The following is a 44,025-nucleotide window of genomic DNA, read 5'->3' as shown; positions in this document are numbered from 1 at the left end:
GACATATAGGTCCATATCCGTCGCGGGCGAAGGAAATTTGAGAGGAGCTGTCCTTAGTACGAGAGGACCGGGATGGACGCACCGCTGGTGTACCAGTTGTCTTGCCAAAGGCATAGCTGGGTAGCTACGTGCGGACGGGATAAGTGCTGAAAGCATCTAAGCATGAAGCCCCCCTCAAGATGAGATTTCCCATGGCGCAAGCTAGTAAGATCCCTGAAAGATGATCAGGTTGATAGGTCAGAGGTGGAAGCGTGGCGACATGTGGAGCTGACTGATACTAATAGATCGAGGACTTAACCAACGCTTTTTAAAAAATGAAATACCTTCTTATTATCTAGTTTTGAAGGAACAACGTTCCTGATATGTTTGGTGGCGATAGCGAAGAGGTCACACCCGTTCCCATTCCGAACACGGCAGTTAAGCTCTTCAGCGCCGATGGTAGTTGGGGGTTTCCCCCTGTGAGAGTAGGACGCCGCCAAGCCATTTAAAAGATCAGCCATCCGGCTGGTCTTTTTTTGCGTCTCAATGATTTAAAAGAAATCGTTTTTATATCTCCATCTTTCAAATTGAATTGAATTCGACCTAAAGGGATAATGTTGCCTCTCTTCAATGCCCTCAAATTACAAGAGATTTGAATTGAAATAATTCATGGGTGCAAGATACGAATAACTGTACTGATCATGGAGCAGGGGGATTACTTGAGTCTGGCTATAGTATTGGGAAGGGAAGAAGGTTAGGATATTGAATGGATGTATAAATTATGAAGATAGGGTCTTTTTTTTAGACAGACGGCAAATTATGCAAGGAGATTCGGAGAAGACATTAACTAAGGCATTATGGAATCCCTGTAATACTGTAATGAATACTAAAATGGATTTCTTGTCTTACTTGTTCTTTTTCATTATACTAGGAGGAATTTATTAAGATAATAATGCAAGTTGGATGTTAAGGAAGAAGGCAAATAAAATGGAATTATGGAAGGGATTTTGGTATTGTGGGTAAAAAAAGTAAGGAAAAGTTTGAAGTTGTTGAGGGTGAGACAATCGATGCTTGTTTAGATCGAATTAAAGCGGCAGGCTACTTTCCTGTAAGGCGGACGGAAGAACCCATCTTTGCCGAGGAAATCGAGAATGGCAAAGTCCAATATGTGCCAGTTGATCGAAAAATTGTATTCGAAGTAAAATTAATCGAGTAAAACACGAACGATTCATTAATATCATGTAAAAATATTCGATTTTAACTTGACATTAAAATGGCCGGAAGGTAAGATGAAGTTACATTAATACATCTCATATAATCATGGGGATATGGCCCAAAAGTTTCTACCTGATGACCGTAAATCATCGGACTATGAGAAAAGCATCTGACTAATTCGGAAACTAGCCAAGTCCTTTTTGTTTTTTTTCAAAAGGGCTTTCTATTCCGGGCAGTTTGCTTTCTCGATGAGGAAGCAAACTGCCCGGTTTTTTTAATTTACATGTTATAGATAATGATAAGCGTCCATCTGCATACTCGGGACGTCATAATATGAGTGTTGGAGGGAAAGATGATATGAAACCACAAGTTGGAGTTATTATGGGAAGTGTCTCGGATTGGGAAACGATGAAATACGCTTGTGAATCATTGGAACAGCTTGAGATTCCCTATGAAAAAAGGGTCGTTTCCGCCCACAGGACGCCGGATTTACTATTTGAATATGCAGAGAGTGCAAAAGATAGAGATATTAAGGTGATTATTGCCGGAGCTGGCGGGGCGGCGCATCTTCCAGGTATGACAGCAGCCAAAACGATTGTCCCTGTGATTGGCGTGCCGATACAATCTAAGGCATTAAATGGGATGGATTCGTTATTATCGATTGTTCAAATGCCTGGCGGCGTACCGGTTGCAACGGTTGCAATCGGAAAAGCTGGCGCAGTCAATGCCGGATTGTTGGCGGCTCAAATATTAGCAGCTTTCGATTCCAACCTTGCTGATAGGTTAGAATCTTTACGAGACGAAACCAGAGAAAAGGTGTTACAGAGCAGTGAACAACTTAAATAGTACAATCATTTTACCGGGACAGACCATTGGAATTATTGGCGGTGGGCAATTGGGCAGGATGATGGCCTTGTCGGCTAAGGCATCGGGCTTTAAGATAGCGGTCCTTGAGCCGACTGCAGAAGGTCCATGTGCGCAAGTGGCGGATATTGAAATCATTGGTGCTTATGATGATATCGAAGCATTGAAAAGGTTGGCTGAGGTTAGTGACGTCATAACATATGAGTTTGAAAATATCAGTTCAGAAGCACTGGATTGGTTAAAGCAACATGCATTTCTTCCACAGGGCTCAGAATTATTAAAGATGACCCAGGATAGACTTACTGAAAAAAAGGCCATATCTGATGCAGGAGCTTCGGTTGCTCCTTATCGGGAAATACAAGATATTTCAGAAATTTACCTTCATATAGAAAAATTAGGGTACCCTAGTGTGTTAAAAACGACGCGGGGCGGTTATGATGGAAAAGGGCAGTTGGTCATTAAGGAAGAAGCCGATATCAAAAAGGCAGAATCCCTGCTCAAAACAGGTGTATGTGTGCTGGAAGCCTGGATACCTTTCGTAAAAGAAATCTCGATTATCGTGACGCGTAAGGCAAATGGCGAGGCAAGTCATTTTCCGATAGCGGAAAATATTCATATTGAAAATATTCTTCATAAAAGCATTGTTCCCGCACGTATTAGTCAACAAGCTGAACGGAAGGCTATTAATGAAGCCTTGCAGCTTGCAGAAAAACTTGATTTGGTAGGGACATTGGCGGTCGAGATGTTTTTAACCGCTCAGGATGAGATCATCATTAATGAATTAGCGCCAAGACCTCATAACTCAGGCCATTATACAATGGAAGCGTGTGAGACTTCACAGTTCGAACAGCATATAAGGGCTGTTTGTAATTGGCCGCTCGGTAATACGGCGTTATTGAAGCCGGTCGTAATGTTAAACATCCTTGGTGAGCATATTGGACCCTTAATGGATGAAATTCCGACGATTTCTGATTGGAAGGTTCATCTTTACGGCAAGAAAGAGGCCAAGTTTAAGCGGAAAATGGGGCATGTGAATATTTTACGTCCAACGATTGAGGAAGCTCTTTTGGAAAGTGATCGAAGCAAAATATGGAATCAATAGGTTGAAACGGAGGAAGTAAAATGATTGAACGTTATACCCGCCCAGAGATGGGAAACATTTGGACAGAGAAAAACCGCTTTAATGCGTGGTTGGAAGTAGAAATTCTAGCTTGTGAAGCATGGTCTGAACTTGGAGTAATTCCAAAGGAAGATGTGAAGCTTCTTCGTGAAAATGCTACGTTCGATGTTGAGCGTATCAATGAAATCGAAAAAGATACACGCCACGATGTTGTTGCTTTTACACGTGCGGTTTCTGAAACATTGGGTGAAGAACGGAAATGGGTCCATTACGGACTGACTTCTACTGATGTGGTCGATACAGCTCTTTCATATATGATAAAGCAAGCGAATGATATCATCTCCAAGGATTTAAATAACTTCGTGGAGATCCTGAAAAATAAAGCGAAAGAACATAAATATACGGTTCAAATGGGACGTACACATGGAGTTCATGCGGAACCGACTACTTTCGGTTTGAAACTGGCACTTTGGTATCAAGAAATGAAACGCAATGTCGAACGTTTTGAAGAAGCTAGAAAGAACATAGAGGTTGGGAAAATCTCTGGAGCTGTCGGAACCTACGCAAACATCGACCCGTTCGTTGAAAAATTCGTTTGTGAAAAGCTTGGCCTTGAAGCAGCACCTATTTCAACACAAACATTGCAACGGGATCGCCACGCACATTATATGAGCACATTGGCTTTAATTGCGACCTCAATTGAAAAGTTCGCAGTAGAAATACGCGGCTTGCAAAAAAGTGAAACACGCGAAGTGGAAGAATTCTTTGCAAAAGGACAAAAGGGATCTTCGGCAATGCCTCATAAACGGAATCCAATCGGTTCTGAAAATATGACAGGTATAGCTCGTGTAATCCGCGGTTACATGATGACAGCATATGAGAATGTGCCATTATGGCATGAACGTGACATTTCACATTCTTCTGCTGAGCGCATCATCTTGCCGGATGCAACGATCGCATTAAACTACATGCTGAACCGTTTCAGCAACATAGTGAAGAACTTGACCGTTTATCCAGAAAATATGAAACGCAATATGGACCGTACACTGGGATTGATTTTCTCACAACGTGTGCTGCTGTCCCTTATCGATAAAGGACTTGTCCGTGAAGAGGCTTATGATACGGTTCAGCCGAAAGCGATGGAAGCATGGGAGCTTCAGGTTCCATTCAGAAGCCTGATCGAAAAGGATGATAAAATCACAAGCTTGCTTACGAAAGAAGAACTTGATGATTGTTTCGATCCTACACATCACTTGAAAAATGTTGATGTAATCTTTGATCGTTTAGGTTTATAAAAGTGAAGGCGGCAAACATAGCACCTCTAAACGGTGATATGTTTGCCTAGCCCGATCAATACAGGATGATTCGAAATATTCACAATGTGGGGGTCTGGACAGATGGAAAAACGAGAATTGTTGTATGAAGGAAAAGCGAAACAGATTTTTGCAACGGACAACAGTGAAATAGTATGGGTGGAATACAAGGATTCGGCAACAGCGTTTAATGGTGAGAAGAAGTCAGAAATCGCCGGAAAAGGTAAGTTGAATAATCAAATTACAAGCCTATTATTTTCAAAGCTTGCCCAAGAAAATATACCGTCCCATTTTATTGAACAGCTTTCCGACCGGGAGCAGTTAGTTAAGAGAGTATCCATCATTCCGCTTGAAGTCGTTGTACGAAATACGGCTGCCGGCAGTTTTTCTAAAAGAACTGGCATTGAAGAAGGCCACCCGCTTAAGAAAACGCTGATTGAGTTTTACTATAAAGACGACGAGCTCGGCGATCCTCTGTTAACGGAAGACCATATTGAAGAATTGGAACTTGCAAGCAAGGAAGATGTAGCCATTTTAAAAGAAAAGGCACAAGAGATCAGTATCGTCTTAACTTCCTTCTTTAAAGAATTGGACATTAAATTAATTGATTTTAAATTAGAGTTCGGTAAAACCCCGAATGGAGACATTCTGCTGGCAGATGAAATTTCACCTGATACCTGCCGATTATGGGATGTTAACACGAACGAAAAGTTAGACAAAGATGTATTCCGCCGTAATTTAGGCAGTTTAACAGATGCTTACGAAAAAATACTAGCAAAGTTGGAGGGTACTCAACATGTATAAGGTTAAGGTATATATCACACTACGCGAAAGTGTATTAGATCCACAGGGAGCTGCAGTGCAACAATCACTTCATAGCTTGACATATAACGAAGTTAGTGATGTTCGAGTGGGGAAATACATTGAACTTACAATTAAGGATACGGATCGTGATTTAGATCAACTTGTGAAGGAAATGTGTGAAAAACTATTGGCCAACACGGTAATTGAAGCTTACCGCTATGATGTTGAGGAGGTTATCACCCAATGAAATTTGCTGTCATAGTTTTCCCTGGTTCCAATTGTGATGTCGATATGTTCCATGCGATAAAGGATGCTCTAGGGGAAGAAGTGGAGTATGTTTGGCATTCTACAGACAATCTAGATCAGTATGATGGGATTCTCCTTCCAGGAGGTTTCTCTTATGGGGACTATTTACGCTCTGGAGCGATTGCACGATTTTCGAATGTAATGGGCGAAATCGTAAAAGCGGCACAAGCAGGAAAGCCTGTTTTGGGTGTCTGCAATGGTTTTCAGATTTTACTTGAAGCAGGACTTTTACCTGGAGCGATGCGCCGTAATGAAGGCTTGAAATTCATTTGCCGCAATGTAGGATTGAAGGTTGAAAATAATCAATCGATGTTCACGACAGGATATGAAATAAATGAAACGATTACGATCCCGGTTGCCCATGGTGAAGGGAATTACTACTGTGATGATGAAACATTGGCTGAATTAAAACGAAATAACCGCATTTTATTCACTTATGACGGTGAAAATCCAAACGGAAGCTTGGAACAAATAGCGGGAATTACAAATGAACAAGGAAATGTCCTCGGAATGATGCCTCATCCCGAACGTGCTGTTGATTCACTGCTTGGCAGTAAAGACGGCTTAAAGATTTTTCAATCCATCGTAAAAAACTGGAGGGAATCACATGTTATTACAGCTTGAACCAAGTCCGGAAAAAATTAAATCGGAGCGATTGTACGCAAGTATGGGACTATCCGATAAAGAATTTGCCATGGTGGAGAAAATCTTAGGCAGACTGCCGAATTATACGGAAACTGGATTGTTTTCCGTTATGTGGTCAGAGCATTGTTCCTACAAAAATTCAAAACCCATCTTAAGAAAATTCCCGATTACTGGGGAGAAAGTCCTTCAAGGACCTGGTGAAGGAGCTGGTATCGTTGATATCGGTGACAATCAGGCTGTCGTTTTTAAAATAGAAAGTCATAACCACCCATCTGCTATCGAACCTTACCAAGGTGCCGCTACTGGTGTCGGCGGTATTATCCGTGATGTCTTCTCCATGGGTGCACGTCCGATTGCGATGCTGAATTCACTTCGCTTCGGTGAGCTAGACAATGATCGCGTGAAATATTTATTTAAAGAAGTGGTTGCCGGGATTGCTGGGTACGGCAATTGTATCGGAATACCGACTGTGGGAGGCGAAATTCAATTCGATCCTTCTTATGAAGGGAACCCTCTAGTCAATGCCATGTGTGTCGGCTTGATCGACCATAAGGACATAAAAAAAGGTCAAGCACATGGAGTGGGTAACACAGTCATGTATGTCGGTGCCAAAACAGGACGCGATGGTATTCATGGAGCAACATTTGCATCCGAGGAGCTGTCAGAGTCATCAGAAGAAAAACGACCTGCCGTCCAAGTGGGAGATCCATTCATGGAGAAACTGCTTTTAGAAGCATGTCTAGAATTAATTCAAAATGATGCACTTGTTGGGATTCAGGATATGGGCGCGGCAGGACTTACTAGTTCATCTGCAGAGATGGCAAGTAAAGCGGGCTCAGGCATCAAAATGAACCTTGATTTGATACCGCAGCGTGAAACGGGAATGACTGCTTATGAAATGATGCTTTCTGAATCACAAGAGCGGATGCTGATCGTAGTCACTAAAGGACGTGAACAAGAAATCGTTGACTTGTTTACGAAATATGATCTAGAGGCTGTTTCCGTCGGTGAAGTGACGGATGACAAAAACCTAACGTTATCGCATCAAGGTGAAATTGTTGCAGAGGTTCCAGTTGATGCATTGGCTGAAGAAGCTCCGATTTATCATAAGCCATCTGCAGAACCGCAATATTTCCGTGATTTCCAAAGTATGAAGGCTGAAGTGCCAGTCATAGCAGATTATAAAGAAACACTGATATCACTATTGAAGCAACCGACGATTTCGAGTAAGGAATGGGTTTATGATCAATATGATTACATGGTCCGCACGAATACAGTCGTCTCACCTGGATCGGATGCGGCGGTAGTACGAGTTCGGGGCACAAATAAGGCCCTTGCTATGACGACGGATTGTAACTCCCGCTATATATATTTAGATCCAGAAACGGGAGGTAAAATCGCAGTCGCTGAAGCAGCACGTAACATTATTTGCTCGGGTGCGGAACCTTTAGCAATTACGGATTGCCTGAACTTTGGGAATCCAGAAAAACCTGAAATATTTTGGCAATTGGAAAAAGCGGCAGACGGTATGAGTGAAGCTTGCAGAAGCTTAAGTACCCCTGTAATTGGTGGAAATGTCTCGCTTTACAATGAAACGAATGGTGAAGCGATTTATCCGACACCTGTAGTTGGGATGGTTGGTCTTGTCAGTGATCTTCAACATATCACTACACAATCGTTTAAAAATGAATCCGATTTGATTTATGTTGTCGGCGAAGCAAAAGTGGAATTTGGAGGCAGTGAATTACAAAAAATGCTTGAGGGTAAAATCTTTGGACGGGCACCAGAACTTGATTTGAGCGTTGAACAAAAGCGTCAGCAGCAAATCCTCACTGCAATCCAAAACGGACTTGTCGCATCAGCCCATGATCTTTCGGAAGGCGGTTTGGCAGTGGCTTTAGCTGAATCTTTATTCGGGACTAGCAAACTTGGTGCAAAAGTGAATATATCCGGCGAACCGGTATCAGAATTATTCAGTGAAACACAATCACGATTCTTACTATCCATCAATCCTGAAAACCAAACGGCATTTGAAGCACTTGTTGAAGATGCGATATGCATAGGTTCAGTAACAGAGGATAATAAATTAGTCGTGACGGCAGACAGTGATAGCAAAGTATTGGAAGCGGACGTTGAAGTTTTACAAACAGCTTGGAAGGGAGCTATACCATGCTTGCTGAAATAAGAAGCCTAAACGAAGAGTGTGGCGTTGTTGGAGTCTGGGGACATCCCGATGCAGCACAGCTTGCTTACTACGGTTTGCATAGCTTACAACATCGTGGTCAAGAGGGAGCTGGCATCGTCGTGACAGACGGTGACCAGATGTCCATCACTAAGGGTGAAGGTCTTGTCACAGAAATATTCACGGCTGATAAAATGCAGGCACTTTCCGGTTCAGGAAAAGCTGCGATCGGCCATGTCCGTTATACAACGGCAGGTGGCGGCGGGTATCAAAATGTTCAGCCTTTCCTGTTCAATTCCCATACAGGAGGGCTGGCACTTGCTCATAATGGGAACATCGTCAATGCCCATCAATTAAAAGCACAGCTTGAAGGACAGGGAAGCATTTTTCAAACGACATCGGATACGGAAGTTCTGGCCCATTTGATTAAACGGTCCGGCTACTCAGATGTCAGGGATTCCGTGAAGAACAGTTTAAGCATGCTGAAGGGAGCTTATGCCTTTGTCATCATGACAGAAAACCAAATGATCATGGCAAGAGATCCACATGGCTTCCGTCCACTTTCCTTAGGGAAAATAGGCGATGCATATTTCGCTGCATCCGAAACATGTGCCCTTGATATTGTAGGTGCAGAATTCATCCGCGATATTGAACCGGGTGAACTCGTTGTCATTAATGATGAGGGAATCACTTCCGAGTACTTTTCGCTTTCCAGTCAACAGGCAATGTGTACGATGGAATATGTGTATTTTTCCCGTCCGGATAGTAACATTGATGGGATCAATGTTCATACGGCACGAAAAAACCTTGGCAAGCAAATGGCACTGGAAGCTAAAATAGAAGCGGATGTAGTTACAGGTGTACCCGATTCCAGTATTTCGGCAGCGATAGGCTATGCTGAAGCGGCCGGCATTCCCTATGAAATGGGCTTAATAAAAAATCGTTATGTTGGACGGACGTTCATTCAGCCATCACAGAGTCTGCGTGAACAAGGCGTGAAGATGAAACTTTCACCTGTAAGAGGGGTCGTAGAAGGTAAGCGGGTCATAATGGTTGATGATTCAATCGTCCGTGGGACCACGAGCAGAAGGATTGTCCGCATGTTAAAAGATGCAGGAGCCAAAGAAGTGCATGTTGTAATCAGCTCGCCACCGATCAAGAATCCATGTTTTTATGGAATAGACACGTCTAAAAAGGAAGAACTGATTGCGAGCTCTAAATCGGTGGAGGAAATAAGGGAAATCATTGGTGCTGATTCATTAACTTTTTTAAGTGTCGAAGGTATGGTCGAAGCAATTGGCCGACCATTTCCTGGAGAAACGCGCGGTTCATGCCTAGCTTGTTTCACCGGAAATTATCCGACTGAAATTTTTGAGTACGAACGAGAAAAAACAAAATGTTAATCAAGTCGGCAATGAAGATTGATTTTCGGAGGAGGATTTCAAATGGCTAATGCATATAAACAGGCTGGTGTGGATATTGAGGCTGGTTATGAAGCGGTAAATCGAATGAAAAAACATGTAAAGCGCACATTTCGTCCAGAAGTAATGAATGGTCTTGGCGGTTTTGGAGGCATGTTTGACTTATCTTCCTTGAACCTTAAAGAACCTGTGCTCATTTCAGGTACGGATGGAGTGGGTACGAAACTTTTGTTGGCGTTCATGATGGATAAACACGATACAATTGGTGTGGATTGTGTAGCTATGTGCGTCAATGATGTTGTCGTTCAAGGTGCTGCACCTTTATACTTTTTAGATTATATTGCCTGCGGTAAAGCAGATCCAGAACGAATTGAAATGATCGTCAAAGGAATTGCAGATGGCTGTGAGCAGGCAGGCTGTGCTTTAATCGGCGGAGAAACAGCGGAAATGCCGGGCATGTACGAAACGGAAGAATACGATGTTGCAGGCTTTACTGTAGGTGCAGTTGAAAAATCACGTCTAATTACGGGTGAGGCAATCTCGGCGGGTGATGTCGTTATTGGACTTGCTTCAAGCGGCATCCACAGTAATGGATATTCACTTGTTCGTAAAATCCTTCTTGAAGACTCAGGTATGGGGCTTCATGACTTCGTACCGGAATTGGGTTGCAAGTTGGGTGAGGAATTACTAAAACCGACAAAAATCTATGTAAAATCCATCTTATCGACATTAGAAAAATTTGATGTTAATGGTCTTGCCCATATTACGGGTGGCGGGTTCATCGAAAATATTCCCCGTATTCTACCTGAAGGATGCGGTGTGGAAATCGAGCTAGGAAGTTGGGAAATTCCATCTGTATTCGCGTTCCTTGAAGAAAAAGGGAACCTTGTAAAAGAGGAAATGTTCAATATTTTCAATATGGGTATTGGAATGACGGCTGTCGTGAAAAAAGAAGTGGCATCTGATGTGGTAGCCCATCTACGGTCTTGCGGCGAAGAAGCATCGGTTATTGGAACGATTGTGGACGGAAATGGAGTGTCGTTTAAATAATGAAGCGCCTTGCTGTCTTTGCATCAGGTAATGGTAGTAATTTCCAATCAATTGCTGAAGCAATAAAAAGTGGAAAATTGGCGGCGGAAATCTGTCTTGTCGTTTGTGATCGGGAAGACGCTTATGTACTTGAGAGAGCAAAGCTTGAGAATATTGATTCTTTCGCCTTTTCAGCGAAGAATTACTCTAACAAGACTGAGTATGAATCGGTAATCCTTGAGAAACTTCGCCAATATGAGATAGAGTTTATCATTCTGGCTGGCTATATGCGTTTGATTGGTCCGACATTATTACAAAAGTATACACAGAGAATTGTGAACATCCACCCTTCACTCTTGCCTAGTTTTCCAGGCAAGGATGCAATTGGCCAGGCTTTTGACGCTGGAGTGAAGGAAACGGGGGTAACCGTTCATTATGTTGATGATGGAATGGATACAGGACCGATCATTGCCCAAAATGCAGTGCCAATTCTTGAGGGGGATACGAAAGACATTCTTCAAAAAAGGATTCAGGAAATGGAGCATGACATGTATCCGTCAGTTTTGCAGGAGCTATGCCACAAGAAACTTACTTAATGGAGGGACCAACATAACATGAAGAAACGTGCTTTAATTAGTGTATCGGATAAAACAGGTATCGTAGAATTTGCTCAAGGTTTAATTGAGGCAGGTTTTGAAATTATTTCTACAGGCGGTACCAAAAAAACACTGCAGGATAATGGCGTTGATGTAATTGGAATCAGTGATGTCACCGGTTTTCCGGAAATCTTGGATGGACGTGTAAAAACACTTCACCCGAATGTCCATGGAGCAGTGTTGGCAAAACATGATGACAAGGATCACGCAGCACAGCTTGCAGAGCATAATATTGAACCCATTCAACTTGTCTGTGTAAACCTATATCCGTTCCAAGCGACTATTTCCAAACCAGAAGTCACTGTGGAAGATGCTATTGAAAACATCGATATCGGTGGACCGACAATGCTTCGTTCTTCTGCTAAAAACCACGAATATGTGACTGTTATCGTTGATTCAAATGATTATCCTACCGTATTGGCTGAGCTGAAACAAAACGACGGAGTATCAAAAACCACGAATCGCCGTTTGGCTGCAAAAGTCTTCCGCCATACAGCTGCATATGATGCTGTCATTTCGGAGTATATGACTGAGCTTACCGATGAAGAGAATCCTGAATCATTGACTGTTACCTATGAATTGAAACAGTCCCTTCGTTATGGGGAAAATCCACATCAAAAAGCAGCATTCTATAAAAAACCGCTTGGTTCCGTTTTCTCAATTGCTGAAGCGCAGCAATTACATGGAAAAGAGCTTTCATACAACAACATTAATGACGCTGATGCAGCACTTCAAATCGTTAAGGAATTCAATGAGCCGGCTGCTGTTGCTGTTAAACATATGAATCCTTGCGGCGTCGGTGTAGGAGCGACCATTTTAGAAGCGTATGAAAAAGCTTATGAGGCAGATGCTACTTCCATTTTCGGTGGAATCATTGCTTTGAACCGTGAAGTTGATAAAGCGACTGCGGAAAGGCTTCATGAAATTTTCCTTGAAATCATCATTGCTCCTGGGTTTACAGATGAAGCAGTGGAAGTATTAACAAGCAAGAAAAACCTTCGTTTATTAACGATCGATTTCGATGCGGCTAAAAAACCTGAGCGTAAATTGACTTCCATTGAAGGCGGATTACTTATTCAAGATCGAGATGCACATAGCTTAAAGGATGCAGAGGTAAAAGTTGCAACGAAACGTGAGCCTACTCCTGAAGAATGGAAAGCCATGGAACTTGGCTGGAAAATCGTAAAGCATGTAAAGTCGAATGCAATAGTGGTTAGTAACGGTCAAATGACCTTAGGTGTTGGCGCAGGTCAAATGAACCGTGTCGGTGCTGCAAAAATTGCTCTGGAACAAGCTGGGGAAAGAGCGACAGGGAGTGCATTGGCATCAGATGCTTTCTTCCCAATGGATGATACTGTAGAAGCGGCAGCAAAAGCGGGCGTCACGGCAATTATTCAGCCTGGTGGATCTGTAAAAGATCAAGATTCAATCAAGAAAGCTGATGAATATGGGATTGCAATGGTATTTACAGGAATTCGTCACTTTAAACATTAATCAAAAATAGAGGTGCGATAATGAATGTACTAGTAATTGGCCGGGGCGGCAGGGAGCATGCCATAGCCCGCAAATTATTTGAAAGTAAACGGGTTGGGACAGTTTTTGCAGCACCTGGAAATCCAGGTATGACAGATGTAGCGACTCTTGTTCCGATTGAAGAAAACAATCATGAGGAATTGGTTGCCTTCGCAAAGAAGAATGCAATTTCATTAACGGTGATTGGGCCCGAAACGCCATTGTTGAATGGACTTGCAGACGACTTTACGGATGCAGGCTTAAAGGTATTTGGCCCTAATGGCCGTGCTGCAGTCATTGAGGGAAGTAAATCCTTTGCTAAAGATTTAATGAAGAACTACAGCATTCCGACAGCGGAATATGAAACATTTTCTGATTATGATTCAGCAAAGGCATATATCGAAAAAATGGGTGCCCCCATTGTCATAAAAGCGGATGGCTTGGCTGCAGGAAAAGGTGTCGTTGTTGCAATGACGATGGAAGAGGCGTTAGACGCCATCCATGATATGCTAGTAGGGGCAAAGTTCGGCGAAGCTTCTGCCAAAGTCGTTATTGAGGAATTTCTCGATGGCGAGGAATTCTCATTGATGGCATTCGTGAATGGGGAAAAAGTGTATCCGATGGTCATTGCTCAAGATCACAAGCGAGTTTTTGATGGAGATCAGGGTCCGAACACAGGTGGAATGGGTGCATACTCACCAGTGCCGCAAATTTCCGATGAAATGGTTCAGACTGCAGTCGAAACAATTCTTCAGCCTACAGTAAATGCGATGATTTCGGAAAATCGGCGTTTTACAGGTATATTATATGCCGGGTTGATTGCTACTGAAAAGGGCACAAAAGTCATTGAGTTCAATGCACGTTTTGGCGATCCGGAAACGCAAGTTGTTTTACCACGCCTAAAAACCGATTTCGTAGATACGCTTGAAGCGGTTCTTTCTGGGGAGGATTTACAACTTGAATGGCATGAAGAAGCTGTTCTTGGAGTGGTCGTGGCAGCTGATGGATATCCAGGGGATTATAAGAAGGGTTCAATCATTAAAGGCTTGGAAAAGATTGATCCGAATGCCCATGTTTATCATGCTGGAACGGCTAAAAATGATGAGGGGAATTTCATCTCAAACGGCGGACGTGTACTTCTGGTTGCTGCAAAAGGGAATGATTTGGCCTCAGCCCAAGCTGAAGTATATAAAGAGTTGGGGCATATTGAGAAAGACGGCTTATTCTGGCGAACGGATATTGGATACCGTGCAATTTAATGCGATTTTTCATTGTAATACAAAGAAGCTGACTCTAAACGGAGTCAGCTTCTTCTTTAGAAAAAACTTAATATGAATCTGATGAATTAGACTCTCTATCCTGTTTTGGTTCATTTTTCATTAAGGTTTGTCCATTTTCCATTGCATCCGTGAGGGGGCAATAGCGGAGAATGCCTTCGCCTATTTTCATTGCAGAAAGCATGACCACAATAATATAAGATTGGTTTTTCCAGGGTTTCTTTACCATTCTAGCCATTGCCCATGTTAGAAAGGTAAAACCACACGTAATTCGCATTAAGGCATTTATTATACTGATATTTTGTTTAAACTTCATATTTTGTCCATCCCTTCACAAAAATTTAACAATATTCTGGATAACGATACTGTTCTAATGAGGTAAGTATGTTACTATGAAATAAAATTGGATTGAAAATGGTTTTTTCATACATCTGTTTCTAAAAAATTATGGGGGAATGTTTATGCTTGAACAGCGCTATAGATGGAAAAATAAACATCTAAGAGAACATATAGATGTGCTGGATGGCAATAGGGCACCACACATTCTGCTTAAAAATACGACTTATTTAAATCAGGCTTTACGAAAATGGGTGAAAGCGAATATATGGATATATGATGATCGCATCATATATGTCGGCGATAAGCTTCCGGATAATATAGACCGGTGTGAAATGGTTGACTGCACAAACCAGTATTTAGTCCCGGGTTATATTGAGCCGCATTCACATCCTTCTCAATTATATAATCCCCTTTCTTTTTCACGTTATGCATCTCATTTTGGGACAACGACATTGATCAATGATAACTTGCCGTTTCTATTGCAGTTGGATAAAAAGAAAGCGTTTTCTCTTTTGAAAGAATTACGCAACATTCCTGTAACGATGTATTGGTGGAGCCGTTTTGACGGACAGACGGAATTGATCGATGAAGATACGGTATTTTCCCATGGGGCAGTTAAATCCTGGCTGGAGCATGATGCCGTATTACAGGGCGGGGAGCTAACAGGATGGCCGAAGCTTCTCGATGGGGATGACATGATGCTGCACTGGATTCAGGAAGCCAAGCGGATGAGGAAGAAAATAGAAGGACACTTTCCAGGTGCTTCAGAGAAGACCTTAGCAAAAATGACCCTGTTCGGCGCCGATTGTGATCATGAGGCAATGACAGGCGATGAAGTCATGGCGCGCTTGCTGCAGGGATATTATGTATCACTAAGACATTCTTCGATCCGGCCTGATCTTCCAAAGATGATAAAGGAAATTCATGAACTGGGCATCGATCATTATGACAAATTCTTTTATACGACAGATGGTTCGCCGCCGTCTTTTTATGAGGGTGGTCTCATAGACTGCTTGATCAAAATAGCGATAGAGCATGGCGTTCCGGTCATCGATGCTTACAATATGGCAACTATCAACATTGCACGATATTATAATATTGAATACCTTCATGGCAATATTGCCACTGGAAGGGTAGCGAACATTAACTTCCTGACCGATGTAAAGGAACCCGCACCGGTTTCAGTAATGGCAAAAGGGAAATGGGTGAAAAGGGATGGTGAAATCATTCCTGATTTACAGGAAATCGAATGGAGTGATTTTGATTTTAAACCACTTGATCTTGATTGGGATCTTAGTTTAAAGGAAGATTTTGAATTTTCCATGCCATTTGGGATTGAATTGGTCAATAATGTAATTACGAAACCGTACTCCCTTTCCAATGATGTAGGGTATGAAGAGCTGAACTTCGAGGATGATGAATGCTTTTTCATGCTTATTGATCGGGAAGGGAAATGGCGCATCAATACAATATTAAAAGGGTTTGCGGATAAATTGTGTGGCTTTGCTGGCTCTTATACCAATACCGGTGATATCATACTAATCGGTAAAAGGAAAAAGGATATGCATTTGGCATTTAACCGGCTGAAGGAAATTGGCGGTGGAATCATTTTAACGGAACATGGAAAGGTGATCCATGAACTTCCTCTTAAACTAATGGGAGTCATGTCCACCAAAGAGGTTCCTGAATTGATAAAAGAAGAAAATGAATTGAAACATTTGCTGCGTGAGAGGGGATATCGCTTCGATGATCCTGTTTACACCCTTTCATTCTTTTCGACAACCCATCTGCCATATATAAGGCTAACCCAGCGAGGAGTATATGATGTTATGAATAAAACTATACTCTTTCCCACTATAATGCGTTAAAATATAAGAGAAGAAATGGCTAATAATTCAGAGGAGTGGAAAGATGAATTTAAAGAGAGTTCTTTTCATCGTTATTGCTATTTTACTGCTGGCAGGCTGTTCGGCGAAAGAGGATCCTGCATCGGATGACAGTAAGCCAAAAGATCCGGCTGTCATCAAAAATAGAGATGTGAAAAATGAATCTTCCAATGAGTTTCCACTTACAGGTATATCCACCGATGAAGGCAGTGAGCAAAGGGCTGTAGCAGTGATGATTAATAATCATCCGAAAGCACGCCCGCAATCGGGCCTCTCAGAAGCCGATATGGTCTACGAAATGCTCGCAGAAGGTGACATAACCAGATTTTTAGCTATCTTCCAAAGTGAAACGCCAAGCCGAATCGGTCCGATTCGGAGTGCAAGGGACTATTATATCGAATTGGCAAAAGGCCTGGATTGCATCTATGTGTGTCATGGGAATAGCCCCGAGGCAAAAACCATGCTGGACAAAGGGTATATTGATAACTTGAACGGATTATATTATGATGGTACTTTGTTTCATCGTTCGGCAGATAGAAAAGCACCGCACAATTCCTACATCTCTTTTGAGGATATCCAAAAAGGCGTGAAGGAAAAGGGATATGAGATGAATGGTGCACCGGAACCTTATACTTTCCTTTCAAAAGAAGAGGCGGCTGGCCTTCAAGGGGAACAGGCATTGAAAACCGAGATATCCTACGGATCAGACGAGTATGATGTAAAGTATGAATACGACGCCACGGAAGAGAAATATAAACGTTATTCGAATGGTGAGCAAACAGTCGAATATAAATCGAATAAACCTATTTTACTGGATAATATATTGATCATTGAGGCCACTCATCAAGTGATCGACGATAAAGGTCGCCGTAAAATCGACTTGAAAAGTGGTGGAAAAGGTTATTTACTTCAAAAAGGAACAGCGAATGAAGTAGAATGGGTTAATAAGGATGGTCGGATTATACCAGTGAAAAATGATAACGAAGTAGGGTTGATTCCAGGGAAAACTTGGATCAATATTATTCCGAATGAACCTGGTTTAGTAGGAGACGTCTCATTTTGATACCCATGAATTGAGGGGGAGTAACATGCAAATTGATAAGTTAAGAGGAAAAGAAACGGATCAGCTGTTTAAGTCGATCCTTTCCTTGCGTGATTTGGACGAATGTTATCGATTTTTTGATGATTTATGTACAGTTAATGAAATTTCATCATTAGCACAGCGTCTTGAAGTAGCCCGGATGCTTGAAGAAGGTAAAACCTATCATAAAATCGAAACGGAAACAGGTGCAAGCACGGCTACGATTTCTAGGGTCAAACGCTGCTTGAATTACGGAAATGACGCTTATTCAATGGCTCTTAACCGTATTAAAGAAAACGTTGAGGAAACAACTGAATCTTAATGCATTCGATTTTTTATATGGTGAATCAAAAAAAGCCGAGGAATTCATTTCCCGGCTTTTTATTTTGAGTTTGGCCTTTCTTTTGTCAGCTGTCTTTCTGCCGTATCCGTGTTATATTGGTTTTTAGATTCAGAGGTTTCCATTTGGTAAACATTTTATCGATACTTCTCTTTTTTAATGAAAAATCTTAATGCTATAATGGTGTAATGGGAAGTGTGAATGGAGGATTATTATGTACGATTTTCGCGAGTGGAAACATGTTTTCAAACTCGATCCAAATAAAGAAATAAGTGATGAGGCTCTTGAAAAAGTCTGTGAATCCGGTACGGATGCAATCATGGTCGGGGGAACGGATGGAATCACGCTTGAGAATGTGCTTCATTTAATGGCACGGGTCAGACGATATACCGTCCCATGTGTAATGGAGATTTCTTCTGTTGAAACGGTGACGCCAGGGTTTGATTTATATTTCATTCCAAGTGTCCTGAATAGCACCAACCCGGATTGGATGATGAAACTGCATCAGCAAGCAGTCAAAGAATACGGATACCTTTTGAATTGGGATGAAATTTTCGTTGAAGGGTACTGTATTCTGAATGCCGAGTGTAAGGCTGCTCAATTGACGAAAGCCAATACCCAACTGGATATGGATGATGTGGGAGCATACGCGATGATGGCAGAAAAGATGTTCAACCTGCCGATTTTTTATCTGGAATACAGCGGTGATTATGGCGATATCCAGATGGTGGAAGCAGCCAAAGAGAGCTTGGAGAATACCGTACTTTTCTATGGCGGTGGGATAAAATCAGTTGAACAGGCCAAAGAGATGTCTAAGTTTGCGGATGTCATCGTTGTTGGCAATGTGATTTATGAAGATTTGAAAGCGGCACTAGCAACAGTTACGGCAGTTAATGAAAACATGAAATAAATATAGTATACTAAAACATAAAACAGAAACGAATGTTCGTATAGGTGGTGTGATAATGCAATATTTAGCGGAAAAATTACTAATAGGTTTGAATGAACAGCAACAAAAAGCAGTAAAGTCAACTGATGGCCCACTTTTAATCATGGCTGGGGCAGGAAGTGGAAAGACGCGTGTGCTGACTCACCGAATAGCTTACTTGATGGTCGAGAAGGAAATAGCACCTTGGAATATCCTTGCAATCACGTTCACTAACAAAGCTGCACGTGAAATGAAGGAGAGGATCCGTGCCATACTTGGCGGTGCGTCAGAGGATATCTGGATTTCGACCTTCCACTCGATGTGTGTCCGCATTTTACGAAGAGATATCGATCGTATCGGTTTTAATAGGAACTTTTCGATATTGGATACGACGGATCAGCAATCGGTCATTAAGCAAATCATGAAAGATCGTAATATGGATACAAAGAAATATGATTACCGGGCGATTTTGGGTAGCATCAGTTCAGCGAAAAATGAATTGGTCGGGCCGGAAGAGTACCTGAAGACAGCGTCGGATTACTTTACTAAGGTAACTGCCGATGTATATACGGAATACCAAAAACGGTTGAGGAAAAATTCAGCGCTCGATTTCGATGATTTGATCATGATGACGATTCAATTGTTCCAACTGGTACCGGAAGTACTTGAATACTATCAGCGCAAGTTTCAATACATTCATGTTGATGAGTACCAAGATACGAACAGGGCTCAATATATGCTTGTTAAACTACTTGCTTCACGTTTCCGTAATCTCTGCGTTGTCGGGGATTCTGATCAATCGATTTATCGCTGGCGCGGTGCGGATATTGCGAACATCCTTTCATTTGAAAAAGATTATCCTAATGCCAACATGATTTTCCTTGAACAGAATTACCGCTCGACGAAAAAGATTCTTGCAGCGGCGAATAAGGTCATCGATAACAATCAAAACCGGAAGCCGAAAAATCTTTGGACCGAGAATGCAGATGGTAATAAGCTATTCTATTACCGTGCCGACAATGAACAAGGGGAAGCGCAATTTGTAGCCGGAAAGATAAATGAGTTAGTTCGGGACGGCAGTAGGAAGTATTCCGATATAGCAATCCTTTACAGAACAAATGCACAATCACGTGTCATGGAGGAAGTTCTGCTTAAATCCAATATAAACTATGCTATAGTCGGGGGCACTAAGTTCTATGACCGTAAAGAGATTAAGGACTTGCTTGCCTATCTTCGCCTTATTGCGAATCCTGACGATGACATCAGTCTCCGCCGTGTAATCAATGTACCAAAACGCGGAATTGGTGCAACTTCAATGGACAAAGTGGCAGATTATGCAGATCAGTATGATGTTTCCATTTATAAAGCACTTGAATCTGTGGAAATGGTAGGGATTAGCGGGAAGGCTACCAAAGCGGCTAGGGAATTCCATACGCTGATCACTAACTATACAAATCAGCAGGAGTACTTATCCGTAACGGAACTGGTGGAGGAAGTCATTAAGAAAACCGGTTATCGTGAGATGCTGCAGGCAGAAAAAACGATTGAATCGCAAAGCCGGCTTGAAAATATAGATGAGTTTTTATCTGTTACGAAAGCATTCGAAAGTAACAGCGAGGACAAATCATTGGTTGGCTTTTTAACTGACCTGGCGTTGGTTGCCGATATAGACCAACTTGATGAGAACTCCGAAGAAGTTACTAATACTGTAACGTTGATGACCCTGCATTCAGCGAAGGGACTTGAATATCCGGTGGTCTTTTTATTGGGCCTTGAAGAAGGGGTTTTCCCTCACAGCCGCTCGCTCATGGATGAAGAGGAGATGGAAGAAGAACGCCGTCTGGCCTATGTGGGAATTACAAGGGCTGAAAATGAGCTATTCATAAGCAATGCCCAAATGCGGACATTGTATGGACGGACCAGTATGAATCCAGTTTCACGTTTCATCAGTGAAATACCAGAGGAACTCCTTGAAGATCTTAAACCGAAACCGGCTCCTAGAGCTAGGCAAACACCTTTCAGTTCTTCGAGAACTGGATCTCCTTCAACAGCTTCCACAAGAAAAGTTCCTGCCTTTGGTAGAGCCGTTTCTGCACCATCCGCAACCGGTGGTGAAGAGATCGGCTGGGCTGTCGGTGACCGTGCATCCCACAAAAAGTGGGGTATAGGAACCGTGGTGAGCGTAAAAGGGGAAGGCGAAGGGAAGGAACTGGATATCGCATTCCCAAGTCCAATCGGTATCAAACGCCTACTGGCTAAATTTGCACCAGTTGAAAAAGCTTAAGCTATTAATATGAATCTTACTGGTAAAGAATAGGGATATCTGACTTTAGACACCGCTCTTCTATAAGAAGTGCGGTGGAGTCTTCTTTAGAAAGGATTGAACGTATGGACTTACAAGCTGCAGAGAAGAAAGTTCTAGAACTGCAAACGTTATTGAACCAATACAGCTACGAATATTATGTGATGGACCAGCCATCAGTACCTGATGCTGAATATGATCGGATACTCCGTGAGCTTATCGAGTATGAGGAGAAATTCCCGGAACTGCAAACGCCTGATTCTCCGACACAACGGGTCGGTGGCGCCATTTTGGATATGTTTGAAAAAGTGGAGCATACCACACCGATGCTTAGTTTAAGCAATGCATTCAATGAAAGTGACTTACGGGATTTCGACAGAAAGGTCAGACAATCTGTAGGTGACGATTTTACCTATGTATGTGAATTGAAAATTGATGGACTTGCCGTCACTCTTCAATATGAGAATGGATATTTCGTAAGAGGGGCAACACGTGGAGATGGAACGATCGGTGAAGATATTACAGCAAACCTGAAAACGATCAAGTCGATTCCATTGAAGATGCGTGAGCCGGTTGCCATAGAAGTACGCGGTGAGGCATTCATGCCAAAAAAATCATTTGAATCTTTAAATAAGGCTAAGGAAGAACGTGGTGAGGAACCATTTGCAAACCCACGGAATGCAGCTGCTGGCTCGTTAAGGCAGCTTGACCCAAAACTTGCTGCGAAACGGAACTTGGATATTTTCCTTTATGCGATTGCCGATTTAGGAGAAACAGGGGTCCAATCTCACAGTGAAGGTCTGGATTTGTTGGATCGATTGGGGTTTAAGACGAATCGGGAAAGAAAAACATGCTTGAATATAGAGGAAGTACTAGCCTATATAGTAGAATGGACAGAACAACGTCCAAACTTAGCCTATGATATTGATGGAATTGTCGTAAAGGTGGATTCCCTTGAACAGCAGGATGAATTAGGTTTTACTGCAAAAAGTCCGCGTTGGGCCATCGCTTATAAATTCCCAGCTGAAGAAGTCATTACAACCCTGCGGGATATCGAGCTGAATGTTGGACGTACGGGTGTATTAACCCCAACAGCTGTGTTGGATCCCGTTCGGGTAGCGGGTACGACTGTGCAGCGAGCATCTCTTCATAACGAAGACTTAATCCGTGAAAAGGACATTAGAATCGGAGATCAAGTGGTCGTGAAAAAAGCGGGCGATATCATTCCAGAGGTGGTCAATGTACTGGCAGAACGCCGTACAGGGGAAGAGGTCGAGTTTCAGATGCCGACTGAGTGCCCGGAATGCGGCAGTGAACTTGTTCGGCTGGATGGTGAGGTTGCTTTACGTTGCATCAACCCGAAGTGTCCTGCACAAATACGGGAAGGCTTGATTCACTTTGTATCCCGGACAGCTATGAACATAGACAGTCTTGGTGAAAAAGTGATTAGCTTGTTGTTTAAAGAGGAACTCATACAAGATGTGGCTGATATTTATAAGCTTACATATGATCAACTCATTGCATTGGAACGGATGGGGGATAAATCCGTCAATAAACTCCTTCAAGCAATCGAAGCTTCGAAAAGCAATTCGTTGGAAAAATTACTATTCGGGTTAGGCATTCGCCATGTTGGTTCGAAAGCAGCCAAGACACTTGCACGGGAGTTCGTGACGATGGAAGCCTTAAGCAAGGCGAGTCGTGAAGAATTAACATCCATTAATGAAATAGGGGATAAGATGGCCGATTCCATCGTAGCTTATTTTGAATTGGAAGAGGTCCATGCGCTATTGAACGAGTTGGAAGCAGCCGGTGTGAATCTTACTTTTAAAGGGCCAAGAGCTGTTCCTATTGAAGATATCGATTCCGCTTTTGCAGGTAAAACAGTCGTTTTAACGGGTAAATTGCATCAGCTAACACGTAATGAAGCAAAAGAAAAATTAGAGGCGCTAGGAGCTAACGTTGCTGGAAGTGTCAGCAAGAAAACCGATTTGGTCGTAGCTGGCGAAGATGCCGGTTCCAAACTGGAAAAAGCGGAAAGCCTAGGCATCATGGTATGGGATGAAGAGAGACTGATTGAGGAACTAAAAAAATAAGAGGTGTAGATATGAAGAAACACTCTATTTTGGGGATGATTCTTATACTGCTTCTTGCTGGATGTGCGCCTAGTTTTGAGGATAAGCAAGAGGTAGTTCAAGACTCCAAAGACAAAAAAGAGACGGCAATTATTCCGAAGTATAAAATTTCGGATGAATATTATCAAACGATCCTACCGTTTGAACCATCAAAAGCACGCGGTTTGGTCGTATCTAATTTAAATACCCGATATGATATTGAAGAATTCGAAAATGGATTGATGCGGTTGGCCCAAACCCAATTCGACCCGGAAGATTACCTGTTTCAAGAGGGGCAAATGCTTGATAGTGCAAAGATATCTTCCTGGCTGAACAGAAAATATACCAAAAGTCAGTTGAAAGAAAAGGGTATGGATGCCTCAAAGAACGTTGGCTTGAATCCGGTTGATCCAGGTAAAGGTGACATTGATAAGCGAAATGAAGAAAATCCAATCTACCTTGCTCATATTCTAGAACATAATTATTTAGTCAAAACAAAAGATAATTCAGTGAGTCTAGGCGGGGTTGTAATAGGTCTTGCGCTGAATTCAGTGCATTACTATCAAAAAGAGGCATACGGTGCCACCTATGAACAGAAAATCGATAGTAAAAAGCTAAAGCAAGAAGGGGAGAAAATTGCTGCAGAAGTCTTAAAAAGGCTGCGTAAAATGGACAAGCTGAAAAATGTCCCGATTACGATTGCCTTATTCGAGCAAAATGAAAAGTCTTCAGTAGTCCCTGGGAATTTCATTGCCTATACCAACATTGATAAGAACTCTGACAATATTGGAAAATGGACAAACTTGGACGAAAAGTATTTCCTATTTCCTTCTGCTAGTGCAGAAAAAAAATATCGTGATGACGTCAAGACTTTCACGAACTTTAAAGAAGATGTCGAAGAATATTTCCCTAACTTTAACGGAGTCATCGGAAGGGCGTTCTATATGGATGATCAATTACAAAGTCTGAACATCGATATCCCTATTCAATTTTATGGGAACTCGGAAGCGATTGGTTTTACCCAATATGTTGCTGGGCTTGTAATGGAACGTTTCCCTAAATATATTGCCGTACAAGTATCCATTACCTCCGTAAATGGACCTGAAGCGCTCATTGTCCGTGAAGCAAATCAGGACGAACCAACCGTGCATATATATGAATGAAAAAAGATGAAGCTTAACGGCTTCATCTTTTTTTGCGGCAATCTCTGAAATCCACACTTTCATTTAATTCCGGGAGGCGAATTTCAAAATAACCTTTAGCAAGGAACATAATAATAGTAAGTAAACCCTTCCATTTTAGGAAGCGAATACTTGGAAAAAGGAGAGCATTTGTCGAATTTTAAAGGTCTTCTTGTCATTTCCCCGGAAATTCCGGCAACTTTCCCATATTTCCCGGAAAATATCGCTTTTTCCTTGTGAAATAATTGAATTTCGACATTGTATCTCTTGTTGCTTTACTGTGTAATAGTTTGATATGATTTAAACGATGATTTTATGGAGAAAAGCGACGAATTTCAGTCGATTTGGATATTTTTTCGGAGGTGAAGAGAATGTCACGTATTTCTATGGAACAAGTTAAACACGTTGCCCATTTGGCTCGTTTGGCAATTACGGAAGAGGAAGCACAACAGTTTCAACATCAGCTTGACCAAATGATTTCATTTGCGGAGCAGTTGAATGAGCTTGATACGGATCAAGTAGACCCGACTTCTCACGTTTTGGATATGAAAAATGTAATGCGCGAAGATATTGCAAAACCAGGATTGCCAGTAGAAGAAGTAGTTAAAAATGCACCGGATAGCAAAGAAGGATATATCCGTGTACCATCTATAATTGAATAAGGAGGGACAATGATGTCGTTGTTCGAACAAAAGGTTTCTGAGCTTCATGAACGCTTACATAAGAAAGAGATCAGTGTCACTGATCTTGTTAACGAATCGTATGAGCGAATTGGACAGGTAGAGGACAAGGTAAAGGCATTTTTGACACTTGATGAAGAAAACGCCCGCAAGCAAGCAAGACGATTGGATGAACAATTGGTAAAAGGTGAGAACAAAGGCGCTTTGTTTGGTCTGCCAATCGGAGTGAAAGATAATATTGTCACTAAAAATTTACGGACGACTTGCGCGAGTAAAATCTTGGAGAACTTTGATCCGATTTATGATGCAACCGCCGTTCAAAAGTTGCAGCAGGCAGAAACGGTTACGATCGGTAAATTGAATATGGATGAATTTGCAATGGGTTCTTCTAATGAGAACTCCGCATTTCAGGCGACACGCAATCCCTGGAATACGGATTATGTACCAGGCGGTTCTTCGGGTGGTTCAGCTGCCTCTGTCGCTTCCGGTGAAGTCCTATTCTCTTTAGGTTCCGATACGGGTGGATCAATCCGCCAACCAGCGGCATATTGTGGAGTTGTCGGTTTAAAACCTACATATGGACGGGTTTCCCGATTCGGACTTGTAGCTTTTGCGTCTTCTCTTGACCAAATTGGACCGGTTACAAGAACGGTCGAAGATAACGCCTATTTGCTTGAAGCGATTTCAGGTGTGGATCCAATGGATTCGACCTCTGCTAATATTGACGTACCGAATTTTGTTAATTCATTAACAGGCGATGTAAGAGGATTGAAAATAGCGGTACCTAAAGAATATCTTGGTGAAGGCGTTGGCGAAGAAGCACGTAATTCCGTACTTGAAGCATTAAAGGTATTAGAAGGACTTGGGGCTGAATGGGAAGAGGTTTCCTTGCCACATTCTAAATATGCTTTAGCTGCATATTATCTGCTTTCTTCATCTGAAGCTTCAGCTAACCTTTCACGTTTTGATGGAGTGCGTTTCGGCCATCGTACAGATAATGCAGAAACTCTTATAGAAATGTATAAGCAAACTCGTGCAGAAGGATTCGGTGACGAAGTGAAACGCCGTATCATGCTTGGAACTTTCTCCTTAAGTTCCGGATATTATGATGCATATTATAAAAAGGCTCAAAAAGTACGTACTTTAATCAAAAAAGACTTTGAAGATGTCTTTGAAAAATATGATGTCATCGTTGGGCCGACGACACCTACGCCTGCATTTAAAATTGGTGAAAAAGTCGACGATCCATTAACGATGTATGCGAATGATATCCTAACGATTCCAGTCAATCTTGCTGGCGTACCGGGTATATCCGTACCATGTGGATTCGCAGCGAATGGGCTTCCGCTTGGACTGCAAATGATTGGAAAGCATTTTGATGAAAGTACGATTTACCGCGCGGCTCACGCATTTGAGCAAGCAACAGATTTTCATAAACAATTTCCTAAGCTGTAAGGGGTGAAAAAAATGGACTTTGAAACGGTAATTGGTCTAGAAGTACACGTAGAATTAAAAACGGATTCTAAAATTTTCTCAGCGAGCCCGAATCATTTTGGTGCCGCTCCAAATAGTAACACGACTGTAATTGACCTAGGCTACCCAGGCGTATTGCCTGTCGTCAATAAAAAGGCTGTTGATTTTGCAATGAAGGCTGCAATTGCTCTGAATTGCGAAGTGGCGGAAATTACGAAATTCGACCGAAAAAACTATTTTTACCCGGACAATCCTAAAGCATACCAAATTTCACAGTTCGATCAACCGATCGGTGAGCATGGTTGGATTGAAATTGAAGTCAATGGCAAGAAAAAGAAAATCGGCATTACCCGCATTCATATGGAAGAGGATGCTGGAAAGCTGACACATAAAGGGAACTATTCACTTTGTGATTATAACCGCCAAGGTACCCCTCTTGTTGAAATCGTATCCGAACCGGATATCACTTCCCCTGAAGAAGCATATGCTTATTTGGAAAAGTTGAAATCCATCATTCAATACACAGGCGTTTCCGATTGTAAAATGGAAGAAGGTTCACTTCGCTGTGATGCTAATATTTCCTTGAAACCTGTCGGGCAAAAAGAATTCGGAACGAAAACTGAATTGAAAAACTTGAACTCATTCAACTTCGTTCGCAAAGGATTGGAGCATGAAGAGATCCGACAAGCGGAAATCTTGAATGAAGGCGGGATAATCGAACAGGAAACCCGCCGGTTTGACGATGCTACAGGCAGAACGGTACTAATGCGAATTAAGGAAGGTTCCGATGATTACCGTTACTTCCCGGAGCCAGACTTATTGACAATCCATATCGATGAAGAATGGAAAGCACGCATTGCTGCTGAGATTCCAGAACTTCCGGATGCCCGGAAAAAACGTTATGTCGAGGAATTTGGCTTACCGGAATATGATGCCGCCGTTTTAACGGTAACGAAAGAAAGTGCTGATTTCTTTGAAGCGACAGTCGCTTCAGGAGCGGATGCAAAACTAGCATCAAATTGGATCATGGGTGAGGTTTCTGCTTTCTTGAATGCAGAAGGAAAAGAGCTGCATGATATCAAATTGACTGCTGAATCGTTAGCAGGAATGATTAAGCTGATTGAAGATGGTACAATTTCTTCTAAAATCGCTAAAAAAGTTTTCAAAGAATTGATTGAAAACGGTGGGGACGCTGAAACGATCGTCAAGGAGAAGGGACTAGTCCAAATTTCCGATGAAGGCGCGTTGCGTACGGCTGTTGAAGAAGCGTTGAATAATAACCCGCAATCAATTGAAGATTTTAAAGCCGGGAAACAAAAAGCAATCGGCTTCCTTGTCGGGCAAATTATGAAAGCGACAAAAGGACAGGCTAATCCACAGCTTGTTAATAAAATTTTGGTTGAAGAAATCAATAAACGTTAATATTAACCGTATCACTTTTAAGGTGGTACGGTTTTCTCATGATTAAGGAAAGCAAAAATGAGAAAAATAATCGGAATTTCAAGCGGGAAAAAAATTTTTGATTTTTTCGGAGTTATCTGTAGGGGTAACTCCTTTTTGTGTCGTCTATTACATGGATGCTTAACAGGAAAGGAGGAAGAGAAGTGACGGATGAGTTAGTTGAGAAGGTCAGGGCTGGGAATGATCATGCATTCCGATTGTTGATTGAAACGTATAAACAGACGATTTATAGAACCGTCTATTCCGTCTTAAGAAATCAAAAGGATGCAGAAGATGTTACCCAGGAAGTCTTTATCAAAATCTATACTTCTCTTCCTCAATATAACAATCAAGGGTTCAAAACTTGGATTACCCGTATTGCGGTCAATCATGCAATAGATCTAAAGCGAAAAAGGGTACGTCAAAAGGAAGAACCGCATGAGGAACGTTCATCGGAAGCTAATTTGGGCTTAACTGATGATGTCGAGGCAGTATTTTTTCGGAATGAAAGGCGAAAGCAAGTATTACGGAAGCTGAATGACCTTCCGGAGGGGTATCGGGACGTTGTATATGGCTATTACATAAAGGAAAAGACATTCAAGCAAATTGCGGAGGAACAGCAGATTCAAGTTAAATCTGTGGAGGTAAAGCTATATCGGGCAAGAAATTGGATGAGAAAACATTGGAAAGAGGAGGATTTTTCATGAATCATGTTCCTGAAACAGGGTGGGTTGCATATTTGGCAGATGAAATACCAGAGTCTCTAAAAATAGAATATGAAAATCATCTATACTCCTGTGACAAGTGTTTGTCCGCCTATTTGGAGGCAATGGAAAAAGAAGAATCCAGTCTGGAAATTGAAGGATTTGATATTGCCGGCCCTGTCATGGACTCGATTAGCCGATTGAAAGGCGGGTATGTTGAAGAGGATAAGCAACTCCGAAAAGAGAATTCACTCCGGACGATCACAAGACATTACCTGATTGCGGCCGGGTTTACGATCCTATTAATGGCAGGTGGAGTATTTCAATCATTTACAGAATACGTGGATTCTATGGAATCCAGAAGTGTAAAGGAAACTCAGTCCTTAACCGATGGGATTATTGATAAAACATTTAATTGGATGGACTCTATTGAAAAGAAAAATAAGGAGGGGTTTAGGAATGAATAAAAGTCCAGTAATAGCTTTTTTATTATCGTTTCTGCCAGGTTTCGGACATTTTTACCTGGGAAGGAAATATAAAGGGTTATTTTATTTTCTTGCTACGGCCGGATTGGGGCTTGGAGGTCTTTTTCTTTCATTGATCAGTCATGCGGATGCATTTCTAGCTTTATCCATTATTGGAATGGTGTTTTATTTCATAAGTATATTTGATTTGGTGGTCACCTCACTAATGAATCCCAAAAATGAAGCGGACTTAGAGGGAATGGTAGAACAGCCGGAAGCGGAAAGATTCTATGTAATCATCCTTTCATTTGTTCCAGGATTAGGGCATTTTCAACTGGGCCTCATGAATCGGGGACTCATTTTTCTAATCGGCTTTTTAGGCATGGGCACTATGGTGATATTCATCAGTGTGATGACACAAATGGAAGGTTTGTTAATATTCATGGCTCTTTTGCCTGTTATCTGGATTTACAGCTTTTTTGATTCGGTTCAACAGCTGAATAAAAAGCAAAGAGGTGAGAAGCTTATTGATCGGTCCGTTTTGGAAGATTTCGAAGAGAGACGGGAATCCGGGAAGAAGAGTAAATCGGTCGCGACTTTATTCGCTATATTCCCTGGTGCGGGTCACTTATATTTGGGGCTGCAAAAACGTGGGATTCAATTGATGGCCGGTTTTTTATTCGCCATTTACATACTGGATTTACTCCGTTTAGGTTTCTTCTTTTTCCTTATACCGATCATCTGGTTTTATAGTTTTTTTGATGGATTGCAAAAAGCCTCGAAAATGGAGGAGGGTCCTGTTGAAGATACGCCCATCATTTCGGGAATCGTAAATCACCAAAAATGGGTAGGGTTTGGGTTGGTGGGACTTGGAATCTATTTTTTTGCTAGTAATATAATCGTCCCGGCCCTTGCCCCTCATTTAGATGAATGGATTGGGAGAAACCTGGAATATTGGTTCAGAGATTATTTTCAAAAAGGACTGGTATGCATCCTTCTAATAGGTGGGGGAATCAAATTGCTGTCGGGAAGTAAAAAAGGGAGAGTTAAGGAGAGGACAAAATGAGAACATGGAGAGTCGGAACGATTTCAATGGGAATCTCTCTGGTTAGTCTAGGTTTGGTTTTACTGGTTTCTCAAATTGCGGATATGAATTTGACGACGATTTTGCTATCTTGGTGGCCGTTGCTGTTCATTATCTTGGGTATGGAGATTCTCTTCTATATTTATTTTTCCAGAAAAGAAAGTTCCTTTGTAAAGTATGATATTCTTAGTGTTTTTTTTGTGGGGCTGCTTGGAACGACGGGGATTGCTTTAATTCTGCTAACATCAAGCGGATTGATGGATCAAGTTAGGGCTGCCGTGAATAGTGAAGAAAAAACGGTCAATTTGCCTGGTTTCAATGAAAAGGCCGGGAAAGACATAGAGAGAGTTGTCCTGGATACTGGCTCATACCCATTGACGATTGAAAGTGGTGCGGATGAGGAAGTTTCCATTTTTGGAACTTATGATGAGCGGGTAATGGAAGATGGTGATTCTTTGTTGAAGAAGGCGGAAGACTATTTAATGATTGAGAGAAATGGTGATACGCTTTATATAAGCTTCAAGGATTTGCCGAAAAAAAATGGATTTTTGGACAATGGTACAATGAATCTTAAGGCCACTCTTATAATTCCTGCTGACTTGGCAGCAGAGATAGACGGACAAAGTACCGATCTTGTGGTGAAGCCTAGAAGGCTTTTGAATGATTGGAATGTGAAGGATAGCGGGAATCTTAGCGTATGCCTACAGGGCAATAGTGATATCAAGATAGATGCTAGAGGGGTTGAGGAACTTGAAGGACCTGAGGATATCTGGAAGGTGACGGAAGTGAATGAAGAAGAAACAGGTGAAGAAGGCATTGTAAAAAAGAATGGGATATTCAATACTGGAAAAGGGAAGCATACTTTGACGGTCACCGATACATTTAACGTAAATGTTCAATATCAATGATTGAAATCATTTACTAGAATAAAATTGTAAAAAGCATTATAATTTCCCTGATAAGATTTCTAGTAAAGTGGATATAAAGATATGGACCGAAAAGCGGTCCTCTTTTTTTTCGAATATTGCTTTTCATGTAATGAAGGATTAAGATGTAAATTATGGAATCAATATGTATAAGGATGATGGGAAATGAAGAGAGCAAGGTTGATTTACAACCCGACTTCGGGCCGGGAAGCCATTAAGAAGAGCCTGCCAGCTGTGCTAGCGAAACTTGAAGAAGCTGGTTATGAAGCTTCTGCACATGCGACTACCGGTGCTGGGGATGCGACGAAAGCGGCTAAAATTGCGATTGAACGAGGCTATGATATTGTCATTGCAGCAGGAGGCGACGGAACGATTTATGAGGTTGTTAATGGACTGGCCACTGCAGAGAAACGTCCGAAACTAGGAATCATTCCGACGGGAACGACAAATGATTTCGCGCGGGCACTGCATTTACCGAAGTCAATCGAAGGGGCAGCCGAAATTATTGCCGGAGGGCATACGATGCCGATCGATATTGGTAAAATGAACGATAGGTACTTCATCAATATTGCTGGTGGGGGCCGATTGACTGAATTGACCTACGACGTGCCGATCAAGCTGAAAACCATGCTTGGGCAGCTAGCGTACTATATTAAAGGAATTGAAATGCTTCCTTCAATTAAACCGACGGAAGTCTCTATTGAATATGATGGAAAGCTTTTTGAAGGAGAGATCATGCTTTTCTTGGTGGCTAACACGAATTCGGTCGGCGGCTTCGAGAAACTGGCTCCTGACGCCTCTCTGAATGATGGTATGTTCACGTTGCTCATTTTAAAAAAGGCCAACCTTGCTGATATTGTGCGTGTCGCAACATTGGCAATGCGCGGTGAACATATCCATGATAAAAACGTCATTTATGAAAAAGCCAATCGAATTAAAGTACAGGCCAAAAAGGACATGATGCTTAATTTGGATGGGGAGTTTGGCGGGATGGCCCCAGCTGAATTCGTAAATCAGTACCGCCATTTTGATGTATTCATCCCACAAGGAATACTGCCGGACGATCCGGCAAAATAGGGTGAAAAGGCCACTGAATCTGGTGGCCTTTTCAACTTTAATTAAGCAAGGAGAATGTGAGAACATGTATATCAGGAAAGCGACACCGGAAGATGCGGACAAGGCAGCAATATTGACCCGGTTAGCGATTAAAGAAATTGCAGAGGTATTGACAGGTGAAACGGAAGAAGAAAGAATACTTTACGTTCTTGCCGATTTGTTCAGGAAAAGCGGAAATCGGATCAGCTATGAAAATACGTTCGTAAGTGAACATGATGGACAAGTATCGGGATTGATCATTGCCTACCATGGCAAGGATTCCGAAAGCTTGGATGAACCGATAGTGAAACGATTAAGGACGAAAATGAAAGATCCAAGCGTTACGCTTGATAAGGAAGCAGAAATGAAAGACTTTTATTTGGATACATTATGCGTTGACCCGAATTTTCAAGGAAAAGGGATTGGTAGTGCACTGATTCAATATGTTGAGGGGTACGCTAAACAGAAGGGGTATCCAAGGGTTTCTTTAGTCGTTGAAAATGAAAATGAAGGGGCGAATCGTCTCTATAGCAGATTAGGATATAAAGAAATGAAAACCATTACGATTAGCGGCCATGAATTTGGCTATATGGTAAAAGAAATAGAAGAACCTCCTGTTTAACAGGGGGTCCTTTTTCGGTGTTTTTTGAACTTGGCGCTTGTTGCAACTACATTTGCTGACCATTCATGGCGGCCCAATCGGCGTAAACTCCGGTACCATTACAGCCGGGACAGTCGTGTATATCGGAAAAATGATATTCCGTCGGTACGAAGGAGCTGTATCCTCGTCCGTAACAATCCGGACAGAAGCCTTTTTCCTCCATGCTTGCTCGATGTTTTTCTAGCCTTGTAGCGTTCCAGGCTGATATAGAGTTAAATAAACTCATTTCCTCACCTCGTTTATTTTTCCTTATTTTTCTTTTTTTGTTGAACTTTTATACATGGAACTATGAAAAATCGTAATTCCTTCCCCTATATTTTTATGAAAACTAAGGTAAATTGGTGAGTGGTTTTGTGGCAAGGGCTCGATTGTGGTAAAATACAGGCTAGCATAAAAAAGAAAAGAGAAGATGATATGAAAAAAACAGCACCTGTTGCTAAAAACGATATTATAGAGGTTTTATTTGAAGATTTAACACACGAAGGAGCTGGAGTGGCTAAAGTCGATGGCTATCCTATCTTTGTTCAGAACGCCCTTCCTGGTGAAAAGGCAAAAATTAAAGTGATGAAGGCTAATAAAGGTTATGGCTTCGGACGCTTGATGGAGATTATAGAAAATAGTCCATACCGGGTTGAGGTCACTACTGAAGACTTCCATAAATACGGTGGATGTCAGCTGCAACATATGAGCTATGAAGGACAGTTGGAATTCAAGGAAAAGCAAGTACGTGATGTGATGACACGCATCGGGAAACTTGAGGATGTGAAGGTTCATCCAATCATCGGGATGGAGAATCCAACTCATTATCGCAATAAAGCTCAAGTGCCTGTTGGTGAAAAGGATGGCAGGCTAATAGCTGGATTCTTCAAACCGCGGACACATGAAATTGTTGAAACGAAAGAAAGCATTATCCAAAATGAAGCGATCAGTGAAGCCGTTCAAGTTGTTAAAGAGATTTTCAGTAAACTTGGTATCCCTGCTTATAATGAGGAGGCACATAAAGGTGTATTGCGGCACATCATGGCCCGTTATGGCAAGCAAACAGGGGAATTGATGATTGTTCTTGTTACAAGAACAAATAGTATCCCTTTCATCGAAACTATCGTAAAGGAAGTCGTTGAACGTCTTCCACAAGTGAAATCCATCGTTCAAAACGTGAATTCCAAGAAAACCAATGTTATCTTAGGCGATAAAATGACTTTATTGTGGGGCGACGAAGTGATCCATGATATGATCGGTGATGTTAAATTTGCGATTTCAGCAAAATCATTTTACCAAATCAATCCAGATCAAACGAAAGTCCTTTATGATAAAGCCCTTGACTATGCAGGGCTAACGGGTGAAGAGACGGTGATAGATGCCTATTGCGGCATAGGAACCATTTCTTTATTCTTAGCTAAAAAAGCGAAAAAAGTAATCGGTGTCGAAGTAGTGGAAGAAGCGATAGAAGACGCACGCCGCAACGCTGAATTGAATGAAATCTCAAATGCCGAATTCATTGTTGGCGATGCAGGCAACGTTATTGCTGAATGGTATCAAAAGGGCAACACTGCTGATGTCATCGTAGTGGATCCTCCACGCAAAGGTTGCGAAGAATCCCTTCTAAATACGATCATCGAGATGAAACCGAATAAAGTCGTATACGTGTCATGCAACCCAGGCACTCTGGCGCGTGATCTTCATATCTTGGAAGAAGGCGGATATAAAGCAATCGATATCCAACCTGTTGATATGTTCCCAATGACGACACATGTTGAAAATGTAGTGTTATTAGAGTTGAAATAATGAGAAAGAGTCCGGTCACTCATGACCGGGCTCCTTTTTTAAGTGGAGGATATGGTTTTTTTTTACATGTATATTCTTGACTCCCTAACTTGGACATATATTAGGATTATCAAAAGGGCGGCAGGTGATTTTATTAATTTTCAAAAAGCGGTGGCTGTAAGTGTTGGAAGCTTTATGATGGGTATTGGAATCAATGGTTTTTTAGTTCCTCATCATTTAATAGATGGCGGAGTTATTGGAATTGCACTCATCCTTCATTATTTCTTTGGTTTTCAAACGGGGCTATCGATGCTGATCCTTAGCATTCCCCTATTTTTATATGCCTGGCATTATGAACGGCCCTTTTTCTACAGCAGCATTCACGGATTATTATTGACATCCCTTTTTATGGATTGGCTAAATCCATTGAAAAAGGTCTTTTCCATTTCGATACTAGCTAGCTCTTTGATTGGCGGTGCCATCATCGGAGTGGCCATAGGGCTTATGCTTCGATATGAGACTAGCAGCGGGGGAACGGATATGTTAGCCAAAATCATTTCCAAATCTACCTCTATAGACATTGCTTTGGCCATTATCCTCATAGATACATTAATCATTTCCGCCGCCGCCTTCACCTTAGGTATAGAAATTTTCCTTTTTTCATGTGTGACGATCTTCACCATTGGGCTAATCACTTCTCTTATGGAAGTGAGGAAATCAATACAGTAATCAGTTTCTTAAGATATGGGCTACGTCATCTATTGCCTTTTGCAGTTTTTCGCTATTTTTGTTATACATCTCTTTAGCTTCGTTTGATTCAGTTCCAAGGGCAAATAATTCTAAGTCTGCTTGGCATTTTTTCAAGGTTGCGAGCATTAAAGGTTTTTCCTGAGGAGATGGCACTTTAATTTTATCATCAAAAAGGTCCACGTTTAATTCTCCATTAGAGTTTGCTTGTCCGAGAAAGACATTCTCGATGGTTACACCTAACTTATCCAGTTCAGTTTTCAGCCAATTTCGGTTTAGGCCAATCGTGGATAGGGGTTCATCTAGAATTTGACCATCCATTATAACAGTCTGAGCCTCCTTGACAGAAGCAACTGTCATTTTTAAATCTTTTGCAGTTAGAGGTTGGTCTTCTTTCTTTAACAGTACGGAAAAATCACCGTTAGCCTCTAATAAGGCAAACTCGACTGTTGATATATCAAAGACATCCTTACTTCGGAGTAACCACAATAATTCATCGGTTGTATACTTTTCCTTTTTTAAATTGTCCTCCATGACTTTTCCATCTTTAATAAAAATTGTTGCTTTCCCTTCGACTAAATCACGAACAATTTTGCTTTTCATAGAAAGTAATCCTGCAATGAAAGGAGCAAATGCAAAAACGAGAATGGAAAGAACACCGTGAACAATATTTCCTTCAACCTTTGTGGCTAACTCTGCGCCAACGTTCCCGATGGTTATGCCAGTGACGTACTCAAAAAAGGAAAGCTGAGATATTTGTTTTTTACCTAACCATTTTGTGATTAAAAAAAGAACAATTAAGAAAAATAGTGACCGTAAAACGATTTCTAACCATTCAGGCATTACTTAGCACCCCCTGCAATTCATAGGTATTTAAAACCCCTTATATTGTGGTTCTTCCCGTTCTAACTCACCCACTCGCTTTTGTACATCCTTCAGTATTTCATTCACCACCAGCATCGTTTCATGCAAGGTGCGTTTAGATTCATCATCTTGAGTCCGGAGTGCTAGGCTGGATAAGCCTGCCTCAACTCCTTTTAGGCTAGAGACACATTGTTTTACATCAGAAGCTATCGTCATGGAGCATCCTCCTTATCCTTTAGGTCTAAAAATAATGGCTCCGATCATACCAAAAATGATGGCAGCTGATATCCCGGCACTGGTTACTTCGAACATGCCAGATACAACACCGATCAAGCCATGCTTTTCCGCTTCGGCTAACGCTCCGTGTACAAGGGAATTTCCAAAACTGGTAATGGGCACCGTCGCTCCTGCACCCGCAAAATCAATGAAAGGTTCATATAATCCAAAACCATCCAAAAGCGCTCCCGTAACAACAAAAGTACATAAAGTATGGGCAGGCGTGAGTTTAAATACATCAAACATTATCTGCCCGATTACACAAATGGAGCCCCCGACTACAAAAGCCCAAAAGTAAATCATAATTGTGGTTCACCGCCATATTCAATTGATACGGCATGGGCAATGCATGGAATCGTCTCACTTTGTTGAAAGGAAAGGGGAGATAGCAAGGCACCGGTAGCCACGACGAGCATTCGTTTTATTTCACCCTTTTTCATGCGATTTAATAAATGACCATACACAACGGTTGCGGAACATCCAGGTCCGCTCGCTCCAGATAGGACCGGTTGATCATTCTTGTATATCATTAAACCGCAATCTTTATATTGCTTTTCCTCAATGGGAGTTCCATGTTTTTTAAACAATTCCAATGAAACTTCATGTCCAATTTTTCCTAAATCCCCGGTCACTATTAAATCATAATAAGATGGGGAGAGGTTCCGTTCTCTTAAATGGGCTTCAATCGTATCCACAGCGGCCGGGGCCATGGCACCTCCCATATTGAAAGGATCAGTCAATCCCATGTCGATGACACGGCCTATCGTAGCTGAAGTGACTCTTGGGCCTTCCCCGGCACTGCTTAATAAAGCCACACCTGCCCCCGTAACGGTCCATTGGGCTGTTGGAGGTTTTTGCCCACCGTATTCAGTTGGGTAGCGAAATTGCTTTTCAACTGCTGTATTATGACTTGATGCTCCTGTCAATAAGTAATCTGCCCCTTTGGTATTGACAAGGTATGCTCCGAGAGCCAGTCCTTCCATAGAGGTTGAGCAAGCTCCAAATAAGCCGAGATAAGGTGTTCCCAATGTTCGACAGGCAAAACTCGTAGGGGTTATTTGATTGATAAGGTCGCCTCCGAGGAAAAATTGGATTTGTTCCTTTTGAAGACCCGCCTTTTCGATTGCTTTTGTACTCGCTTCTTCTATGAGGACTTTGTGAGCCTTTTCATAGGAATCTTGATTTAGCCATAAATCGGAATGAAGTAGATCGAAATCATCAGCAAGCAAACCGTTTGCTTCAAATGGACCACCAACGGTTCCGGTTGAGATGATGACAGGCTTTTGATCAAACACCCATGTGCGATGTCCCGTAAGCATTATAAACCACCCCATTGTATGAGTATTGTTTTTATCATTGCTACGATAAAAGCGGAAAATACACCGAATAAGATAACGGATCCAGCCAATTTGAACATATTGCCGCCGACTCCTAAAACGAAACCTTCCGTCCGGTGTTCAATCGCTGCCGATATAACGGCATTCCCGAATCCCGTAAGCGGCACAGCAGAACCAGCACCGCCAAATTGGGCGATTCTGTCATACACCCCAAATCCGGTGAGAAGCATGGCGACGAAAATTAATGTGCCTGCAGTTGGGTTTCCAGCTGTCTGGTCCGTGAAGTCAAAGTAATGGATATAAAAGTTCGAAATGACCTGTCCGATCAGGCAAATTATACCGCCAGTCATAAATGCTTTTACGCAATTCAGCAGTATTGGCCTTTTGGTTTCCAGTTGGTTTTGAAGTTGCTGATATTCCTGTTGGACAGGTGTCAGTTTTTTCTTTTTATTATTTGACATCTTCGTATCACTTCTTTCATTTGTTACGTTTTTTCATTCAATAAGGCTTTTATCCTTTTGAAATCCCTATTTAAGGAGTCCATTTTAGTATGGTCTTTCTCAAGTTCCTGCTCCAGCTGCTCCAGTTCTATAAACATTTTTTGATCTGTCGAGACCAGGACTTTATAATCAGGAAACATGTCTTCCAGTTCTGTTTGCGATTTTTTTTCAATCTTTTTTAAGCGTAGTCGATCGAAGTTTTCCACTTTAATGGCCACTAGCAGTTCCTTATTGGAATTCACGGCTTTTACATCCGCGACTTCGTCCCGATTCATTAGCTTACTTTTAGCTTGATTGGCCGCCGTTTGGTCAATTGGCTTGTTGGTATGTACTTTGGATATATTCAAGCCCCGCTCCTTATTACTATCTGTTTGACTGGAATTTGCCGAACATCCTGTCATAAGCAAAACGATTAATATGAAAAAAAAAGGAATGAAACAGTTTAGCTTGTATGGCAAGGTATCGTCTCCTTATAGATGGATTAAAGATATAAAAAAGGTTGGTTGCCTCAACCAACCTTTTTATATGATTTCTTATTGCTTATATTGTGGTTCTTCTTGCTCAATCTGATCAATACGGGGAGAAACGCTGTCAACAATCAATTGTGTTTGTTGAGCAGCTTGTTGATAAAGTTGTTTTGCTTGCTCGTTGTCTGTTGAAAGGGCAAAGGTCTCGAAGCTTGCTTGAGCACTTTTTAGCCCGGCTAAAGTCGTCTTAACATCACTGATTACTGTCATGGTGTTACCTCCTTGGTTTTCACTGCCTTTTTAGAGTAAGGAAAAAATGATTAAATATACCTTCCAAATTTCTCAAGGTCTTTTTAATACCTTCTTTTCATTAATCAAACGTTTGATTAATGGAAGGCATCAGGCATATGGGGTACGATAGCGATAGGGTTTTTCTCCACTGAAAATGGAAAGTTTACAGGAGGGGGATGGCATTTGCTCGGAGTTCAATCATTTGGATTAGTGGTGCTGTGCATATGGGGCTTTTCATTGACATGGTTTCATTTTTAAAGTTGTAAATGTTGGGGTGCCTGTAAGATCAACTGTTGAAGAAGAAGAAACATGCCTTACCGGAGTTCATCAAGGTGGATGACTACTTAAGCAGGACGAAGAATTGACAAGGTAAGGTCCATAATTATATTAATGGTAGAATCAAGTAAGAGGTGAATTTTAAATGGGAACATGTAATCTTAACCATTCGCAGCAAGATGTCAGGCAGAAATTTGAGAGTCAAAAGGCATTTTTACCAACCGCATTGAGTCAAGCAATAGATTGTTATCTGGAAAAAGGGAATTCACAGGAAACATTGAATGAACTTTTTCATCTATTGAAGAAGTATGACTTGTCTACTCAGGAGGAAAAGGAATCAAGAAACGAAAAATTGAAACAGGTCATGTTGTAATCGAGAAAGAACGGGAGAGCAAGTATGGCTCACGTTCTTTTTTTGTTTTTTCATTATGGAATAAATTTTTTAACTTTAGGAGGACTTACATTATTTAAGGGATTTTTGTGATACTATCGCATGAACTATTGTTGGGGGGCCCTGCTTAGATAACATTGAAGGATTTGAGGGTAGGAAAGCAGCCGCAGGGATGTGGCTGACTCCTATTTTTTTTATTGGGAGCATCAATTTAAAGAAGAGAGCAGGGCTCAGCCATTTAATATGGCGGTCATCAATTGAAGATTCTTGGAAACAAGGCTCGTCGTTGACAGCTTACAGATAGTCCACATTTAAATGGGTTCTTGACAACGCTGGAGGTCGGCCAAAAAGAGGCTGAAAAGGGCTTATCAGGCGGTATGAAACGGAAACCTAATATCGCGTTAGGTACGTACCCCTGATATCCTTTTGATGGACGAACCAACCGAGGGCATCGATCTTCAATCTAAACTCGAAATTAATCAATATGTAAAAATACTGGCAAGGCAAGGAAAAACAATTGTGTATATTTCACATGATATGAGTGAAATCGTAAAGCTCTATGACCGATGGTGTTCTTCAAAATTGTGTGTTTAAATTCAGAGACACTTAAGGGAACAGCCGAAAGTTTTTCGGGAAAAATGGATATTATAACATATGTATGTAGAAATTGGCATAGGGACTGCTAAGGGTGACCGAGGATGGTTTTAAGGATTGATTAATCAGTTAAAGTACTCCAGACAAGGGTTTGGTGGTCCTTTAAAATTTAATCAATCGTTTGATTAAATTCATTTATTGGAATTACTGATTATCAAACCCTTCCGATAAAAGATACAAAAAGCAGGGCCCATAATGAGCTCCTGCTTTTTGTATTAAAAGCCATCCTCTGTTGCGGTGAAGGGGATGTTTAGGTTTCTTTCGACGGCACGAAGTCTTTGATTTAGTCGGTTCAGCCTATTCGAATGGCGTTGATCAGTTTGACTTAGCCTGGTTATTTCCTGGTTAACACGGTTCACTTCTCGATTTATCCGTGTGATTTCTTGGTTCTGCCGAGTGAGTTCCCTCGTTTGACGCTCATTTTGACGCTCAAGTTCCCGGACTCTTCTTTCAAGTTGTTGAGGCTCCCTTTCAAAATCGAACTGTTCGGGCACGTGGCTATATGAATTTTCTTGAATCTGCTGAAGGTTCCAATCTTGCTGTGGTGCATATTCAAATCTTTCTGGCTGTTGGAAATAGGGGTTAAAATTAGACTGATAGTACTGTTGATTTCCATTTTGTTGTGGATAAGGATAAAATCCGTATGAATTCATAGTCAACTCTCCTTTTTAAAATCAGGATGGATACGTAATAACTTATGTAAGTTCCGGTGAAGTGTCTAGGCGTTTGCCCATAATATGGGGAAGAAGAGATAATTTTACCGAAAAAATTTCAATAAATTTGCAGAAACCATGCTGTTCCTATATCGTTTAGTATAGGAGAAAATCTTTCATCCATCTTGAAACCAATCTTAAAGATAATCCGTATATATAGAAAAGAGTGTAAGTCAGGAGTGTAAAGATAATGAATCGATTTCTTGCTGGTTTTGTTCCGATATTGATTGCATTTCCAATGGTTTTGCCGTTTTGGATGATTAGCTATTTTGGATTGAATCAACCGTTTGTCCTATCTGTTGTCATATCCTTAGCAGGAGGGGCGCTTTCCTATTGGTTAAGTTCCGTTTATTTTTCATCAAGATTCCTGAAAAAGCATGAATTGACGAGAAAAGAATACCAATATATAAAGAAAAATTTAATTGAAGCAAAACCGAAAATATGGCGGGTGCAAAAGGCACTAATCTCGGTCAGGCATATCTCTTCTTTTAAACAGAGGAAGGATATGATTAAAATGATCAGGAAAATATATAGTCTCACGAAAAAAGAACCGAAGCGCTTTTACCAGGCGGAGCAATTTTATTACTCGCATCTGGATTCAGCTACGGAGCTCGCCGAGAAATATGTTTTTTTATCACAGCAGCCAAAAAAGAATAAGGAACTTGAACTTTCCTTAACAGAAACTCGTAAAACCTTAAAAGAACTCACTAAAACGATAGAAAAGGATTTATATAAAGTGATTGCCGATGATATCGATAACCTTAACTTCGAATTGGACGTTGCTAAACAATCCATTAAAACTAGAAAAGATTCACAAGTAATTGATGAAAGCAGGAGGTTAAAATGAATAACAATGATCCAAACCTGTTGAATAAAACGAATAACGCCAGTTTGATCGATGATCTTTTAGCCAATCCATTCGATGGGGTGCAGGAACTTGAGAAAGTATCTTCCCAGGAAGCGAAACCGGTTAAACTGATTGATGTCATTCCTGAAGAGAACAGGGCAAAGGCTTATCAGCTCGCCGAACAAATCGACCCAACGAATCATCAAGCGATGATATCCTATGGTACACCCGCCCAATCAAAGCTCTTGACCTTTTCAAACTCGATGCTTGAGCATGTCCAGAAAAAAGATGTAGGTGAAGTGGGCAACATTATCAGTGATTTAATGAAGAAGTTAAACGAGCTGAGCCCGGATGAGCTTAAACCGGATAAGCCCTCATTTTTTGCACGCATGTTCGGGAAGCTCTCGGGATCTGTACAGGAGGTGCTCTCCAAGTATCAAAAAACAGGGGCCCAAATTGATCGAATCAGTGTAAAACTCGACCGGAGCAAGAATATCCTGTTATCGGATATTGTAATCCTTGAAAAGCTATATGAAACGAATAAAGAATATTTCCAGGCTTTGAATGTTTATATTGCAGCAGGGGAAATTAAACTCGAAGAAATCCATGAGAAAACGATTCCGGAACTAAGGAAGTCCGCTGAATTAAGCAATGATCAAATGAAATTTCAAGAAGTCAATGATATGCGGCAATTTGCTGAACGGTTGGATAAAAGGCTTCATGATTTGAAATTGAGTCGTGAAATCACGATTCAAAGCGCACCGCAAATCAGGCTGATCCAAAACACGAATCAGGCACTAGTCGAGAAAATACAATCTTCGATCATGACGGCCATTCCACTTTGGAAAAATCAGGTTGCGATTGCATTGACCTTAATCAGGCAGAGGCATGCTGTAGAAGCGCAAAAGCAGGTTTCCAAGACTACAAATGACTTGTTATTGAAGAATTCTGAAATGCTGAAAACGAATACCATTGAAACTGCTAAGGAAAATGAGCGGGGACTTGTCGATATCGAAACATTAAAGAATACGCAAGCTAACTTGATTTCCACGCTTGAGGAGACCATGCGGATTCAAGAAGAAGGCAGGCATAAACGCCGACAAGCCGAACAGGAATTGGCGTCAATGGAAAATGAACTGAAACAGAAACTATTAGAAATAAAGGGATAAGGGGAGATAAAATGGAAACTATTGAAGCTATAAAAACGAGAAGAAGCATTGGAATCGTCAAGCAAGATCCGGTACCTAAAGAAATGATCGAGCAAATCATAGAAGCTGGAACATATGCACCTAATCATCACCGAACGGAGCCCTGGCGTTTTTTTGTATTGACAGGAGAAGGAAGAAATGAACTTGGGCAGGTATTCGAAGAAATAACAAGAATTGAAAATGCTGATGATACCCCTGAAAATTTAATCAGTAAGCTTGAAAGGCAAAAAAAGAATCCCTTAAGGGCTCCTGTCATTATCGCAGTGGGCATAGAGCCTAGTGATAAGAAAAATGTCCTCGTTTCCGAGGAATATGCGGCAGTGAACAGTGCCATCCAAAACATGCTTCTTGCTGCACATTCCCTAGGTCTGGGAGCAGTATGGAGAACGGGGAAAATAACTTATCATGAAAAGGTCCGGGAATATTTCAAGCTATCCTCAAAGGGGGAAATACTGGCTTTCATATACTTGGGTTATCCTGACATGGAGCCGAAACCTGCTAAGAAAACACCGATTAATGAATTGACCACTTGGATCGGATGAAAGATTAAGGATTAGGGGCAGCTGCAGCAGTGCAAAATCACTGCTGCAGCTGTTTTTTGTGCGCCCGGCATGGGTGCAATCTATAGGGTGAAAGTCCCGAACCATGAAGGCAGTAGTAGTGGTTAGCTTA

General features: G+C 41.5%; 44 protein-coding genes, 2 rRNA genes and 1 riboswitch. Of the genes, 37 read left to right on the top strand and 9 right to left on the bottom strand.

Annotated elements, in window-relative coordinates:
- From N9I19_RS15905 to purD, 15 genes are all read left to right on the top strand, one after another.
- Positions 1–301 (top strand): 23S ribosomal RNA (locus N9I19_RS15905); the annotation flags it as partial.
- Positions 302–365: 64 nt separating this feature from the next.
- Positions 366–481: ribosomal RNA gene (gene rrf, locus N9I19_RS15900) — 5S ribosomal RNA — on the top strand.
- A gap of 513 nt (positions 482–994) precedes the next feature.
- On the top strand, positions 995–1,195 hold the full coding sequence (locus N9I19_RS15895; protein ID WP_317778350.1) for an NETI motif-containing protein: 201 nt from the start codon (positions 995–997) through the stop codon (positions 1,193–1,195).
- A 74-nt stretch (positions 1,196–1,269) separates the two neighbouring features.
- Positions 1,270–1,371, top strand: a riboswitch (purine riboswitch).
- Between the two features lie 180 nt (positions 1,372–1,551).
- Positions 1,552–2,040 carry a 5-(carboxyamino)imidazole ribonucleotide mutase gene (gene purE / locus N9I19_RS15890; protein WP_230135718.1) on the top strand — a complete coding sequence of 163 codons (489 nt, stop codon included), beginning with the start codon at positions 1,552–1,554 and terminating at the stop codon, positions 2,038–2,040.
- Entirely contained in the window at positions 2,024–3,160 is a 1,137-nt protein-coding gene (gene purK / locus N9I19_RS15885) for a 5-(carboxyamino)imidazole ribonucleotide synthase (RefSeq protein ID WP_317778349.1), read from the top strand. The genes purE and purK overlap by 17 nt, the downstream gene beginning before the upstream one ends.
- 20 nt (positions 3,161–3,180) lie before the next feature.
- Entirely contained in the window at positions 3,181–4,473 is a 1,293-nt protein-coding gene (gene purB / locus N9I19_RS15880) for an adenylosuccinate lyase (RefSeq protein WP_125163158.1), read from the top strand.
- A 102-nt stretch (positions 4,474–4,575) separates the two neighbouring features.
- Positions 4,576–5,295, top strand: coding sequence for a phosphoribosylaminoimidazolesuccinocarboxamide synthase (gene purC, locus N9I19_RS15875; RefSeq protein WP_061461268.1), 720 nt, complete (start codon positions 4,576–4,578; stop codon positions 5,293–5,295).
- Positions 5,288–5,542: a phosphoribosylformylglycinamidine synthase subunit PurS gene (purS, locus tag N9I19_RS15870; RefSeq protein WP_034306118.1), complete on the top strand. Its 255-nt coding sequence runs from the start codon at positions 5,288–5,290 to the stop codon at positions 5,540–5,542. The genes purC and purS overlap by 8 nt, the downstream gene beginning before the upstream one ends.
- Positions 5,539–6,225 carry a phosphoribosylformylglycinamidine synthase subunit PurQ gene (gene purQ, locus N9I19_RS15865; RefSeq protein ID WP_317778348.1) on the top strand — a complete coding sequence of 229 codons (687 nt, stop codon included), beginning with the start codon at positions 5,539–5,541 and terminating at the stop codon, positions 6,223–6,225. The genes purS and purQ overlap by 4 nt, the downstream gene beginning before the upstream one ends.
- Positions 6,209–8,431, top strand: a complete 2,223-nt coding sequence (purL, locus tag N9I19_RS15860; protein WP_317778347.1) for a phosphoribosylformylglycinamidine synthase subunit PurL — start codon at positions 6,209–6,211, stop codon at positions 8,429–8,431. The genes purQ and purL overlap by 17 nt, the downstream gene beginning before the upstream one ends.
- A complete protein-coding gene (gene purF / locus N9I19_RS15855; RefSeq protein WP_061461271.1) occupies positions 8,416–9,831 on the top strand; it encodes an amidophosphoribosyltransferase in 1,416 nt (471 codons plus the stop codon). Before purL ends, purF begins: the two co-directional genes overlap by 16 nt.
- A gap of 42 nt (positions 9,832–9,873) precedes the next feature.
- Positions 9,874–10,899: a phosphoribosylformylglycinamidine cyclo-ligase gene (purM, locus tag N9I19_RS15850; RefSeq protein WP_061461272.1), complete on the top strand. Its 1,026-nt coding sequence runs from the start codon at positions 9,874–9,876 to the stop codon at positions 10,897–10,899.
- A complete protein-coding gene (purN, locus tag N9I19_RS15845; RefSeq protein ID WP_317778346.1) occupies positions 10,899–11,474 on the top strand; it encodes a phosphoribosylglycinamide formyltransferase in 576 nt (191 codons plus the stop codon). Before purM ends, purN begins: the two co-directional genes overlap by 1 nt.
- Positions 11,475–11,492: 18 nt before the next feature.
- Positions 11,493–13,028 (top strand): bifunctional phosphoribosylaminoimidazolecarboxamide formyltransferase/IMP cyclohydrolase, encoded by a 1,536-nt coding sequence (gene purH, locus N9I19_RS15840; protein ID WP_125163152.1) that lies wholly within the window; start codon positions 11,493–11,495, stop codon positions 13,026–13,028.
- Between the two features lie 20 nt (positions 13,029–13,048).
- Positions 13,049–14,305: a phosphoribosylamine--glycine ligase gene (gene purD / locus N9I19_RS15835; protein ID WP_317778345.1), complete on the top strand. Its 1,257-nt coding sequence runs from the start codon at positions 13,049–13,051 to the stop codon at positions 14,303–14,305.
- Positions 14,306–14,372: 67 nt separating this feature from the next.
- Here purD and N9I19_RS15830 read toward each other — a convergent pair whose 3' ends face one another.
- A complete protein-coding gene (locus N9I19_RS15830) occupies positions 14,373–14,639 on the bottom strand; it encodes a YgaP-like transmembrane domain (protein WP_061461276.1) in 267 nt (88 codons plus the stop codon).
- 145 nt (positions 14,640–14,784) lie between these two features.
- Here N9I19_RS15830 and N9I19_RS15825 point away from each other — a divergent pair, with 145 nt between their 5' ends.
- The 18 genes from N9I19_RS15825 to N9I19_RS15740 all read left to right on the top strand — a co-directional run bounded on the left by N9I19_RS15825 (position 14,785) and on the right by N9I19_RS15740 (position 35,511).
- Positions 14,785–16,530: an adenine deaminase C-terminal domain-containing protein gene (locus N9I19_RS15825; protein ID WP_089362518.1), complete on the top strand. Its 1,746-nt coding sequence runs from the start codon at positions 14,785–14,787 to the stop codon at positions 16,528–16,530.
- Positions 16,531–16,573: 43 nt separating this feature from the next.
- Positions 16,574–17,611, top strand: coding sequence for a DUF3048 domain-containing protein (locus N9I19_RS15820; protein WP_089362519.1), 1,038 nt, complete (start codon positions 16,574–16,576; stop codon positions 17,609–17,611).
- Positions 17,612–17,636: 25 nt separating this feature from the next.
- On the top strand, positions 17,637–17,951 hold the full coding sequence (locus N9I19_RS15815; protein ID WP_061461279.1) for a YerC/YecD family TrpR-related protein: 315 nt from the start codon (positions 17,637–17,639) through the stop codon (positions 17,949–17,951).
- Positions 17,952–18,183: 232 nt separating this feature from the next.
- The gene (gene pcrB, locus N9I19_RS15810; protein ID WP_061461280.1) at positions 18,184–18,879 is read left to right on the top strand and encodes a heptaprenylglyceryl phosphate synthase; all 696 of its coding nucleotides are present in this window, start codon (positions 18,184–18,186) and stop codon (positions 18,877–18,879) included.
- A 55-nt stretch (positions 18,880–18,934) separates the two neighbouring features.
- On the top strand, positions 18,935–21,181 hold the full coding sequence (pcrA, locus tag N9I19_RS15805) for a DNA helicase PcrA (RefSeq protein WP_061461281.1): 2,247 nt from the start codon (positions 18,935–18,937) through the stop codon (positions 21,179–21,181).
- Positions 21,182–21,285: 104 nt separating this feature from the next.
- On the top strand, positions 21,286–23,292 hold the full coding sequence (gene ligA, locus N9I19_RS15800; RefSeq protein ID WP_089362520.1) for an NAD-dependent DNA ligase LigA: 2,007 nt from the start codon (positions 21,286–21,288) through the stop codon (positions 23,290–23,292).
- An 11-nt stretch (positions 23,293–23,303) separates the two neighbouring features.
- Complete coding sequence (locus N9I19_RS15795) at positions 23,304–24,473, top strand: CamS family sex pheromone protein (protein ID WP_317778344.1); 1,170 nt, start codon at positions 23,304–23,306, stop codon at positions 24,471–24,473.
- Positions 24,474–24,862: 389 nt separating this feature from the next.
- Positions 24,863–25,153, top strand: coding sequence for an Asp-tRNA(Asn)/Glu-tRNA(Gln) amidotransferase subunit GatC (gene gatC, locus N9I19_RS15790; protein WP_061461284.1), 291 nt, complete (start codon positions 24,863–24,865; stop codon positions 25,151–25,153).
- A gap of 12 nt (positions 25,154–25,165) precedes the next feature.
- Positions 25,166–26,626 carry an Asp-tRNA(Asn)/Glu-tRNA(Gln) amidotransferase subunit GatA gene (gene gatA / locus N9I19_RS15785; RefSeq protein ID WP_061461285.1) on the top strand — a complete coding sequence of 487 codons (1,461 nt, stop codon included), beginning with the start codon at positions 25,166–25,168 and terminating at the stop codon, positions 26,624–26,626.
- Positions 26,627–26,638: 12 nt separating this feature from the next.
- Positions 26,639–28,066 carry an Asp-tRNA(Asn)/Glu-tRNA(Gln) amidotransferase subunit GatB gene (gene gatB, locus N9I19_RS15780; protein ID WP_317778343.1) on the top strand — a complete coding sequence of 476 codons (1,428 nt, stop codon included), beginning with the start codon at positions 26,639–26,641 and terminating at the stop codon, positions 28,064–28,066.
- A 182-nt stretch (positions 28,067–28,248) separates the two neighbouring features.
- Positions 28,249–28,791, top strand: a complete 543-nt coding sequence (locus N9I19_RS15775) for a sigma-70 family RNA polymerase sigma factor (protein WP_317778342.1) — start codon at positions 28,249–28,251, stop codon at positions 28,789–28,791.
- Entirely contained in the window at positions 28,788–29,255 is a 468-nt protein-coding gene (locus N9I19_RS15770) for a hypothetical protein (protein ID WP_317778341.1), read from the top strand. Before N9I19_RS15775 ends, N9I19_RS15770 begins: the two co-directional genes overlap by 4 nt.
- Positions 29,248–30,318 (top strand): hypothetical protein, encoded by a 1,071-nt coding sequence (locus N9I19_RS15765; protein WP_317778340.1) that lies wholly within the window; start codon positions 29,248–29,250, stop codon positions 30,316–30,318. The genes N9I19_RS15770 and N9I19_RS15765 overlap by 8 nt, the downstream gene beginning before the upstream one ends.
- The gene (locus N9I19_RS15760) at positions 30,315–31,244 is read left to right on the top strand and encodes a LiaF transmembrane domain-containing protein (protein ID WP_284471953.1); all 930 of its coding nucleotides are present in this window, start codon (positions 30,315–30,317) and stop codon (positions 31,242–31,244) included. The genes N9I19_RS15765 and N9I19_RS15760 overlap by 4 nt, the downstream gene beginning before the upstream one ends.
- 183 nt (positions 31,245–31,427) lie before the next feature.
- Complete coding sequence (locus N9I19_RS15755; RefSeq protein ID WP_317778339.1) at positions 31,428–32,339, top strand: diacylglycerol kinase; 912 nt, start codon at positions 31,428–31,430, stop codon at positions 32,337–32,339.
- Between the two features lie 64 nt (positions 32,340–32,403).
- Entirely contained in the window at positions 32,404–32,979 is a 576-nt protein-coding gene (locus N9I19_RS15750) for a GNAT family N-acetyltransferase (RefSeq protein WP_317778337.1), read from the top strand.
- A gap of 453 nt (positions 32,980–33,432) precedes the next feature.
- Positions 33,433–34,803, top strand: coding sequence for a 23S rRNA (uracil(1939)-C(5))-methyltransferase RlmD (gene rlmD, locus N9I19_RS15745; RefSeq protein ID WP_089362525.1), 1,371 nt, complete (start codon positions 33,433–33,435; stop codon positions 34,801–34,803).
- A 51-nt stretch (positions 34,804–34,854) separates the two neighbouring features.
- Positions 34,855–35,511, top strand: coding sequence for a YitT family protein (locus N9I19_RS15740; RefSeq protein WP_411730455.1), 657 nt, complete (start codon positions 34,855–34,857; stop codon positions 35,509–35,511).
- Here N9I19_RS15740 and N9I19_RS15735 read toward each other — a convergent pair whose 3' ends face one another.
- From N9I19_RS15735 to N9I19_RS15705, 7 genes are all read right to left on the bottom strand, one after another.
- Positions 35,512–36,372: a DUF421 domain-containing protein gene (locus N9I19_RS15735; RefSeq protein WP_317778336.1), complete on the bottom strand. Its 861-nt coding sequence runs from the start codon at positions 36,370–36,372 to the stop codon at positions 35,512–35,514.
- A 30-nt stretch (positions 36,373–36,402) separates the two neighbouring features.
- A complete protein-coding gene (locus N9I19_RS15730) occupies positions 36,403–36,609 on the bottom strand; it encodes a DUF1657 domain-containing protein (protein ID WP_061461292.1) in 207 nt (68 codons plus the stop codon).
- 12 nt (positions 36,610–36,621) lie between these two features.
- Complete coding sequence (spoVAE, locus tag N9I19_RS15725; RefSeq protein WP_061461293.1) at positions 36,622–36,972, bottom strand: stage V sporulation protein AE; 351 nt, start codon at positions 36,970–36,972, stop codon at positions 36,622–36,624.
- Positions 36,969–37,988 (bottom strand): stage V sporulation protein AD, encoded by a 1,020-nt coding sequence (gene spoVAD / locus N9I19_RS15720; protein WP_125162640.1) that lies wholly within the window; start codon positions 37,986–37,988, stop codon positions 36,969–36,971. Before spoVAD ends, spoVAE begins: the two co-directional genes overlap by 4 nt.
- Complete coding sequence (gene spoVAC, locus N9I19_RS15715; protein ID WP_317778335.1) at positions 37,988–38,467, bottom strand: stage V sporulation protein AC; 480 nt, start codon at positions 38,465–38,467, stop codon at positions 37,988–37,990. Before spoVAC ends, spoVAD begins: the two co-directional genes overlap by 1 nt.
- A 23-nt stretch (positions 38,468–38,490) precedes the next feature.
- Positions 38,491–38,964 (bottom strand): YhcN/YlaJ family sporulation lipoprotein, encoded by a 474-nt coding sequence (locus N9I19_RS15710; RefSeq protein WP_317778334.1) that lies wholly within the window; start codon positions 38,962–38,964, stop codon positions 38,491–38,493.
- A gap of 75 nt (positions 38,965–39,039) precedes the next feature.
- Positions 39,040–39,243, bottom strand: a complete 204-nt coding sequence (locus N9I19_RS15705; protein WP_317778333.1) for a DUF1657 domain-containing protein — start codon at positions 39,241–39,243, stop codon at positions 39,040–39,042.
- Positions 39,244–39,685: 442 nt separating this feature from the next.
- On the opposite strand from N9I19_RS15705, the gene N9I19_RS15700 reads away from it, so the two are divergent.
- Positions 39,686–39,913 carry a hypothetical protein gene (locus tag N9I19_RS15700; protein ID WP_317778332.1) on the top strand — a complete coding sequence of 76 codons (228 nt, stop codon included), beginning with the start codon at positions 39,686–39,688 and terminating at the stop codon, positions 39,911–39,913.
- Between the two features lie 887 nt (positions 39,914–40,800).
- Here N9I19_RS15700 and N9I19_RS15695 read toward each other — a convergent pair.
- A complete protein-coding gene (locus tag N9I19_RS15695; protein ID WP_081108670.1) occupies positions 40,801–41,238 on the bottom strand; it encodes a hypothetical protein in 438 nt (145 codons plus the stop codon).
- A 250-nt stretch (positions 41,239–41,488) separates the two neighbouring features.
- Between N9I19_RS15695 and N9I19_RS15690 the strand changes: the two genes are divergently transcribed.
- The 3 genes from N9I19_RS15690 to N9I19_RS15680 are packed head-to-tail and all read left to right on the top strand — an operon-like array spanning position 41,489 to position 43,895.
- Complete coding sequence (locus tag N9I19_RS15690) at positions 41,489–42,145, top strand: 5-bromo-4-chloroindolyl phosphate hydrolysis family protein (protein WP_317778331.1); 657 nt, start codon at positions 41,489–41,491, stop codon at positions 42,143–42,145.
- The gene (locus N9I19_RS15685) at positions 42,142–43,314 is read left to right on the top strand and encodes a toxic anion resistance protein (protein ID WP_089362531.1); all 1,173 of its coding nucleotides are present in this window, start codon (positions 42,142–42,144) and stop codon (positions 43,312–43,314) included. The genes N9I19_RS15690 and N9I19_RS15685 overlap by 4 nt, the downstream gene beginning before the upstream one ends.
- Positions 43,315–43,325: 11 nt before the next feature.
- Complete coding sequence (locus N9I19_RS15680) at positions 43,326–43,895, top strand: nitroreductase family protein (RefSeq protein WP_089362532.1); 570 nt, start codon at positions 43,326–43,328, stop codon at positions 43,893–43,895.
- The last annotated feature ends 130 nt before the right edge of the window (positions 43,896–44,025 follow it).

It is taken from the genome of Peribacillus sp. CSMR9 (genome assembly GCF_033141925.1).
GTDB lineage: Bacteria > Bacillota > Bacilli > Bacillales > DSM-1321 > Peribacillus > Peribacillus simplex_A.
Note: the sequence above shows the minus strand (reverse complement) of the source record. Positions and strands in the feature narration are given on the sequence as shown.

Excerpts from the sequence above, each read along its gene's own strand:
- purE (WP_230135718.1), top strand. The coding sequence starts at position 1,552 with ATGAAACCACAAGTTGGAGTTATTATGGGAAGTGTCTCGGATTGGGAA.
- purB (WP_125163158.1), top strand. The coding sequence starts at position 3,181 with ATGATTGAACGTTATACCCGCCCAGAGATGGGAAACATTTGGACAGAG.
- purC (WP_061461268.1), top strand. The coding sequence starts at position 4,576 with ATGGAAAAACGAGAATTGTTGTATGAAGGAAAAGCGAAACAGATTTTT.
- purS (WP_034306118.1), top strand. The coding sequence starts at position 5,288 with ATGTATAAGGTTAAGGTATATATCACACTACGCGAAAGTGTATTAGAT.
- purQ (WP_317778348.1), top strand. The coding sequence starts at position 5,539 with ATGAAATTTGCTGTCATAGTTTTCCCTGGTTCCAATTGTGATGTCGAT.
- purL (WP_317778347.1), top strand. The coding sequence starts at position 6,209 with ATGTTATTACAGCTTGAACCAAGTCCGGAAAAAATTAAATCGGAGCGA.
- purF (WP_061461271.1), top strand. The coding sequence starts at position 8,416 with ATGCTTGCTGAAATAAGAAGCCTAAACGAAGAGTGTGGCGTTGTTGGA.
- purM (WP_061461272.1), top strand. The coding sequence starts at position 9,874 with ATGGCTAATGCATATAAACAGGCTGGTGTGGATATTGAGGCTGGTTAT.
- purN (WP_317778346.1), top strand. The coding sequence starts at position 10,899 with ATGAAGCGCCTTGCTGTCTTTGCATCAGGTAATGGTAGTAATTTCCAA.
- purH (WP_125163152.1), top strand. The coding sequence starts at position 11,493 with ATGAAGAAACGTGCTTTAATTAGTGTATCGGATAAAACAGGTATCGTA.
- purD (WP_317778345.1), top strand. The coding sequence starts at position 13,049 with ATGAATGTACTAGTAATTGGCCGGGGCGGCAGGGAGCATGCCATAGCC.
- N9I19_RS15830 (WP_061461276.1), bottom strand. The coding sequence starts at position 14,639 with ATGAAGTTTAAACAAAATATCAGTATAATAAATGCCTTAATGCGAATT.
- N9I19_RS15825 (WP_089362518.1), top strand. The coding sequence starts at position 14,785 with ATGCTTGAACAGCGCTATAGATGGAAAAATAAACATCTAAGAGAACAT.
- N9I19_RS15820 (WP_089362519.1), top strand. The coding sequence starts at position 16,574 with ATGAATTTAAAGAGAGTTCTTTTCATCGTTATTGCTATTTTACTGCTG.
- N9I19_RS15815 (WP_061461279.1), top strand. The coding sequence starts at position 17,637 with ATGCAAATTGATAAGTTAAGAGGAAAAGAAACGGATCAGCTGTTTAAG.
- pcrB (WP_061461280.1), top strand. The coding sequence starts at position 18,184 with ATGTACGATTTTCGCGAGTGGAAACATGTTTTCAAACTCGATCCAAAT.
- pcrA (WP_061461281.1), top strand. The coding sequence starts at position 18,935 with ATGCAATATTTAGCGGAAAAATTACTAATAGGTTTGAATGAACAGCAA.
- ligA (WP_089362520.1), top strand. The coding sequence starts at position 21,286 with ATGGACTTACAAGCTGCAGAGAAGAAAGTTCTAGAACTGCAAACGTTA.
- N9I19_RS15795 (WP_317778344.1), top strand. The coding sequence starts at position 23,304 with ATGAAGAAACACTCTATTTTGGGGATGATTCTTATACTGCTTCTTGCT.
- gatC (WP_061461284.1), top strand. The coding sequence starts at position 24,863 with ATGTCACGTATTTCTATGGAACAAGTTAAACACGTTGCCCATTTGGCT.
- gatA (WP_061461285.1), top strand. The coding sequence starts at position 25,166 with ATGTCGTTGTTCGAACAAAAGGTTTCTGAGCTTCATGAACGCTTACAT.
- gatB (WP_317778343.1), top strand. The coding sequence starts at position 26,639 with ATGGACTTTGAAACGGTAATTGGTCTAGAAGTACACGTAGAATTAAAA.
- N9I19_RS15770 (WP_317778341.1), top strand. The coding sequence starts at position 28,788 with ATGAATCATGTTCCTGAAACAGGGTGGGTTGCATATTTGGCAGATGAA.
- N9I19_RS15765 (WP_317778340.1), top strand. The coding sequence starts at position 29,248 with ATGAATAAAAGTCCAGTAATAGCTTTTTTATTATCGTTTCTGCCAGGT.
- N9I19_RS15760 (WP_284471953.1), top strand. The coding sequence starts at position 30,315 with ATGAGAACATGGAGAGTCGGAACGATTTCAATGGGAATCTCTCTGGTT.
- N9I19_RS15755 (WP_317778339.1), top strand. The coding sequence starts at position 31,428 with ATGAAGAGAGCAAGGTTGATTTACAACCCGACTTCGGGCCGGGAAGCC.
- N9I19_RS15750 (WP_317778337.1), top strand. The coding sequence starts at position 32,404 with ATGTATATCAGGAAAGCGACACCGGAAGATGCGGACAAGGCAGCAATA.
- rlmD (WP_089362525.1), top strand. The coding sequence starts at position 33,433 with ATGAAAAAAACAGCACCTGTTGCTAAAAACGATATTATAGAGGTTTTA.
- N9I19_RS15740 (WP_411730455.1), top strand. The coding sequence starts at position 34,855 with ATGGTTTTTTTTTACATGTATATTCTTGACTCCCTAACTTGGACATAT.
- N9I19_RS15735 (WP_317778336.1), bottom strand. The coding sequence starts at position 36,372 with ATGCCTGAATGGTTAGAAATCGTTTTACGGTCACTATTTTTCTTAATT.
- N9I19_RS15730 (WP_061461292.1), bottom strand. The coding sequence starts at position 36,609 with ATGACGATAGCTTCTGATGTAAAACAATGTGTCTCTAGCCTAAAAGGA.
- spoVAE (WP_061461293.1), bottom strand. The coding sequence starts at position 36,972 with ATGATTTACTTTTGGGCTTTTGTAGTCGGGGGCTCCATTTGTGTAATC.
- spoVAD (WP_125162640.1), bottom strand. The coding sequence starts at position 37,988 with ATGCTTACGGGACATCGCACATGGGTGTTTGATCAAAAGCCTGTCATC.
- spoVAC (WP_317778335.1), bottom strand. The coding sequence starts at position 38,467 with ATGTCAAATAATAAAAAGAAAAAACTGACACCTGTCCAACAGGAATAT.
- N9I19_RS15705 (WP_317778333.1), bottom strand. The coding sequence starts at position 39,243 with ATGACAGTAATCAGTGATGTTAAGACGACTTTAGCCGGGCTAAAAAGT.
- N9I19_RS15700 (WP_317778332.1), top strand. The coding sequence starts at position 39,686 with ATGGGAACATGTAATCTTAACCATTCGCAGCAAGATGTCAGGCAGAAA.
- N9I19_RS15695 (WP_081108670.1), bottom strand. The coding sequence starts at position 41,238 with ATGAATTCATACGGATTTTATCCTTATCCACAACAAAATGGAAATCAA.
- N9I19_RS15690 (WP_317778331.1), top strand. The coding sequence starts at position 41,489 with ATGAATCGATTTCTTGCTGGTTTTGTTCCGATATTGATTGCATTTCCA.
- N9I19_RS15685 (WP_089362531.1), top strand. The coding sequence starts at position 42,142 with ATGAATAACAATGATCCAAACCTGTTGAATAAAACGAATAACGCCAGT.
- N9I19_RS15680 (WP_089362532.1), top strand. The coding sequence starts at position 43,326 with ATGGAAACTATTGAAGCTATAAAAACGAGAAGAAGCATTGGAATCGTC.